Raw genomic sequence first — 55,878 nt, forward strand, 5'->3', positions numbered from 1 at the left:
GCCGTTGCGCCTGCGGCGGGCGTGGGTTTGTCGGGAGCGGTGCCGGCCCTACACGGCTCCGCCGCTACGGTCCGTCCCCTCCCGTGGGTGGGTGGGAGGGGTCGATGGGGGCGGGCGTGGAGTTGTCCGTTCACCATGACCGGTCCACAAGAGACACCTGACCACGTACGTACACCCCCACCGTCTTCTCTCCACCCTCAACGGGGAGGTGCCGGGTCGTAGCGGCGGAGCCGTGTAGGCCTGGTGCCGCTGCCGAACGGCCCCGCGCAGCGGCACCAGCCCGCCGCAGGCGCTACGGAGAGAAAGCCCCACGGCGGGACGGCCGACAACGTGGGGCCCAGGCGAAGCCCCACGGCGGGACGGCCGACAACGTGGGGAGAAGACTCAGCGCGCCGCACCCCGCCGGGCCCGGAAGAGGAAATCCGCCACCCGGGCCCGGTCCGGGTCGGCCGGCAGGGGTGAGCCGGACACCGCCGCCGCGGCCTCCTCCGACAGTGTGGCCATCCGCCGCTCGACAACGGGCCAGGGGACCTCGCCCCGCCTGACCGCCAGCAGCTCCTCGCGGGCTTCGCCGACGTCCGGTGTGAGGACGCCCGTACGCAGCAGATCGCGCGAGCTCGCCAGCAGGCGCAGCAGATGCATGGCGTGCTTCCACCGGGGCGCCCCGCGCTGCCGTACGTCGGCCTGCAACTGCTTGAGCTGGCCGGCGGCGTAACCGGCGAAGGTGCGATGCGCCTGCCGGGAGAGAAACGCGCCGCGCAGCGCGAGCAGCTCCCGGCCGGTGGCGTCGACGCGCTCCACGAACGGGGAGTGCAGGCACTCCAGGATGTTCGGGTTCGCGCGCAGGCCCAGCTCGCAGAACCGCTCCAGCTCCCAGGAGAACTCCTCCTCGCGCGGCCCCTCCACATGCGTCGGCGGCTTCTCGAAGCGCCAGAAGAGAGGGGTGGGGGCGAGATAGACACCCCGCCGGTCGGTGTCGCTGTCCTCCGTCGCCAGCCCGAAGGCGCGCGAGCCCATCACGCAGGCGTACACGGTGTGTTCGGCAACCAGCTCATGGCCCGTGGGATCGGTCGGCATGCGGGCGATTGTCGCTGGCCGGGGCGGCGGCTGTCACCGGATTTGAGGCGCTGGGCGCACGGCTGTCGGTGCCGCTGGTTACGCTGAGCAGTGCGTACGCAATCGCGTACGCAGGCGCATACGCAGCGGCGTACGCGGCACAGGACGCAGGGAGCGGTGACGTGGCGGTACGAGCGGTCCGGGGGGCCGTCCAGCTGGAACGGGACGACGCGCAGCACATGCGGGAGCAGGTCGCCGAGCTGCTCCTCGCCGTCCTGGAGCGCAACGACCTGGAGCTGGACGACCTCATCAGCGTGTGGTTCACCGCCACCCCCGATCTGCACAGCGACTTCCCGGCGGCCGCCGCACGCAGCATCGGGATCACCGATGTGCCGCTGATCTGCGCCCAGGAGCTGGACGTGACCGGCGCCATGGAGCGGGTGGTGCGGGTGCTCGCCCATGTCGAGACCGGGCTGTCCAAGGCCGGGATCGCCCATGTCTACCTCGGCGCGGCCGGGGCGCTGCGGAAGGACATTGCCCAGTGAGGACCGCACTCGTCATCGGAACGGGCCTGATCGGCACGTCGGCCGCGCTCGCGCTGAACGCCCGCGGCGTCCAGGTCTACCTCGAGGACCACGACCAGGCGCAGGCCCTGACGGCCGCCGCCCTGGGCGCGGGCACTGCGGAGGCGCCGCCCGGCCCGGTCGATCTGGCCGTGGTGGCGGTGCCGCCCGCCCATGTCGCGGCGGCGCTGGCCGGCGCCATCGAGCGCGGCGCGGCCCGCGCGTACATCGACGTCGCCAGCGTCAAGGGCGGCCCGCGCCGCGAGCTGCAGGCGCTGGGCTGCGACCTGACCGGCTACCTCGGCACCCACCCGATGGCGGGCAAGGAGCGCTCCGGCCCGCTGGCCGCCACCGCCGACCTCTTCGAGGGCCGGCCCTGGGTGCTCACCCCGACCCGCGACGGCGACACCGAGGTCCTCAACCTCGCCCTGGAGCTGGTGGCGCTGTGCCGGGCCGTCCCGGTGGTCATGGACGCCGACGCCCACGACCGCGCCGTCGCCCTGGTCTCCCACACCCCGCAGCTGCTCTCCAGCCTGGTCGCCGCCCGCCTCAAGGGCGCCGACGAGACCGCGGTGCGGCTGTGCGGCCAGGGCATCCGGGATGTGACGCGGATCGCGGCCTCGGACCCGGCGATGTGGATCGACATCCTGTCCGCCAATCCGGGCCCGGTCGCCGATGTGCTGGCCGAGGTCGCCGCCGACCTGGACGAGACCGTACGGTCGCTGCGCGCCCTGGAATCCGCCGACGAGGACAAGCGCGGCGTGGGCGCCGGGGGCATCGAGGACGTGCTGCGCCGCGGCAACGCCGGGCGCGAGCGGGTGCCGGGCAAGCACGGCGCCGCCCCCGCCGCGTACGAGACCGTCGCCGTGTACATCGGTGACCAGCCGGGCGAGCTGGCCCGGATCTTCGCCGACGCCGGCCGGGCCGGGGTCAACATCGAGGACGTCCGCATCGAGCACGCCACCGGTCAGCAGGCCGGTTTCATCCAGCTCACGGTCGAGCCGGCCGCGGTGCCGGGGCTGACCGCCGAGCTGCGGGAGCGGGGCTGGTCGATCCGGCAGTGAGACCGTGGACGGGGCGGTGCGGGTGAGCCAGTAACCTTGTCCGAGGCCTTCGTGGGCCTTGGACCTCCGCCCCGTGCACAGGAAAGGTGTTCGTCACCGTGGAAACCGCCACCCGGACCGCCCCGGCAGCAGTGATTGTCGCCATCGACGGCCCCGCAGGCACGGGCAAGTCCAGCACGTCCAAGGCCGTCGCCGCCAAGCTGGGGCTCGGCTACCTCGACACCGGCGCCCAGTACCGCGCGATCACGTGGTGGATGCTGACCAACGGCATCGATGTGAACGACGCCACCGCCGTCGCCGACGCCGCCGCCAAGCCCCACATCGTCTCCGGTACGGACCCGGCCGCCCCGACCATCGCGGTCGACGGCCTGGATGCCGCGGGCCCGATCCGTACCCAGGAGGTCACCGCCGCGGTCAGCGCCGTCAGCGCGGTCCCCGAGGTGCGCGCCCGGATCACCGACCTCCAGCGCACCATCGCCGCCGAGGCCCCCAGCGGCATCGTGGTCGAGGGCCGCGACATCGGCATAACGGTCCTGCCGGACGCCGACCTCAAGGTCTTCCTCACCGCCTCCGCCGAGGCCCGCGCGGCACGCCGCAGCGGCGAGCTCAAGGGCAAGGAGGCCACCGACCTGGCCGCCACCCGCGAGGCGCTGATCAAGCGGGACGCCGCCGACTCCTCCCGCAAGACCTCCCCGCTGGCCAAGGCCGACGACGCGGTCGAGGTGGACACCACCGAGCTGACCCTGGAGCAGGTCATCGAGTGCGTGGTCACCCTCATCGAGGGCGCGAGCGCCGCAAAGGCGGGGCTCGCCCCGTGACCGACAGCGGCAAGGCCCCGAGCCCGGCCGGTGCCGCGGTCGGCCGGCGGATCGGCATCGGCCTGATGTACGGGCTGTGGCGGCCGCGGGTGCTGGGCGCCTGGCGGGTTCCGTCCGCCGGTCCGGTGATCCTCGCCGTCAACCACTCGCACGGCCTCGACGGGCCGATGCTGATGGGCACCGCGCCGCGGCCGGTGCACTTCCTGATCAAGAAGGAAGCTTTCGTCGGCCCGCTGGACCCCTTCCTGCGGGGTATCGGCCAGCTGAAGGTGGACCGCAGCACCGCCGACCGCAAGGCGATCACCGACGCGCTCGGGGTGCTGGAGCGCGGCGGGGTGCTGGGGATCTTCCCCGAAGGCACCCGCGGCGAGGGGGACTTCGCGTCGCTGCGGGCCGGGCTGGCGTACTTCGCGGTGCGCTCCGGCGCCCCGGTCGTGCCCGTCGCGGTGCTCGGCAGCACCGACCGCAGGAGCCGGCTGACCCCGGCCGTACCGCCGCTGCGCGGCCGCGTCGACGTCGTCTTCGGTGACGCCTTCGAAGCGGGCGACGGCAGCGGGCGGCGCACCCGTAAGGCGCTGGACGAGGCGACCGTACGGATCCAGGAGCGGCTGACCGCCCACCTGGCACAGGCCAGGCGCCTGACCGGGCGCTGACCCAAACTTGAGTAGTGGGCCGTGTACGAACGGCCCACCGATGATGAACGAGGAACGGACTTCATGAACGACCAGATCCACACCGGCGACGAGCACGGTGCGCTTGGCGACGCCGAGTACGCGGAGTTCATGGAGCTCGCCGCGGAAGAGGGCTTCGACCTCCAGGAGGTCGGGGGCGACATCGCGGCGGCGGGTCACGGCCCGCTGCCCGTCCTCGCCGTCATCGGCCGCCCCAATGTCGGCAAGTCGACCCTGGTGAACCGCATCATCGGCCGCCGCGAGGCGGTCGTCGAGGACAAGCCGGGCGTCACCCGCGACCGCGTCACCTACGAGGCCGACTGGAACGGCCGCCGCTTCAAGGTCGTCGACACCGGCGGCTGGGAGCAGGACGTCCTCGGCATCGACGCCTCCGTCGCGATGCAGGCCGAGTTCGCCATCGATGCAGCCGACGCGGTCGTCTTCGTCGTCGACTCCAAGGTCGGCGCGACCGACACCGACGAGGCCGTCGTCAAGCTGCTGCGCCGCTCCGGCAAGCCCGTCGTGCTGGTCGCCAACAAGGTCGACGGCGCCTCCGGCGAGGCCGACGCGGCCATGCTGTGGTCGCTGGGCCTGGGCGAGCCGCACCCCATCTCCGCGCTGCACGGCCGCGGCACCGGCGACATGCTGGACGCCGCCCTGGAGGCGCTGCCCGAGGCGCCCGCGCAGACCTTCGGCGCGGCCGTCGGCGGCCCCCGCCGGATCGCGCTGATCGGCCGCCCGAACGTCGGCAAGTCCTCGCTGCTGAACAAGGTCGCCGGCGAGGAGCGGGTGGTCGTCAACGAGATCGCCGGCACCACCCGCGACCCGGTCGACGAGATGATCGAACTCGGCGGCAAGACCTGGAAGTTCGTGGACACCGCCGGCATCCGCCGCCGGGTGCACCTCCAGGAAGGCGCCGACTACTACGCCTCGCTGCGCACCGCAGCCGCCGTGGAGAAGGCCGAGGTCGCGGTCGTCCTGATCGACGCCAGCGAGTCCATCAGCGTCCAGGACCAGCGGATCATCACGATGGCCGTGGAGGCCGGGCGCGCCCTGGTCATCGCGTACAACAAGTGGGACACCCTCGACGAAGAGCGCCGCTTCTACCTGGAGCGGGAGATCGAGCGGGACCTCGTCCAGATCCCGTGGGCGATGCGGGTCAACGTCTCCGCGCGCACCGGCCGCCACATGGAGAAGCTGGTCCCCGCGATCGAGACCGCGCTGGCCGGCTGGGAGACCCGGATCCCCACGGGGCGGCTGAACGCCTTCCTCGGCGAGATCGTGGCCTCCCACCCGCACCCGATCCGCGGCGGCAAGCAGCCCCGCATCCTCTTCGGCACCCAGGCCGGCACGAAGCCGCCGCGCTTCGTCCTGTTCGCCTCCGGCTTCCTGGAGGCGGGCTACCGCCGCTTCGTCGAGCGACGGCTGCGCGAGGAGTTCGGCTTCGACGGGACGCCGATCCACATCTCGGTGCGGGTGCGCGAGAAGCGCGGCGCCAAGAAGAAGTAGCGGCGCCGAGGGAACGGGGCGGCGGCGGCCGGCCGGGGGTGCTCAGCGCCCCTGCGACCGGGCGTCCCGCTGTCCCGGTGGCAGCGCCGCCGGGACGTGCCCCCGAGGGTGGTACGGCTGCCGCCCCACGACCTCCCAGTGGCCCGTCGACGCCGTCGTCCGGCTCCAGCTCCCGTTTCCGCGCAGCGATTCCGGGATCTCCGGCTCGTCCGTACGGTCCCCGGGCAGAGCTCTGAAGGAGCGGCGGTACTCGGCGTACAGCGCGTCATAGATCGGCGTGGCCGAGGCGCGGTCACTGGTACGCGTCGCCCCGGGCTCGTGCGACGGGCGCATGCCGGGGATCGGGTGGGGGTACTGGGCGCGGGAGGACGGGTCGTATGCGTGCACGTATGTGCCAACGACCCCGATGCTCGTGGGATGCGGCTTTCGCCCGGAAATGGCTGATCGCGGGGGCAATACCGCCCATCGGGCGGTGCCGCTCCCGCGATCGGTACAGCCGCGCGCCTCAGGTGCCGGCCAGCGGCATCGCCGCGGCCACCAGGACGCCCCGCGCGGCGGCCTGCTCCAGCGCCTGGCGCATCAGGTCCTCCCGCGGCTGGTGGCCGATGGTGCCCACGGGTGCGGCGTACATCAGCACGGCCTGCGCCTTGTTGGCGGCCGCCCGCCAGCCCTCGGAGACGGCCAGCGGCTGATGGGCCTGCCACCACGCGGACTGGCTGCCGGCGGCGCCCGGCTGGAGGACGGCGTGCAGCCTGCCCATGGCGAGCAGCGCGGACCAGCCCGGGTTCGGGGCGGGGAGCTGGTTCATGTCCCGCACGTCGGTGAAGCCCTGCTCCCGCAGCAGCGGAAGGAAGTCGTCGCCCTGGCCCGTCGAGCCGGGGCGGGCGATCGGGCCGTTGGGCTCCACGACCAGGGCCGGGCGCAGTTCGCCCTCGACCAGCACCAGACCGCAGGTGATCCCCAGGGTCGCCTGGCGCTCGCCGGCGGCGGCCGGGGCGCCCGGCGCGGCGTCCGGTCCGGGCGTGCGGGCGGCGGCGTCCTCGCCGGTGATGGAGCGTACGGCTCCCTGGAGCTGTTCCTCCGAGACCGGGACGACCTGCGAGGGGATGCATGTCGCGTGCGCGAATGCGAGCACCGCGGTCTCCTCGCCCACGAACAGGACGGTGCTGGTGTGCTCCTGCTCGCTGTCGCCGGGGGTGCGGCAAGAGGTGCAGTCGTAGCTGCCGGGGGCGTCGCCACCGGCCAGCAGGCGGTCGGCTTCTTCGTCGCCGATCTCGGCGCGAACGTCGTCGCTGACGTCGAGCATGCGCGGCACGGGTGGCTCCTCGATCTCTGAGCGGTTGCCGGGGGGTCTTCCGGCTCGTACAAGGACAACGGGTGACCCGCGGCCGGAGTCACGCGCGCACGGGAACAGAATCGAACCCATCGACGCACACGGGTGAACGGCGGGCAGCGTTCCCGACGTGCCCGCAGGCGGTCGATCTCCGCCCGGAGCATGCCGCGAATGGCCGCTCTTCCTGCGCCGGAGCGGGTGGAGCCGGCCGGCGCCACGGGCGCGGCGCGCGGCTCCCGGGCCGGCGGCTGCCTAACGTGACCGGCTATGTCCGACCACTTCTCGGCGCGGCGCCGCGGCGCCGCCTGTGTGCTCGCCGCGGCGGCCGCCCTCCTGGCCCTGAGCCTGCCCGGTGGCGCCTCCGCCGCGCCGCGCTCCGGGGACTGGGACGGCTGGGACACGGCCGATTACGCCTGTGCCGGAGACCAATGGCCCTGGGGCTGCGTCGCCAAGTGCGAGAGCGGCGGCAACTGGCGGGCCAACACCGGCAACGGCTACTACGGCGGTCTGCAGTTCGGGCAGCGGACCTGGAAGGGCTACGGCGGCCTCGACTACGCGCCGCGCGCCGACCTCGCCACCCGCGACGAGCAGATCGCGATCGCCGAGAAGGTCCTCGCCGCCCAGGGCTGGCGCGCCTGGCCCGCCTGCTCCAGGCACTACGGGCTCACCGGGAAGACGTACGTCCCGCGCCCCGACCCGCTCGAGCCGCTCGACCCGGCCGATCCGGCCGATCAGGCCGACCTGACCGGGATGTGACGGACGGACCGCCCGCTTCGCCGTCCGCCGGCCCCGACCACCGGTCGCGCGATGCAATCCGGGGCCTTCAGGTTCCCCCACGTTGCTACCGATGACCTAACCTTTTCGGAACAACTTGGCGAAAGCCCCCAACCCGGAACCCTTCTTCCGCGTCCTACCGTTCGGCAGTCGGATGCACGACGCCGCCGGGGGGCGCGCGGCCTGCATCCGAGGGGAGAACCAGGCACGACCGGCAGACCAGGGGACACGGGGACGGATGCACATCTCATTCCTGATTCACAACGCGTACGGGATCGGGGGGACGATCCGCACGACGTTCAACCTGGCCCGCACGCTCGCCGAACGGCACGACGTCGAGATCGTCTCCGTACTGCGTCACCGCGACACCCCGGTCTTCGACCTCGGCCCCGGCGTCGCCCTGCGGCATCTCGTCGACATCAGGGAATCCGGCCCCGGCCACGACGCCGCCGACCCCGCGCACCGACGCCCCGCCAAGGTCTTCCCCGCCGCCGAGGGCCGCTACGCCCAGTACAGCGAGCTCACCGACCGCCGTATCGCCCAGCATCTGCGCCGTATCGAGGCGGACGTGGTGGTCGGCACCCGGCCCGGACTGAACGTCCACATCGCCCGGCAGGCCCGCCGCGGCCCGGTGCGCATCGGGCAGGAGCATCTGACCCTGGACACCCACTCCCGGGACCTCAAGCTGGCGCTGCGCGGCGCCTATCCGCGGCTGGACGCGGTCACCACCGTCACCGAGGCCGACGCCCGCGCCTACCGCCGGGCGCTGCGGCTGCCCGGCGTCCGCGTCGAGGCGGTGCCCAACAGTGTGCCCGCGCCGGGCCTGCAGCCCGCCGACGGCAGCGGCAAGTGGGTCGTCGCGGCCGGCCGGCTCGCCCGCGTCAAGCGCTATGACGTCCTCATCCGCGCCTTCGCCGAGGTCGCCGCCCGGCGCCCCGACTGGCGGCTGCGGATCTACGGCGGCGGCGCCGAGAAGGCCGCGCTGCGCGCCCTGATCGAGGAACTCGGCCTGTACAACCACGTCTTCCTGATGGGGCCGGCCAACCCCCTGGAGCCCGAGTGGGCCAAGGGCTCCATCGCCGCGGTCTCCTCCAGCCTCGAATCCTTCGGGATGACGATCGTGGAGGCGATGCGCTGCGGGCTGCCGGTGGTCGCCACCGACTGCCCGCACGGCCCCGGCGAGATCATCGACGACGGGGTGGACGGCAAGCTGGTGCCGGTCGGCGATCCGCAGGCGCTGGCCGCCTCGCTGCTGGACCTGATCAACGACGACGACGCCCGCAGGCGGATGGGCCGCGCCGCGCTCACCGCGTCCGGCCGCTTCGACCCCGCCACGGTCGCCGGGCGCTACGAAGCGCTCTTCGGCGACCTGCTCGCGAGCCGCCGCGGCAACCGCCTGCGCGGCACCTGGCACCGCGCCCGGGGGGCGCTGCTCAGCGGCGCGTACGCCACCAAGGACGCGGCCCGTGCCGTGATGGGAGGGGTACGGACGGCATGAACGCCTCGACGCAGCCGCCCGCGACCGGGTCGACGACGGACCCGACCGGGGCCACGGCGAAGGCCACGACGAGAACGACGACGAAAACGACGACGAAAACGACGACGAAGGAGCGCTCGGCCATCGATCAGGAACCCAAGGTTCCGGCAGCCGCCCCGGACCGCGGCAGTCGGCCCGCCCCGGTGGAGCTGCGGGCCGACTGCATCGCCGACTCCGCGGGCGGCCTCACCTTCGACCTGAACGCCCCGGAGGACACCCACACCTCCTGGAACGCCGCCCTGGTACTGCGGCTGCGCGGCGGCGACGGCGCGGACGACGAGGTACGCCTGCCGCTCGGGCCGAACGGCGCCGGGCGGCTGCGCGCGGTGCTGCCCAGCACCGTCGCGCTCGCCGAGGGCCGCTGGAACGCCTACGCGGACCTGGGCGACGGCCGGGACCCGCGCCGCCTGCTGCCGGGCGTCAACGACCTGCGCTCCCTGGTGGACCGCCGCCCGCTGGCGGGAATCGGCCGGCTCGGCGTGCGCATCCCCTACGCCACCAAGTTCGGCAACCTCGCGCTGCGCAGCTGGCTGCGCGGCCCGCACGCCGAGGCCGGCGACATCGTGGTCACGCCCGACGGCATGACGGTCTCCGGCCGCCTCTACGGCGCCGCCCCGGCGGCCGGCGCCCAGGCCGAGGCCCGCGCCCGGCGCACCCCGCGGTCCCCGGGCGCCGCCCCCGCCGCCGTCACCGTCCCGCTCGCCGTCGAGGGCCCGGACTTCACTTTCACGCTGCCCTACGAGGAGCTGGCCGGGAGCTGGCGGAGCGGCAGCGAACCGTGGGACCTGTGGCTGCGGCCGGCCGCGGGCGCCCCGCCGGTGCGGATCGCCCGCCTTCTGGACGACGTACCGGACAAGAAGCAGGTCTTCAGCTATCCCGCGCTCCCGGTGCAGGCCGCCGCCGCACAGGTCCGGGTCGGCCCGTACTACACCCTCGACAACGACCTGGCGATACGGGTCGCGGGCCCGGAAGAGGACGCCTGACGCACGGCGGCTAACGTACCGGGGATGGAGCGGAGCGAGGGGGAACGGGCCGCCGGGCGGTCGCAGTTGCTGACCATCGGGGAGCTGGCGCGCCGCGCCGGGGTGACGGTCAAGACCGTGCGTCACTACTCGGACGAGGGGCTGCTGCCGGACGCCGGGCGCAGCGGCGGCGGCCATCGCCGCTACGCCCCCGAGGCGCTGGAGCGCCTGCACCGCATCCGCGATCTGCGGGCCTTCGGGCTGTCGCTGCCCGCCGTCGCCGACGCCCTCGGGGGCGGCTCCCTGGAGGCCGCCCTGGCCGAACGGCTCCGGGATCTGGGCGGCCGGCTGGCCGCGCTGCGCTGGCGGCAGGCCGCCCTGCGCGCGGTCACCGAGGCGCCGCCGGCCGAACGCCCGGCGCTGCTGCGCCTGCTGGGTGCCGTCCCGCAGCCGCCGACCAGCGAGGCGCCGGTCCGCTTCTGGCGCCGCCTGCTGCCCCGCGAGCTGCCGCCGCCCCTGCTGGCCGCCATCCTCGACGAGGCGGTGCCCGCCCCGCCCGCCGACCCGGACCCGGCCCAGGCGGTCGGCTGTGCCCGGCTGCACGCCTTCACGTCCCGGTCCCGGATGAGCGCGGCCGGGCGCTGCGACCGGCCCCCGCCAGCGACCGGGCTCGCGGGCCGCGCGGACCCCGTCGCCCTCTACCGGGGCCTGGGCGAGGCCTATCCGCTCGCCGCCGCGGCGGCCGCCGCCGGCCGCCCGCCCGCACCCGGCGCCGAGCTGGACGCCTTCGTCGGGGCGCACGCCCAGGCCTACGGAGAGCGGGACGACGACGCCTTCCGTGCCGGGCTGCGCGAGACCGTACGGGCGGGCGAGGACCCGCGGATGGCGGCGTACTGGCGCCATGTCGACGAGGTGACCGGCGGCGGGTACCCGACGATGGGCACCGCGCACGCCTGGCTGGTCGGCGCCCTGGGCGCGGCGGGCTGATCCGGGCGGGCGGGTACGGGCCGGCGCGGCGGCGGGCCCCGGGAGCAGGGACCGGCCGTCCCCGGTGCCGGGAGCGCCGGGCGCCGGAACGACGTACCGCCCCGCCCCCGCCGCGGGACGGCCCCGCGGCGGGGCGATGTGCGGGAAATGTGTGTGGGATGTGTCTCGGTTGAGCAATTCCCCGGCGGCCGGCAAAAGGCCTCGGGTATACGGAATCCCCGTCCGGTGCGGCGTGAATTCCGGACACCGTCCGGTCCCCGGGGCGGGCTGATCACACCCCGATTTACCGGCGATCGAGGCGGAATTCCGGCGGCTTTGATTTCCACCCGGTTGCCCCAACGCACGGCACGTACGGGTGACGGAAGTTACTGCAAACGCGGCGGCCTTCGCTGTGACACAAGTGTGACCAATGAAGTGCCGGGCGGACACCGGACCGTGCGTCGGACCGGCCTTCCGCCCGCAGGCGCGGACGCCTACGGTGGCTGTCATGGCACCCGTACCGGATCTTCCGAACACACCCCAGGACGACATCGAGGCCTACGTCGGCCTCGCCCAGCAGGACGCCGAGGAGCGGGCCCGAGCGCGCGGCTGGACCACCGTACGGTCCCTGGCGCCGGGCGCGATGATCACCATGGAGTACCTCGTCGGCCGGCTCAATTTCGAGGTCGAGGACGGCCAGGTGCATCGCAGCTGGCAGGGCTGACGGAGCGTCCGCGACGAAGGCCCCGGCCGCTCGGGAGGAGCGGCCGGGGCCTTCGTCGCGGGGCAGCGGGTGTGCGTACCGGCCCCGCGGCCCGTGGTGTGCTCAGCCGGTGCCGTTGCGGCCGCGCCCGGAGGTCGGGCTCAGCGGCGCGGTGCGCGGGACGCGGTCGGCGTGCGGCGGCCGCCGGCTGCCCGCGGGCGTGACCGGGGAGCGCTCGGAACGGATGGTGTACGGGCGCGCGGGGTGGTGCGGCCAGCCGTCCTGGGGACGGGTGGCCGAACGGCCGCCCGCACCGGCGCCGATGGTCTCGCGGACGAGCACCTCGCCCTCGGGGGCCACGCGCTGACGGGAGACGCCGGGGGCCAGCGCGCCGACCGGCAGCGGGCCGCGCAGCGAATCGGGGCGCAGTCGCAGCCACAGCCGCAGGATGATGCCCATGAGGCGGTCCTCGATCCACGTGACGCCGGGCTCCAGCCAGGGCATCGCCAGCAGCACCAGCAGGCCCGCGGCCCAGCCGAGCAGCACATCGCTGACCCAGTGCGTACCGAGGTAGACGGTGGTCATGCCGACGCCCAGCGCGCCCAGCGCGGCGATCACCGACAGGGTGCGGCGGCGCAGCGGGGTGGTCGCCAGATAGGCCAGGACGCCCCAGGTGACGACGGCGTTCGCGGTGTGGCCCGACGGGAATATATCGCCGCCCAGGTACATCTCATTGGCGCCGACGGTCGTCGCGTAGTGCGGGCCGAGCCGGCCCATACCGATCTTGGCGGCGCCCACCGTGACGTTCAGCAGCAGCAGCGAGGCGCCCAGCACCAGCAGCGGGTGGAGGTTGCGCTGACGCCAGCAGCGCCAGCCCAGCCAGGCCGCGACCGCCACCGCGGTCGGGCCGCGCTGGCCCAGGACCACGAAGTAGTCGAGGAAGGCATGGATCTCCGGCCATTGCTTGTAAGGCCGGAAGAACATGACCTGCCAGTCGAAGGTGACCAGCCATGAAGAGACCAGCACTCCGACCACGATCGCGACGTACACCGCCAGCGTGCCGCCGAACAGCCACAGGCGGGTCCGGGTCATCTGGGGTGGTTGAACGCGGTCGGTCGGGCGCTCCTCCATCTGGTCGAGCTTGTCATCGGTACGCACTCAATCGACGTTACCGCGTGTGATGTAGGCGCTTGGTCAAACTGTGCGCTTTGTAATAACGATGTGATGTGGAATGCGTCTCAAGCCGAGCGTCGCCGCCGGGATTAGGAAGGGAATTCGGCGCGTTTCCGATTCCCCGCCGGACGCCCGCGTGTCGTCACTGCGCGTGCTTATCTGTTTTTCTCCGGAGGAGTTTATCGTCGATTTCCCCGGACGTCGCGCGAAGTTTCCCTTCCGCGGACTTCGCGGAGGAAGATCTTCCGCTCGCATCTCCGGTCTCCGCTGCGCTCACGGGGGGCCGGACCCGTTCAGCCAGAACGCCCCGTAGACCGCCGATCCCGCCGCGACCAGGCCGATGACCAGCCAGGACCGCACCGGCCGCCACTTCGCCAGCCCCACGGCCAGCGGCAGCAGCAGCGGGTAGGCGGGCATCATCAGCCGCGGCTTGGAGCCGAAGTAGCCCTTGGCGGTCAGCGCCAGCAGCAGGACGACCCCGCCGTAGACGGCCAGCGGAACCGGCTGGCCCCGCCGGACACCGCGCACATACAGCCAGATCACCAGCGCGACGCCGGCCGCGAGACCGAGCCCGGCGAGCGGCGGCAGCTGCCACAGGAAGCGGACGAACGCCACCCCGCCGTCGAAGCCGTTGCCCCAGCCGCCCTGGACGTCCAGATAGCCGGTGAGGCTGCCCTGCCGCGCGCCCACCCACAGGAAGTAGCCGCACCAGCCCAGCGGCGCGAGCAGCACGCCCGTCAGCATGCCCGGGTGGGTACGCAGCGCGGTGCGCAGCCGGACCCCGGCGGCCCGCTCGTTCCACACCGTCACCGCGGCCGCGACCCACACGGCCGCGACGACCGCGGCGCCCACCGGCCGGGTCAGCCCGGCCAGCGAGGCCAGCGCGCCCGCCCACACCCAGCGGCCGGTCACCGCGGCGTACACGCCCCAGGCGGCCAGCGCCGTGAACAGCGACTCCGAGTACGCCATCGACTGCACGATGCCGACCGGCAGCGCGGCCCACAGCGCGGCCAGCGCCACGCCGGCCCGCGGGCCGTGCAGCCGCTCGCCGGTCGCGTACAGCGCCCAGGCCGCGGCCAGCGACGCCGACCAGGCCACCGCCAGTCCCGCGTCGGCGGCCGACAGCGGGGAGACGGCCGCGAGGCCTTGCTCGAGCCAGGGCAGCAGCGGGAAGAACGCCAGGTTGGAGTGCACATCGCCGTTGGCCAGGTGGACGGTGTAGCCGTAGCCCTGCTCGGCGACGCGGGTGTACCACAGCGAGTCCCAACGGGCGGTCAGCAGCGTGTGCCAGTCCTTGCCGTTCGCCGCCGACCACACCGCGAGCACGGCCACGCCCAGCAGCCGGATCGCGGCATACGCCGCGAGCGCGGGCGCGGCGCGGCGCAGCGCGCCCTGTAAGGCGGCCGCCCGGGTCCGGCCGGGAACTGCGGCGGAGGCAAGATCGTTCATTCGGACGATTATCGACGATGATCCAGGTGGCCGAAGAACGACCGTCGGCGGCGGAAGCGGAAATACCGAGGGAACGTCGGGCGCTGCGATGAGCGTCTCACCGTGAGGTGGGCCACGCGGCAGGGTGGGCGACTCGCGTAGTCTGACGTCTCAACTCGCCCGTGCCGCCGGTTTCCCCGGGGCGTTCTCGTGCCCTGATCCGCGGCCGCGAGAGCATGACAGGAGGAACTGCATGTCCGGGACGACCGCGTCCGGCAGTGAACGGACGGTTGGTGTTACCCGGCTTACCCGCGACGGTGCGAACCGCTGGACCGTGCTGATCGTGCTCTGCGTCAGCCTGCTCTTCGTCGCGCTGGACACCACGATCCTGTACGTGGCGGTGCCCTCCGTGACCGAGGACCTGCGGCCGGGCCCGGTGGAACTCCTGTGGATCGTCGATGTCTATCCGCTGATAGCGGCGTCCTTGCTGATCCTCTTCGGCACGCTCGGCGACCGCGTCGGCCGCCGGCGCATCCTCCTCCTCGGCTACGGCCTCTTCGGCCTGGCCTCCGCCGCCGCGGCGCTGGCGCCCAACCCGCAGATCCTGATGGCGGCCCGCGCGCTGCTCGGCATCGGCGGCGCGATGATCATGCCCGCGACGCTGTCGATTCTGCGCCAGGTCTTCCCCGACCGGCGCGAACGCGCGGTCGCCATCGGCGTGTGGAGCGCGGTGGCCGCGGTCGGCGCCGCCGTCGGCCCGGTCCTGGGCGGCTTCCTCGTCGAGAACTTCTGGTGGGGCTCGGTCTTCCTCATCAACATCCCGATGATGGCCGCGATGCTGCTGATAGGGCGCTGGCTGCTGCCGGAGTCGCGGGGCGAGCGCAACGGCCCCTGGGACGTGGTCGGCGCGGTCATCGCGGCCTTCGGCGTGCTGGGCATCGTCCTCGGCGTCAAGCGCATCGGCGGCGGCACGGCGGTCCTGAGCCTGACCACGCTCGGCCCGATCCTCGTCGGCACCCTGCTGCTGATCCTCTTCGTACGCCGCCAGCACCGTCGCGAACACCCGCTGATCGACATGCGGCTCTTCGCCCGCCCCGCGTTCGGCACCTCCGTCGGCTGCATCGTGCTGGCCATGCTCGCCCTGGTGGGCCTCCAGCTGATCGCCGTCCAGTACCTCCAGCTCGTGCTCGGGCTGACCCCGCTTCAGACCGGCGTGCGGATGCTGCCGCTGGTGTTCTCCGCCATGGCCGCTGGCCTCACCGGCTCGAAGATGCTGCAGGCGCTCGGCCCGCGCGCCATGGTCTCGCTCGGCTTCACTTTGACCGCCGTCGCGGTGCTGTGTCTGACGATGATGAGCGACCACGACCGCCCCTGGCTGCTCTCCCTCGGCTTCGTCCTGCTCGGCTTCGGCTTCCAGTCCACGCTGTTCGGTGCGTACGAGTCGATGCTCAGCGAGGCGCCCGCCGAGCAGTCGGGCGGCGCCGCCGCCCTGGGGGAGACCTCCTACCAGCTCGGCGCGGGCATCGGCGTCGCCCTGCTCGGCAGCGTCATGAACGCCGCGTACGCGCCCGGCCTCGGCCATGTCGACGGCGTGCCCGGCCGTTCCTCCGCCGCCGCGTCGCATTCGCTCGGCGAGGCGTACAAGGTGGCCGCCGGACTGGGCCCCGCCGCCAGGTCCGCGCTGCGCAAGGCCGCCCGCGACTCCTTCGTCCACGGGCTGCACGTCACCCTCGTCGCCAGCGCCGTGCTGCTGCTGGTCGGCGCCGGGATCGCGCTGCGCCTGCCCCGCCGGGCCGCGGAGTCCACCGAGCGCGCCGAGGGCGAGGCCGCCGCGGGCGAGCAGGCGGCCGGCTGCGACGGCGCACCGGCTCCCGCCGGCTCCTCCCGCTGACCGCCCTGGCGCCTCCCGCTCCCGCGCCCCGCCGCACGGCGCCGACCCTTGCTCGGGCGGCGCCGGGGGCCGTACCGTCGGACATGCAATAACTACCACTGCTAGTTTTACGCGCGAGCGCTGAACCTGCCGGAGGCCCCGCATGTCCGCACCGCTGCCCTCGAAGCTCCCGTCCTTCGACCCCGGCGACCCGCTGGGCATCGACGATCTGCTCACCGACGAGGACCGCGCCGTCCGCGGCACCGTCCGCCAGTGGGCCGCCGACCGCGTCCTGCCCCACATCGCCGACTGGTACGAGCGCGGCGAACTCCCCGACATCCGAGGCCTCGCCCGCGAACTGGGCTCCCTCGGCGCCCTGGGCATGTCCCTGACCGGCTACGGCTGCGCGGGCGCCTCCGCGGTCCAGTACGGCCTGGCCTGCCTGGAGCTGGAGGCCGCCGACTCCGGCATCCGCTCGCTGGTCTCCGTCCAGGGCTCGCTCGCCATGTACGCGATCTGGCGCTTCGGATCCGAGGAGCAGAAGCAGCGGTGGCTGCCGCGGATGGCGGCCGGCGAGGTCATCGGCTGCTTCGGCCTGACCGAGCCGGACCACGGCTCGGACCCCGCGAGCATGCGGACGTACGCCAAGAAGGACGGCGGGGACTGGGTACTCAACGGACGCAAGATGTGGATCACCAACGGCTCGGTCGCCGGGGTCGCCGTGGTCTGGGCGCAGACCGACGACGGCATCCGCGGGTTCGCCGTCCCCACCGACACCCCCGGCTTCTCGGCGCCCGAGATCAAGCACAAGTGGTCCCTGCGCGCCTCGGTCACCAGCGAGCTCGTCCTCGACGACGTACGGCTGCCGGCCGATGCCGTACTGCCGGACGCCAAGGGCCTCGGCGGCCCGCTGCGCTGCCTCAGCCACGCCCGCTACGGGATCGTCTGGGGCTCGATGGGCGCCGCGCGGGCCTGTTTCGAGGCGGCGCTCGACTACGCCCGCACCCGCGAGCAGTTCGGCAGGCCCATCGGCGGCTTCCAGCTCACCCAGGCCAAGCTGGCCGATATGGCGGTGGAGCTGCACAAGGGGATCCTGCTGGCCCATCACCTGGGGCTGCGGATGGACGCGGGGCGGCTGCGTCCCGAACAGATCAGCTTCGGCAAGCTCAACAACGTCCGGGAGGCCATCGAGATCTGCCGCACCGCCCGGACGATCCTGGGCGCCAACGGGATCTCGCTGGAGTACCCCGTGATGCGGCACGCGACCAATCTCGAATCGGTGCTGACCTACGAGGGCACCGTCGAGATGCACCAGCTGGTGCTGGGCAAGGCGCTCACCGGGCTCGACGCCTTCCGGTAGGCCGACGGGCGTCCCTTGGGGGGCCGTCGAACGCATTCCCTAAGGGATGCGGGCGCCCCCTGCGGGTCCACAACGCGGTGGTGGCGGGGCTTGTTCCCGTCCCCGGCGCCGCCGCGTCACGGCACCACCGCGTCCCCGGAAACCCCGGGCGCGCGGACCCGCGGGAGCGCGGGCTCCGGCGTGCGGATCCCGGGAGCGTGGGCTCCGGCGTGCGGATCCCGGGAGCGTGGGCCTCGGGAGCGCGGATCCCAGCTGGAACACTCACCACCGCGCTCGGCTCCGGTTGCTGCACTTCCCGAGGGGCGACCCCCGGGCCTCCGGCCGGAACACTCACCACCGCGCTCGGCTCTGGTTGCTGCAGTTCCCGAGGGGCGACCCCCGGGCCTCCGGCCGGAACACTCACCACCGCGCTCGGCTCCGGTTGCCGCATTGCCCGGAGGGCAACTCCAGGGCCCCGGCCGGAACACCCACCCCGCCCCGCTCAGCTCTGGTTGAAGAACCCGCCGTTGCGGTGGTCCTCCTGCCCCCCGCTGACCACCTTGTAGTCGGGCGGGGTGAGCAGGAAGACCCGGGTGGCCACGCGGTCGATCGAACCGCGCAGGCCGAAGATCAGGCCGGCCGCGAAGTCCACCACGCGCTTGGCGTCGCCGGGGTCCATGGCCGTCAGGTTGACGATCACCGGGACGCCCGCACGGAAGAGCTCGCCGATGCCACGGGCGTCGCCGAAGCCTTCCGGGGTGACGGTGGCGATGCGGGTGCCCTGGTCGTGCGCGGTCCGGTCGGCCACCTGGACCCGGGGATCGGTCACCCAGGAGTCGCCGGCCGGGGCGGCGGACCCAGGTCCCTCGGCGTAGTCGTCGTCGTAGTAGCGCTCGTCATCGTTGTCGTCGACGAGGCCAAGCCAGGCACTCGCCTTGCGCACCGATCCCATTGACGCCTCCTCTCACCCGCGGTGGTGTTCCGTCTCTCCGTGTTCCGCCCCCTATCGTCGTGCATGATGCGGAGGGTGTGCCAAGTGGATAGCCGCCGCACGGGGGGTTCGTGACACATCTGGTGCAAAGAGGGTGGCGTGTCGTCAGTTCCCGCGCCCCGAAAAGAAACTGACAGTGCGATGGGCATCACGGTCGGTACGGGCCGATGATGTCGACAAGTGGTCACGGGAACCCGGATCCAACCCCGGGGTCGGTTCCGGCACAGGACCAGGGCAGATGCCGAAGGTGCCGAGGGGGCGCCCGCGCTATGGGCCGATGATCGGGCGACTGACCCAAGGGAGGGTCGTTGGCCGGGGTGCAGATCGTCTTCTGCATCCCGAAAGATCCCCTCCGAAAGATCAGGACGGGGAAACGTCGGACCACGGAAGCCAGGTCCCAGCGCTTCCGAACGGCATTCACGGCCACCGTCGAGGCGCCCCGCACCCTCCGCGCCGAGCTCATCCGCATCCTCGCCGTGTCCCTGGTGGTACTCCTGGCGCTGCTGGGCCTCTCCGCGGCCCGGCAGGTCGGTGACTACGACAACGCCGGCACCACCGCCGAGGACGCCCACCTCTCCGAAGCCCTCCAGGGCTTCATGACCGCCCGCCCCGGACGGCTCTGCGCCCGGCGGTCTCGGCGTCGGCGGGACCACGATCATCGGCGCGGTCTCCGAGATCGCACCGCTGGACACCGAGGCCGCCGTCACCCAGGCCTCCATCGGGGTGGACTCGCCGGTCGGCGTGGAGAACAAGACCACCACGACCGTCGCGCTGGACGTCGGCCGGATCACCCTCGGCCCGACGATCGTGCTCCCTCTCTTCGGCGCGCCCGGCCAGGACCGCTTCTCGTTCCTGTGGGACGACCTGGTCGAGGGCGGGCCGGGGGCCATCGTGCCGGTCGACACCCGGCGGATCGAGGACTCCTTCCCGGCGCTGGACTACTTCGAGGAGCGCGCCACCCCGTTCGTCCTGGCGGTCAACCGCTTCGACGGGGCACGGCACTTCGAGCTCGCGGAGGTGCGCGAAGCGCTGGGGACCGACGCCGGGGTGCCCACGAGGGCCTGCGATGCCCGCCCCGGGCTCATCGGATCTCCGGCGGACTGATCCGCGACGTCCTGATCGCCGACCCGCCGGTGCCCCACTTCTTCAGGATGCGGTCATAACTCCCGTTCTTCTTCAGGCGGTTGACCGCGGCCCGGACGGCGGGCGCCAGCGGCGTCCCCTTCCTGAACGCGAAGCCGACGTCCAGCCGCTTGAACTCGTTGAGGAACCGCAGGCCCGACTGCTGCTTCACCGCGTAGCGCAGCCCGTTGATGGTGCTCATCACCACATCGGTGCGCCCCTGTTGCAGCGAGATCCACAGCGCGCCCGACTCGGCGTAGGTCTTCACGTCGTACGGCTTCTTGCCCGCCTCCCTGCACAGGTGCCGGTTCTTCTCCAGCGTCGCCTCGAAGGTGGTGCCGGCCCCCGTGGCGACCGTCAGCCCGCACAGCTGCTGCAGCGAGGTCACCTTCTTCAGCGGGCTGTCCTCACGGGCCGCGAAGCCCTGGCCGTCATTGATGTAGGTGACGAAGTCGATGGTCCTGCGGCGCTCGTCGGTGACCCCGAAGTTGCCGGTGCCCAGGTCGTACTTGCCGCTGCCGAGAGCCGGCAGGATCGCCTCGAAGCTCGCCACCTCCCGCCGGAGCCGGATGCCGAGGACCTGGGCGACCGCATCCGCGAAGTCGACGTCCAGGCCGGCCAGGGTCCTGCCGTCGGCCAGGTAGGTGGCGCCGGGCGGGCTGCCCACGCTGGTGGCGACGGAGAGCGTGCCCCGCTTGCGGACGTCGGCGGGCAGCAGCCGGGCCGCGGCCGGATCCTCCTCGATGCCCGAGACCACGTCCGAGGTGGGGATCCTGGCGGCCGCCGGTCCGGCCGGGCCCGCCGCGCCGTCGGCCGGGGGTGCGCCCGAGCCGCAGGCGGTGAGCGCCAGGACCGCGGTGGCCAGGAGGGCGGCGGTGCGCAGGGCGGCGGTGCGGGGCGTGGTTCCGGTCATGGGCGCGGGTTCTCCAGGTGCTCGGGGTGCTCCGGATGATCGGGGTGATCGGGGTGCTTCAGATGCTTTTCGAAGGGCAGCGGGCCGAGGGACTCCGGGTCGGCGGTCAGGTCGAACAGCGGGCGGTAGCCCGCGGCCAGATACAGCCCCTTGGCCTCCGGCTGACGGGGGCCGGTGGTCAGCCGGATGCGGGTGTAGCCACGGCATTCGGCGTCCCGTTCCAGGGCCTCGACCACCTGCAGGCCCAGGCCGCGGCGGCGGTGCGCGGAGTGTGTCCAGATCCTCTTGAGCTCGGCGGTCGTCGCGTCGTAGCGGCGGTAGGCGCCGCCGGCGACCGCCTCGCCGTCCACCAGGAGCAGCAGGAACGCGCCCCGTGGCGGGGCGAATTCGGCGGCCGGGTACTCCAGGCCGAGGTCGACGGGACGTCCGTAGCGGGTGCTGTACTCGTGGGTGAGTTCCGCCAGCAGGGGGCGGGCGAGCGGGTCGGTGACGGTGGTGTGCACCACCGTCCCGGCGCTCGTCGGCAGCGTCGCCGGCAACTTGGGGGGCAGTGCGGTCATCGTGCGGCCTCCGGGGCAAGCGTCGGCACCGCGGCGGCGGGCGGGGCCGGCCGCGGCGGCGGGTCGGGGGAGAGGCGGCGCCCGGACAGCGCGTCCGGGACGTTGTCGGTCGAGGTCATGACGCCGAAGCGCATACCGCGCCCTTCTCTGAGCGGGGAAAACCACGTGGCGGAATCCAACCGAGGGAATCCCACCGAGGAGTCCAACCGAAGGAATCCCACCGGGGAAACCGACTGAGGGAATCCACTGAGGGAATCCACGTGGCGGAAGCGGAGCGGGGGAAGCCGAGCGGAAAGGCACACGTGACGAGCGAGGGGAGGGTGCGCCGCGCGGCGGCGCGAGGTGTGAAGGCGCGGTGACGGGAGAAGAACCGCGAAGCGGCCCGGCCTCATGGGCGACGGGCTCCAGGGCAGGGCGTCAGCTCAACAGGACGACGACCACACGCGACCGAAGTCGATGTGGTCGCGGGTGACCAGCCGCTGCCATGAGTACATGGGCCAAGTGGAACAGGCATCCGTTTCCGCGTCAACTGCCTTTCGGCGCACCGCTCACCGTACGGACACCCTTGACAGCAGGCCATGTTCACCCCATAGCCTCGGGAACCGGTCCGTGCTGAGGGGCGCGGCCCGATGCGTGCCGCGTCACGCGCTCCGCCTGTGTGAAGGCGCTCAACTCCCGTGTTCGATCACTGAATCCACGGAGCCTTCGCATGCCCTCCGACACCCTCGCCGAACCGGCCCTGGCCCCGCCCGGCCGTACGGACCCCACCACCGTCCCGCGCATCGTGCCCCGCCGCCGCACCGGCCAGTGGACCGCGGCCGCCGCCGTCCTTGCCCTGCTCGCCCTGGCCGTCCTCTCCGTCGTCCGCAACGACGCCTTCCAGTGGGACGTCGTCGCCGACTACTTCCTGACCACCGCCGTACTGCGCGGCCTGGGACTCACCCTCTGGCTGACCGGCCTCGTCATGGTGCTGGGCTTCGCCCTGGGCACCGTCCTCGCCACGATGCGGCTGTCCGCCAACCCCGTGCTGCGCGGCGTCAGCTGGGGCTACGTCTGGCTCTTCCGGTCGATGCCGATCCTGGTGCAGCTGCTGTTCTGGTTCAACATCGGGGCCCTGTACCCGACGGTCCTGGGCATCAGGACCGTCCATCTGCTGAGCCCGGTCGCCATCGCCGTCATCGGCCTGACCCTGCACGAGGCCGCCTACGCCACCGAGGTCGTCCGCGGCGGCATCCTCTCCGTCGACAAGGGACAGCTGGAGGCCGCCCAGTCGCTGGGGCTCGGCGCCTGGCGGCGGCTGCGGCGGATCGTGCTGCCGCAGGCGATGCGGACGATCGTGCCGCCGGCCGGAAACATGCTGATCGGCACCCTCAAGGGCACCTCCATCGTCAGCGTCATCGCCGTCCAGGACCTGCTCTACTCCGTCCAGCTCGTCTACCACCGCACCTACCAGGTCATCCCGCTGCTGCTGGTCGCCACCCTCTGGTACATCGCCGTCACCTCGGTGCTCGGCGTCGGCCAGCACTACCTCGAGCGGCGCTACGCCCGCGGGACGGCCGGTGCCCGATGAGCCCCCGCCCGCGCCCGTCCGTGGTGATCGTCGGCGCCGGGCCGCGGGGCACCGGAGTGCTCGAACGGATCGCCGCCAACGCCCCGGAGCTCTACCGTGACCGGCCCCTCGACCTGCACCTCGTCGACCCCTACCCGCCCGGCGGCGGCCGCATCTGGCGCGCTGCCCAGTCGCCGCTGCTGTGGATGAACTCCACCGCGGAGGACGTCACCATGTTCACCGACGACAGCGTGGACCTGGCGGGCCCGGTGCGGCCCGGCCCCTCGCTCGCCGAATGGGCCGAGGCGGTACGGGCCGGCCGGATCCGCTTCCGGCCCCCGGCCGAGGGGAAGCCCACCGCGGACGGCCTCGCCGACGCCGTCGCCGCCCTCGGACCACGCGACTTCCCCGGCCGGCGGCTGCAGAGCGCCTATCTGAGCTGGGTCCACGAGCAGGCGGTGGCCGCACTGCCGCCGGGGATCGCCGTACACGAGCACCGCCGGACGGCCGTACGGGTCACCGGAGCGCGCGACGGCCGCCAGGAGGTGTGGCTGGAAGGCCGTCCGACGCCGCTCACCGCCGACCTGGTGGTACTGACCATGGGCCACCTGGACTCCGAACTCTCCTCGGAACACCAGGAGTTGAGCGATTTCGCGGCCCGACACGGCCTGACCCACCTGCCGCCCGCCTTCACCGCCGACGCCGATCTCGGTGCGCTGCTCCCCGGCGAACCGGTCATCGTCCGCGGCTTCGGGCTGGCCTTCATCGACCTGATGGTGCTGCTGACCGAGGGCCGAGGCGGTACGTACACGGCCGACGCCGACGGCACGCTGACCTACCGGCCCTCCGGGCGCGAGCCGGTCCTGCACGTCGGGTCGCGGCGCGGCGTCCCGTACCACTCCAAGATCGGCTACGAGCTCGACGGCGAACGCCCGCCGGTGCCGCGCTTCTTCGGACCCGCACAGATCGATGCGCTGCTCGCCCGGACCGGGCGGTGGGGGGCGACCCGCTCGCGCGGAGCCGGGAGCGGGGGAGATTTCCGGCGCGACATCTGGCCGCTGATCGACAAGGAGCTGGGCTTCGCCCACTACCACCGGCTGTTCACCGCCCACCGCGAACGCACCCGGATGAACTGGCCGGACTTCGAGGAGAAGTACGCCGCCGCCGACCCCGGCAGCGCCGCACTCCAGGCCCTGGTGAGCGCCGCCGTCCCGGACCCCGCCGACCGCCTCGACCTGGACGCCCTCGACCATCCGCAGGCAGGCGTCCGCCACCCCGACGGCGAGGCCCTGCAAGAGAGCATGCGCGGCTACATCGAGGCCGACCTCGCCCGCCGCCACGACCCCGCACACAGCCCCGACCTGGCGGTTTTCTTCGCCCTGCTGTCGGTGTACGGCCAGCTGGTGCGGATCGGCGACCGCGGCCCCTGGTGGCACGGCTTCTTCAGCTACCTCGCCTCCGGGCCGCCCGGACCGCGGCTGCGGCAACTGCTCGCGCTCTCCCGGGCCGGGGTGGTGCGCTTCCTCGGCGCCGGCACCACCGTCACCGCCGACGCGCGGCGCGGCGTGTTCCGCGCCGAGAGCGCCGCCGTGCCGGGGGAGTCCCTGGAGGCCCGCGCCCTGGTGGAGGCGCGACTGCCGGAGCCGACCGTCGCCCGCACCCGGGACGCCCTGCTGCGCACCCTGTACGCCGACGGCGCCGCCGTCACCCCCACCGGACTGCTGGCCGTGGCGCCCGCCGACGGCCGGATCCTGCACCGCTCCGGCCCGCCCCCGACCGCCCCGCCCCGCGCGAACGGGGGGTACCGCCCGCACCCGCGCCGCTTCGCCCTCGGCCCGGGCACCGACGCCCGCGCCGGCGGCGCCTTCGCCCGCCCCCGCACCAACGCCCCCGCCTTCCGGCAGAACGACGCCACCGCCCGCGCCCTGCTCACCTTCCTCCGGGACCGGACCACTCCGCCGCTGCCCGTCCCCGCACCCGTCCCCGCCCCCGAGGACCCCCATGCCGCTGACCGGTGATCCCCCCGCCGACCCCGGTCGGCGCGCCGGGCGCGGCGGTGCTCGGTCTCGTCCTGCCACCGGCGGCCGGCACTACGCCGAACGCCACTTCGCCAAAGGAGCCACCCGATGAGCACACCGGACACCGCTGCCGCCTCTACCGCTACCGCCGCCGCTTCCCGTGTGATGGTCGACGTCCGCGCCGTCCGCAAGAGCTTCGGCGCGCTGGAGGTGCTCAGGGGAGTGGACCTGGAAGTCCGCGCCGGCGAGGTCGCGGTCGTCCTGGGCCCGTCCGGCTCGGGCAAGTCCACCCTGCTGCGCACCATCAACCACCTCGAGAAGGTCGACGGCGGCTGGGTGAGCGTGGACGGCTCCCTGGTCGGCTACCGGCGCGAGAGCAGAACTGCGGCCCGAAGGGCCTCCGCCAAGGGTGGGCGACGGGCGGAAAGACTGTACGAGCTGCCCGAACGGGAGATCCTCAAGCAGCGCACCGGCATCGGCTTCGTCTTCCAGAACTTCAACCTCTTCCCGCATCTGACCGTCCTCGAAAACCTCACCGAGGCGCCGCTCTCCGCCCTGCGCAGGCCGAAGAAGGAGGTCGTCGAAACCGCCCGAGCACTGCTGGCCCGGGTCGGGCTCGCGGACAAGGCCGACGCCTACCCCCGCCGGCTCTCCGGCGGCCAGCAGCAGCGGGTCGCCATCGCCCGCGCCCTCGCCCTGGAACCCAAGCTGCTGCTCTTCGACGAGCCGACGTCGGCCCTCGACCCGGAGCTGGTCGGCGAAGTCCTCGACGTCATCAAGGACTTGGCGCACCGGGGCACCACCATGATCGTCGTCACCCATGAGATCGGCTTCGCCCGCGAGGTGGCCGACACCGTCGTCTTCATGGACGGCGGCCGGATCGTCGAGCAGGGCCCGCCCGACGAGGTGCTCGACAACCCGCGCCACGAGCGCACCAGGTCCTTTCTCTCCAAGGTCCTGTGACATGAGCCGGGTAAGCGTGCGGAGAGCCCCGTTGAACCGCCGGCCGCGCCCTGTCCGCCGCCCTTGCGCTCGCCGCACGGAAGACCACGGAATACCAGGACCGAACGCTCCGTTCCACCAGGCACTGCCGGAACCGGCACACCGCCCGCCGGGGGAGGACCAACGACCATGAGCACCAGCGCGGACACGGGCACGAGCGCGGAGAACCACGCCCTCCGGGAGTGGCAGGACTGGCGGGAGCGCCGCGAGCGGGCCGTCTCGGCCCCGTACGGCCCGCTCGCCCTGACCGGCACCCACTGGCCGGCCGACCACCCGCACGGCCGGATCGACGGGCTGCCGGGCACCTGGACCGCGGACGGCGACGAGATCGTGCTGCGGGCAACGGACGGCGACCGGCTCACCGTCGACGGCAGACCCGCCGCCGGCGATCCCTCGGTGCCCGGACGGTGTGGGGGGCGCCATCGCCTCGGCCCGGACCCCGCCCCGGACGCCACCCGCGTCGCCCAGGGCGAGCGGCATCTGCAGGTGCTGCGCCGCGAGGGCCGGTGGGCGGTACGGGACTTCGACCCCGGCTCCGCCAACCGCCGCGACTTCGCCGGAATCGACGCCTACGACCACGACGAGCGCTGGATACGGCCCGGCCTGTTCCGCCCGTACGGGGAGCGGCGCAGCGTCCTGGTACCCAACGCCGACGGCGCCCGGCGCGGCCTCGGCCTGGCCGGTGAACTGGCCTTCCCCCTGGACGGCGACGAACACACCCTCCAGGTCGCGGTCGAGGCCGACGGCTCCCTGTGGGCGGTCCTCGCCGACGCCACCAGCGGCACGGACAGCTACCGCTTCCGCTTCCTGCGGCCGCCCGCGCCCGCCGCGGACGGCACCGTCACCGTCGATCTCAACCGCACCCTGCTGCCGCCCTGCGCCTTCGCCGACCACTTTCTGTGCCCCTTCCCGCCGCCCGGCAACACCCTCCCCTTCGCGCTGCGGGCCGGTGAACGGAACCGCCGCACGCGCTGAGCCGTCCCACCTCCGACCGAGGGGGTCAACCCGCCGCCCCGGCAGCCCCGACAAGGCTGCCGGGGCGGCGCGTTGAGCGCGGGACACGTCGAGGCGCCCGTCGGCGGACATATTTCCGAGGCCCTCTTGCGCCGCGGGGGCGGTGCGCCCGACACTCCGGACCAGCGCTTGTCAGGGGCACGCTGAAACATCGATGTGCGGATTCCCGCGTGCCTTCGGCTGCGCCTCACCGGGCCGCCCACAGGCGGCCATTCATCCCCCTCGGAGGAATCACGTGAGGAACGAGCGCACCATCCCCCGCAGCGGCGTAGCGAGACGCACCCGGCTGATCGCCGCGGCGTCCGGTCTGGTCGCCGTCGGTGCCATCGCCGTCCCGACCGCCGCCAGCGCCCAGGACCCCGCCCCCGCAAAGACGTTCAGCGCCACGCAGCTCTCCGCCGCCGGCAACGCGGTACGCACCGCGGACGTCGCCGGCACCGCCTGGTCCGTCGACCCGAAGACCCACACCCTGGTCGTCACCGCCGACCGCACCGTCTCCCGCGCCGAGATCGCCCGCATCGAGCAGGCCGCGGGCGGCAACGCCGGCGCACTGCGCATCGAGCGCACCTCCGGCACCCTGCGCAAGCTGATCTCCGGCGGAGACGCCATCTACGCGCCCAGCTGGCGCTGCTCGCTCGGCTTCAACGTCCGCAGCGGCAGCACGTACTACTTCCTGACGGCCGGGCACTGCACCGAGGGCAAGCCGCCCTGGTACACCAACTCCTCGAACACCACGAGCATCGGGCCGACCACCGGCACCAGCTTCCCCGGCAACGACTACGGCATCGTGAAGTACACCAACACCTCTCTGGCGCACGCTGGAACGGTCGGCAGTCAGGACATCACCAGCGCAGGCACCCCGACCGTCGGCCAGACGGTCACCCGGCGCGGCTCCACGACCGGCACCCACAGCGGAAAGGTCACCGGCCTGAACGCCACCGTCAACTACGGCGGCGGCGACATCGTCTCCGGACTCATCCAGACCACCGTCTGCGCCGAGCCCGGCGACAGCGGCGGCCCCCTCTACTCCGGCACCAAGGCGCTGGGCCTGACCTCCGGCGGCAGCGGCGACTGCACTTCCGGCGGTACGACGTTCTTCCAGCCCGTGACCGAGGCGCTGAGCGCGTACGGCGTGAGCGTGTACTGACCGCGTGAACGGAGAGTGACCGGCCGGGCCGACCGGGACCGACCGGGCTCCGACGAGGGCCCCCGTCCGCCGGCGGACGGGGGCCCGACGGCGCTCGCGGACCGCCCCCCCGAGAACCGCTCGGGGCCCGTTCGGGGACCGCCCGAGCCCGCCGCGAGGACCCTTTCGACCACCCCCTGAACCGGGCATACCATTACAACAAAGCGCCATTCGGACGGTGGAATCAGACGCCGGAACGGATGGCGGACGGCTTACGGCGTACGTCAGGGGGCCGTGATGGTCGCAGAACTGGTGACGGCCGGGGTGGCGCTGGGGTGCGCCGGCGTGGTGTACCTCATGGCCGCGGCCCGCGTGGTCAAGCAGTACGAGCGGGGTGTGGTGCTGCGGCTCGGGCGACTGGTCTCCGAGGTGCGGCAACCGGGATTCACCATGATCGTTCCGGGTGTCGACCGGATGCGTAAGGTCAATATGCAGATCATCACGATGCCGGTGCCCGCCCAGGAAGGCATCACCCGCGACAACGTCACGGTCCGGGTCGACGCGGTGGTCTACTTCAAGGTCGTCGATGCCGCCGACGCCGTCATCCGGGTCGAGGACTACCGCTTCGCGGTTTCGCAGATGGCGCAGACCTCGCTGCGGTCGATCATCGGCAAGAGCGAACTGGACGATCTGCTCTCCAACCGCGAGAAGCTCAACCAGGGCCTGGAGCTGATGATGGACAGCCCGGCCATCGGCTGGGGAGTCACCGTCGACCGGGTGGAGATCAAGGACGTCTCGCTGCCGGAGACGATGAAGCGGTCGATGGCCCGCCAGGCCGAGGCGACCCGCGACCGGCGCGCCCGGGTGATCAACGCCGACGCCGAGCTGCAGGCCTCGAAGAAGCTGGCCGAGGCGGCCGCGGCGATGTCCGACCAGCCCGCGGCGCTACAGCTGCGACTGCTGCAGACCGTGGTGGCGGTCGCCGCCGAGAAGAACTCCACCCTGGTGCTGCCGTTCCCGGTGGAGCTGCTGCGCTTCCTGGAGCGCTCCGGCCTCCAGGCACAGGCGCAGACCGCACAGGCCGAGGTGCAGACCGCACAGGCCGAGGCGGAGCGCCGGGACCACGCCGAGCGGGCGACGCCCGCGGAGGCCGACGGCATCGCGGACATGAAGCAGAGCGCGCTGCCCACGGAGCTGGCGGATCTCCCGGACCTCCGAGCGGCCGACAGCCTTGACGCGGGACGGGGCACGGACCGCGGATAACGCCACCACGGATAACGCCACCCACGCCAACTGACCGCAACGGCAACAGCCACGGCCACGGCCACCGCCTCCGACCGCAACACCCGACCGCAACCGCAACGACCGCAGCATCCGATCGCCGTACCCGCCCTTGAGCTGTGCCCTTCGGACGGATACGGCGATCACTGCTGTCCGGCCCCGGCCGCAGGCGAGGGCCGCCGGGCGAGGGCTGTGGACGGGGGGCCGATTCCGGCCAGGTGCCGGCATGTCCGTACTCCAGGCACGGCCTTCTCCGTACGGAGGGGCCATATCCGTACCGAGGACCCTTGGGCGCAGACAGCGGTGTGACCGTCATGTGGTGAAGCCGTGAACTCTCGTATGCGAGACCGGAACTCGGTCTTGTGCACGAGTGAGAGGGATGGGGATACTCGGCCCCGCACGTTGGCATGGACGCGACTCCCCGGAGCGCTGCAACGGAGTGCTGCTACGCCGGGTGGAACGTTTGTGTCCCGATTCCTCACACTCTCGGGCCCGTGCATCTCCCCACAGACCGGGCCCATCCCCCCACGGGAGGCTTTGAGTTGAAGCACCGACGCATACCCAACCGGCGCGCAGTCCTGGCGGGCGCGGGAGCGCTGGCCCTCGCTGCCACCGCCACCGTCACCCTCGCCAACGCCCATGCGGCCCCCGCCCCCGTCACCCCCAAGGTGGCCAAACTGACCTCCGCCGCGGCGACCGCCCTGGCGTCCCAGCTCAAGACCGGCACGGCCGGCGCGTACTACGACGCCCAGGCCAAGAAGCTCGTGGTCAACGTCCTGGACGAGGCGGCGGCCAAGACCGTACGGGCGAAGGGGGCGGAGGCGAGAATCGTCAAGCACACGCTCGCCCAGCTCGACGCGGCCCGGCAGACCCTGAAGTCGAAGGCGACCATCCCCGGCACCTCCTGGGGCGTCGACCCGGTCGGCAACAAGGTCGTGGTGACCGCCGACCGCACGGTCAAGGGCGCCAAGCTGGACCGGCTCACGCGGGTCACCCAGGGTCTCGGCGACAAGGTCGAACTCCGCCACAGCAAGGGCGAGTTCAAGCCCTTCATCGGTGGCGGCGACGCGATCTGGGGCAGCGGCGCCCGCTGCTCGCTCGGCTTCAATGTCGTCAAGGACGGCCAGCCGTACTTCCTGACGGCCGGCCACTGCGGCAACGCCGTCCAGAGCTGGTCCGACCAGCAGGGCGGCTCGGAGATCGCGGCCACCGAGGACTCCAAGTTCCCCGGTGACGACTACGCCATCGTCAAGTACACCGGCGACACCGCGCACCCGAGCGAGGTGGACCTCTACAACGGCAGCACCCAGAAGATCACCAAGGCCGCGGACGCCACGGTCGGCGAGAAGGTGCAGCGCAGCGGCAGCACCACTCAGGTCCACGACGGCACGGTCAAGGCGCTGAACGCCAGCGTCAACTACCAGGAGGGCACGGTCGACGGTCTGATCCAGACCGACGTCTGCGCCGAGCCCGGCGACAGCGGCGGCGCCCTCTTCGACGGCGAGTCCGCGCTCGGCCTCACCTCCGGCGGCAGCGGCGACTGCTCCGGCGGCGGCGAGACCTTCTTCCAGCCGGTCCCGGAGGCCCTGCAGGCCTACGGCGCGGAGATCGGCTGACCGTGACGGACGGCCGACCGTGCGGGTCGGCCGACCGGGCGGATCCGCTGACCGGGGCGATCCGCTGACCGTGCAGGCCGGTTGACCTGTGCGGGGCGATGGAGATCGGCGGTGGCGGCCGGCCCCGGACGTGCTCGGTGTCCGGGGCCGTGCCGCGCCCCCGTGCCTCGCCCCGTGGTCCGCACGTCCGTAGGTCACCGGGCACCCGCAGGCACCCGCGCAAGGCCTCGCCGTGCGCCCCTGTATACGCCTCGGGCCTTGCCCGCAGCGGCAGTTGGGGCCGAAGTCGGCCGTCCGTGGAGCCGGCGGGGAGGGGGTGACGGGGAGAGGCCGGCGGCCAAGAGGCCGTTCGTACGGCGAGGTCCCCGGGCGCCGCCGTCCGGCGCCCGGGGACCTGGTCCGTGCGGTCAGAACCGGAACACCGAGCCCTGGCCACCGTTCATCGTGCACGAGTTGGCGAAGGTGTAGGTGTACGACACCCGGTGGCCCTGCCAGACGCCGTCCGCGGTGACCACGACCGGGTCCCATTCCTTGGTGCACAGCCGCTCCGTCACCGCGCCGGTCACCTCGGTGAAGTCGCCGGATACCGAACGCAGCTGGGCGCAGGCGGCTCTCGGGTTCGGGTGGCTGCCGGTCGCCCGTGGCATACAGCTGAGGGTGACCGCGCGCTCCACGGTGGCCGTCGCGCGGCTCTCGCCCTGGCCGACGGTGAGCACCAGCTCCGTCGGGGCGTACAGCCCGCCGGACCGCACGGGCTGCGCCGGAGCCGTGGCCGCCTGCGCGGTGGTGGCCAGTGTGCCGAGAACCAGCGCCGCGCCGAGTGCGACCGCTCCAGAGATGTACCGCATGACGAACACTCCCTTGCTTGTAGGTGCAGATGCCGGACGGGAGTCTGGCCCCAACCGCGCCCCGTCCGCACCTCGGGCGATTGCTTTGAGTCGATAGATGCATGCGGTGGGTAATGGCGCGAACGAATGCGAGGGAGATGTGAAGAGGGTGTGACGGCATGATGTGCGGCCAGCGGGGATGTCGTACGGATGATCATGCGCGAGAGGCGGCCCGGCGCGGCCGGAGGGGAGGAATCCGGCCGCCGACCGGTCGTTCGGGCGGGTGTCGATCTCCGCCCGATTGGCCGAAGAGGGGGGCCGGAGGCCGTCTCCGTCTGGGGTTCGGCCGGTCCCGGGAGCCGCTATCCCTTGCGGTCGTCGAGCTCCGGCAGTCCCGCCGTCAGGGCCCGCATGCCGCGGATCACCAGCTCCGCCGGCCCCTGCGGCCCGTCCTCCGGTTCGTCGCCCGAGGCCCATTCCTCCACCGCGACCCGCATCGCAGTGTTCGCGGCCGCCGCCCCCAGCCGTACGGCCAGCGGACCGGCGTCCGTCAGCCGCGCCAGGATCGGGACCAGGGCCTCCTCGGAGTCGTGGTGCACCCGGTGCCAGACCGCGCGCAGCGCCGGATCGCCGGGCATCGCCCGCAGCAGTCCCCGGGTCCAGTGCAACGCCTCCGTGGCCGGTGCGTCGGCCGGGGTCAGGGCCCGGCGCGCGGCCCGTTCGAGCGCCTCGCGCACGGGCGGCGCGTCCGGCCCGGCGGGGGGTGCGGCCAGGTCGTCGAGCCACTGCCGTACGCCGACGGCGAGCAGCGGCGCCACCGCGTCCTCCTTGGTGCGGAAGTAGCGGTAGAAGGTGCGCAGCGCGACGCCGGCGGCGCGGGCGATCTCGTCGGCGGTGACCGCGGCGCCGCGCTCCGCGAACAGGGCGGCCGCGGTGCGGGCGATCTCCAGCTGGGTCTCGGCCTTGCGTCGCTCGGTCAGCGAGGGGCGGGCGGCGGGTGAAGGGCGGGGCGCGGTCGGCATGGGGTCAGCTTACGGAGTGCGGTGACAGAGTGGCGTGACGTGTGAAGATGGCACGACGTGCCATATAGGCGTACGGTGCGGCTGAACCTCATGAACGGAGCAGCACCATGAACCGCTTTGACGGACGCCGCGTACTGATCACCGGAGCCGGTTCGGGCATCGGCCGGGCCGCCGTCCACCGGATCCTGGCCGAGGGCGGCCGGGTGGTGGCGGCCGATATCGACGAGGCGGGGCTCAAGGCCACCGCCGACCGCGCCGCCGCGGACGGCGTGGCCGGCCGCCTGGTGACCGCGCCGCTGGACATATCCGACGAGGCGGCCGTCCGGGCCGGCGTCGCCGCCGCGGTGTCCGGCCTCGGCGGCCTGGACGTCCTGGTCAACGCGGCCGGCATCCTGCGTTCCTCGCACACCCACGAGACCGGCCTGGACTTCTTCAACAAGATCATCGCGGTCAATCTGACCGGCACCTTCCTGATGATCCGTGAGGCGCTGCCCGCCCTCCTGGAGGGCGACTCCCCGGTCGTGGTCAACTTCAGCTCCACCTCGGCCTCGTTCGCGCACCCGTACATGTCGGCGTACGCGGCGAGCAAGGGCGGTATCCAGTCGATGACGCACGCCATCGCGAGCGAGTACAGCAAGCAGGGGTTGCGCGCGGTGTGCGTGGCGCCCGGCTCCATCGCCAGCAACATGACCAGCGGTCGCGGCCCGGGGCTGCCCGAGGACGCCGATATGAGCCTGTTCACCAAGCTCGCCCCGGCCATCGGCCAGGGCTTCGCGGGCCCGGAGACCGTCGCGGGCGTCATCGCGATGCTGGCCTCGCAGGACGGCGCGTTCATCACCGGCACGGAGATCCGCATCGACGGCGGCACCCATATGTGAGCCGGTTGAGCCCTCCGCGGAGGTGGCCGGGGGAGGTCGGGACGGCGGGAAGGGCGCGGTGCCCGCGCGTGTGGCGTCGGGAGGGGCGCAGCACGTGCGGGTGCCGTGCCCTTCCCGGTATCCGCCGGGGTGCGGCCGCCCCGGGCTCAGGCGGGCCGCCGCGCCCCGTCGTCGGCTGGGGCGTCGTCCCTGCCGTCCTCCGTGCCGTCGTCCTTCGTGCGGAGCATCGCGAGCACCATGGTCACCACGGCGCCGCCCACTGCCCAGGCGGCCAGTACCAGCAGCGGCCCGGTCACCGCATGGTCGCGGAAGTACGCGACGGAGCGCGCCGCCCAGGTGCCCGCGCCCGGTGGCAGCGCGGGGCCGAGTGACCGCCAGAACGGTGGCAGCAACGGGTACGGGTAGGCGCCGCCCGCGCTCGGGTTGCCGAACACCACGATCAACAGGATCGCCAGGCCGATGCCGATGACGCCCAGCAGTGCCTGGAAGGCCAGCGTGCTGGCCCCGACCGCGAAGACGATCAGGGCGCCCAGCCCCCACAGTCCCCAGATGCTGCCGGGCAGCGCGCCGAGGACCGGGCCGACGATGAGCGCACCCGCCAGCCCGGCGACCGCCGCATAGAGCGCGAGCGCGGCCAGCCGGATGACCGCCCGCGCCCCGTTGGCCGGGCGGGCGCCATGGCTGATGGCGAGGATCGCGGCGCACAGATAGCCGCCGACGCACCAGCCCACGACGAGGTAGAAGGACGTCAGGCTGCGGGCGTCACCGCCGGCGGCCGGGACGATGTCGATCGTGCGCACGGTGCGCTGCCGGGACTTCTCCGCCGCCCGGACGACCAGCTCGACGGCCTGCGAGAGCGAGGCGCCGCCGCCGCTCGCCACCAGGAGCCGGTCGGTGGTGCCGCGGGGATCGACGAGCAGCGCGGCATCGATCGTCCGGTCCGCGATCTGTCGGCGCGCCTGCCGCTCCGAGGTCACCGCGCGCGGGTCGAGCGGTGACCCGGGCAGCCGGTTCAGCTCGGCCACCAGCTGCCCGCGGGCCTGCGCGGGGGCGACCACGCCGAGCGGCACATCCACCGGCCTGGGGTCGTGGAAGGCGCCCGCGTACGACGTGATGAACGCGACCATCAGGCCCAGTACGCCGACCACCAGCAGCGCGGCCCGGGTGGTCACCGCGCTCTTGACCTCCTCGGTGAAGGTCATGCGGGTGCGGGTGCCGTCGTCCGTGGTGGTCATGGCCCATATCTTCCGGGCGGCGGTGGGGGCGCGCAGATCGGACGGGGCCGATCGACGGAAGGCCGGGCGGCGGAAGCCGGTCGAGGGAAGGCCGGGCCGGCGGGCTGCGGCGCGGGTGTGCCCTCTCCGCGTGTTCGTACGAATGTTCGAGTTCGCGCTATGGTGGAGGGAGGAATCAGGGGGACTCGGGATGAGCCGGGGGGCGGATGAGGCGCAGGAGGTGTGGATGCCCGGGTTCACGCATCTGCACACCGCTTCGGGGTTCTCCCTGCGCTACGGTGCCTCCCACCCGGAGCGGCTCGCCGAGCGCGCCGCCGAGCGCGGGATGGACGCCCTCGCGCTGACCGACCGGGACGGCCTCTCCGGGGCCGTACGGTTCGCCAAGGCCGCCGCCGAGGCCGGTATCCGCCCGCTGTTCGGCACCGAACTCGCCGTGGCGGAGCGCGAGCCGGCCGTCGAGGCCCCCGCGGCCACCGCCCGCCGGCGCACCCCGGTGCGCGGCGGCGCCTTCCTCGACGAGTCCGCCGCCCGCGTCGTCTTCCTCGCCCGCGACGGCGCACCCGGCTGGGCCGCCCTGTGCCGGCTGATCTCCGCCGCCCACGCCGGCCGGCCGGAGCGGCCCGCCGTCCCCTGGGGCGCCCTGGAACAGGCCACCGACGGCCTGACCGTCCTGCTCGGCCCGGACTCCGAGACCGGCCGGGCGCTGGCCGCCGGCCGCCCGGACCGCGCCGCCCGCCTCCTCGCCCCCTGGCGCGAACTGTACGGCGACGCGCTCCGCCTGGAGGTCGTCGACCACGGCCGCCCCGGCAGCGGCCCCGGCTCCCCGCGGCTGGCCGCCCGTACCCTCGGCTTCGCCGTCGACCAGGGCATCCGCGCCGTCCTGACCAACGCGGTTCGCTACGCCGACCCCGGCCAGGGCCCGGTCGCCGATGTCCTGGACTCGGCCCGCCGCCTGGTCCCGGTCGACCGCCGCCCCGAGGCCCGGGACGGCGGCGAGCGCTGGCTCAAGGGCACCGCCGAGATGAGCCGGACCGCCGACCGGATCGCCGAGGCGGCCGGATTCCGCCGCGGCCTCGCCCACCGGCTGCTCGCCATGACCGAGGAGACCGCCGGCGAGTGCCTGGTCGACCCCCGGGACGACATCGGGCTCGGCCGCATCCACTTCCCCGAGCCCCACCTGGTCGGCGCCGGCCGCCGCACCGCCGCCCGGGTGCTGCGCTCCCGCTGCGCCGCCGCGATGGTGCTGCGCGGCTACGACCGCGACCGCACGCGGTGGGAGCGGCTGCACGACGAGCTCCGGACGATCGAGCGGCTCGGCTACCCCTCGTACTTCCTGACGGTCGCCCGGGTCGTGGACGACGTACGGGAGAGGGGCATCCGGACCGCGGCCCGCGGGTCCGGCGCCGGATCCCTGGTCAACCACCTCCTGGGCATCGCGCACGCCGACCCGGTCGAGCACGGGCTGCTGATGGAGCGCTTCCTGTCCGAGCGGCGGGCGGCGCTGCCGGACATCGACATCGACGTGGAGTCCGCCCGCCGGCTGGAGGTCTACCGTGCGATCTTCGACCGCTTCGGGGAGGAGCGGGTGGCGACCGTCTCGATGCCCGAGACCTATCGCGTACGGCATGCCGTACGGGACGTGGGCGCCGCGATGGGCATGGACCCGGCGCGGGTGGACCGGCTCGCCAAGGCCTTCCCGCACATCCGCGCCCGCGACGCGCGGGCCGCGCTGGCCGAACTCCCCGAGCTGCGCGGCGTACAGGAGGCCGGCGGCGAGCGGCTGTGGCAGCTGGTCGAGGCGCTGGATGCGCTGCCGCGCGGGATCGCCATGCACCCGTGCGGGGTGCTGCTCTCGGATGCCACGCTGCTGGACCGGACGCCCGTCGTGCCCACCAGCGGCGAGGGGTTCGCCATGGCCCAGTTCGACAAGGACGACGTGGAGGAGATGGGGCTGCTCAAGCTCGATGTCCTGGGCGTACGGATGCAGTCCGCGATGGCGCACGCGGTCGCCGAGATCGGCCGGGCCACCGGGCGCCGCATCGACCTCGACGACCCGGCGCAGGTGCCGCCGGGGGATGAGCGGACCTACAGCCTGATCCGCTCCACCGAGACCCTCGGCTGCTTCCAGATCGAATCGCCCGGCCAGCGCGATCTGGTCGGCAGGCTCCAGCCCGCCACCTTCCACGACCTCGTCGTCGACATCTCCCTCTTCCGGCCGGGGCCGGTCGCCGCCGATATGGTGCGGCCCTTCATCGAGGCCCGGCACGGCCGCAGGCCGGTCCGCTATCCGCACCCCGACCTGGAGGAACCGCTGCGCGAGACCTACGGGGTGGTGGTCTTCCACGAGCAGATCATCGAAACGCTGCGGATCATGACCGGATGCGGGCGGGACGAGGCGGACGAGAAGCGGCGCGCGCTGTCGCACCCCGAACTCCAGGGGCGGGTGCGCGCCTGGTTCGCGCAGCGGGCCGAGGGGCGCGGCTACCCCCCCGACGTCATCGCGCACACCTGGGAGATCGTCGAGGCCTTCGGCGCGTACGGCTTCTGCAAGGCGCATGCGGTCGCCTTCGCGGTGCCCACCTACCAGTCCGCCTGGCTCAAGGCGCACCATCCCGCGGCCTTCTACGCCGGGCTGCTCACCCACGACCCCGGCATGTACCCGAAGCGGCTGCTGCTCGCGGACGCCCGGCGGCGCGGGGTGCCGGTGCTGCCGCTGGATGTGAACCGGTCGGCGGTCGCCCATCGAATCGAACTGGTGTCCGGTGGAGATGATTCCCGTGGTGTCTGGGGGCTGCGGCTCGCCTTCTGTGACGTCCACGGGATGAGCGAGGCCGAGGCGCGGCGGATCGAGACCGGGCAGCCCTACCGCTCGCTCCAGGACCTGTGGCAGCGGGCCCGGCCGTCCCGCCCGGTGGCCGAACGCCTCGCCCGGGTCGGCGCGCTGGACTCCTTCGGCGCCAACCGGCGCGATCTGCTGCTGCATGTCGCCGAACTGCACCACCACCGACGAAGCGCCCCCAACGGCCAGCTGACGCTGCATACGGATCGGGAGACCCCGGCCGATGCGGTCGAGCCGGCGGGGCTGCCCGACCTCGGCGACGTCGAGCGGCTCAGCGCCGAGCTGGGCGTCCTCGGCATGGACGCCTCCCGTCATCTGATGGCCGACCACCGGGAGTTCCTCACGGAGCTCGGCGTGCTGCCGGCCCGGCTGCTGCGCGGCACCCGGCACGGCGAGACGGTGCTGGTCGCCGGGGCCAAGGCGGCCACCCAGACCCCGCCGGTCCGCTCCGGCCGCCGGGTCATCTTCACCACCCTCGACGACAGCACCGGACTGGTCGACTGCGCCTTCTTCGACGATTCCCACGAGGCCTGTGCGCACACCGTCTTCCACTCCTGGCTGCTGCTGGTCCGCGGAACGGTCCAGCGCCGCGGGCCGCGCAGCCTCAGCGTGGTCGGCGCGGCCGCCTGGAACCTCGCCGAACTGGCCGAACTGCGCCGCGAGGGCGGCCTGAAGGCGGTCGCCGCGCGGCTGGCCGCCGGACCGGACCGCCCGGCCGCGGCACCCGGGGAGGAGCCCGGGCCGGCCGCCGGCCCTTCCCCCGCCGCCCCCGCCCGCACCATCCGCCTGGAGACCGGCTACGAAATGCACCCGTGGGCCGACCTCCAGCCCGCCGGTGAACGCGCCGCCACCGGCCGCAAGCTGTGGCACTCCAGCCCGGGGAGCGCGGGATGAACCCCGGTGCGGGCCCCGCCGCCCCGCCGGACCCGGCCGCCGCGCGCCCGCCGGCCACCCTCCATGTGCGCTTCCGGACCGCCGACGGTACGCCCGTCGGCGCCGACCGGTACGAGCAGCTGCTCGGCCTCCTGGCGCAGTTCACGCCGGTGGTCGAGGCGCTGCCGCCGGACGCCGCGCTGGCCGACGTCCGCGGCGCGCTGCGCTACTTCGACCGGGACGCGGAGGGCATCGCCGAGCTGATCCGGCTGCGCGCGCTGGCCTGGTACGGCATGCGGTGCACCATCGGGATCGGCGCCAACCCCCTGCTCGCGCGGATGGCGGCCCAGACCGCGCCGCCCGGCGAGATCCGCGCCGTCCCCTCGGACGACGGCCCCCTCACCTCCTTCCTCGCCCGCCGCCCGGCCTCGGCGCTGTACGGCGTCGGACCCGCGACCGCACGCACCCTGTGTGCGTACGGACTCGACAGCGTCGAACGGATCGCCGCCGCGCCGCCCGCCACGCTCCAGCGGATCCTCGGCGCGAGGACCGGCCGCGCGGTGCACGAACGGGCCCGTGGCATCGACCCGACGCCGGTGACGCCCAACGCCCCGTCCCGCTCGATGGGCGCCGAGCACCGCTTCGCGCACGACGAACTGGACCCCGTACGGCGCCGCCACGCGCTGCTCTCGCTCGCCGACGACCTCGGTGCCCGGCTGCGCGCGAGCGGGCAGGCGGCCCGTACCCTCACCCTCACCGTCCGCTACGCCGACCGCACCACCACGACCCGCACCCGGCGGCTGGCCGAACCGACCGCGCACGGCCCCGCGCTCACCTCGGCGGCCTATGCGCTGCACGCCGCGCTCGGCCTGCAGCGGGCGCGGGTACGGGCCCTGGCGCTGCGGGCGGAGGATCTGTGCCGCGCCGAACTCGCCGCGCGCCAGCTCATGTTCGACCCCGTCGACGACAAGGCGCACCGCATCGAGGCGGCCGTCGACCGGGCCAGGGCGCGCTTCGGGGCCGGCGCCGTGCGCCCGGCGGCAAAGCTCGACGGCGGGGCCGGGCCCGGGTGGCCGTAAGGCCTCCTCGGCCGCCGTGAAGATGATCGGCCCGGCCGTGGCATGCGGGCCAAGCACTCCCCGGCGCGCTTCGTACCCGGACGTCCGGTAAAGGTTCCGTGTCGCTTCCTTCACCGTCACGCGACTGGCCCCTTCTGCTTACTCGGCCGTAACTTACTTGACAGTCAACTGCGTTGGCCCTTGCGATCCGGATCGCAGGTGAACGGCTCACCGAGCACTTCGGAGTCCCCTCACCCCGCAAGGAGCATCGTATGAAGCTGCGCTGGTCAAGAGCGCTGACTCTCTTCCCCGCCCTCGCCCTGGCGCTGGGTGTCACCACCTCCCCCACCCCCGCCGCGGCGGCCCGCCCGTCGCCCACCACCACCCCGGCCGAGGACGCCGCGGGCCGCCCCTACCGAACCGTCAGCAGCGGCTGGAACAACTTCTCCTGCAAACCCTCCGCCGCGCACCCCCGCCCGGTGGTCCTGGTGCACGGCACGCTCGGCAACTCCGTCGACAACTGGCTGGGCCTCGCGCCCTATCTGGTGGCCCGTGGCTACTGCGTCTTCTCCCTCGACTACGGCCAGCTGCCCGGCGTCCCGCTCTTCCACGGCCTCGGGCCGGTCGACGCGTCCGCCCAACAGCTCGCCACCTACGTCGACCGGGTGCTGGCCGCCACCGGAGCACACAAGGCCGATCTCGTCGGCCACTCCCAGGGCGGCATGATGCCGCGCGTCTACCTCAAGTTCCACGGCGGCGCGGACAAGGTGAACGCGCTCGTCGGGCTGGCTCCCGACAACCACGGCACCGATCTGAACGGCCTGACCCGCCTCCTGGAGCACTTCCCGGACGCCGAGAAGTACCTCGGCGAACTGACCCCCGGCCTGACGGACCAGATCGCCGGCTCCGACGTCCTCAACCGGCTCAACGAGGGCGGCGACACCGTCCCGGGCGTGCACTACACCGTCATCGCCACGAAGTACGACGAGGTCGTCACGCCGTACCGGTCGGGCTTCCTCGACGGCCCCGATGTCCACAACGTCGTGCTCCAGGACCTGTGTCCCGCCGACCTGTCCGAGCATGTGGCCATCGGTACCGTCGACAGGATCGCCTTCCACGAAGCGGCCAACGCCCTCGACCCCGCCCACGCCACCCCCACGACCTGCGCATCGGCCTTCTGACCCCGCTCCCCTCCGCCGGGGGCCTCAGCGGTCGACCCGCCGGGCGGCCGTGCGGACGAGCGCTCCGCGCAGCGTCAGAAAGGAGAACGAGGCCACCGCCAGCAGAAGGGGAATCAGCAGCAGCCGTCCCGAGAAGGCAAGCACCACGACCGTCAGCACGGCGCTGGCGATCACGCCGCAGCACAGGGGAGTACGGCGCGGCAGCAGCACCAGCGCGGCGGCGAGGCCGGCCAGGGTCACGGCCGCCAGGCAGGTGGCGGTCGCCTCCATCAGCACCGGGAGACCGGCGCCGCGCCACCGGGCCGCCACGGCCAGGAGCACGGCGGCCGTGCCCAGCACCGCGAGCGAGCGGCGCGGCACCTCGCCCGGCTCGCCGCCCTTGGCCAGCCAGCGGGGCGCCGCCCCGTCCCGGCCGAGGGCGGCACCGAGCCGGGAGGCGCCGGCCAGATAGGAGTTGACCGCCCCGAAGGTGAGGAAGAGCGCCGCCGCCGCGGCGACGGGGCGGGCGGCGACGCCCACGCTCCGGGCGAGCAGATCGGTCAGCGGGGTGTCGGTGCCGGCCGCGGCCGGACCCAGCGCGCCGACCGTGACGAGCGCCAGGCCGAGATAGAGCACGCCGACGACGGCGAGGGTGTTACGGGTCACCCGCGGCAGGTCCCGCCCGGGGTCGGCGAATTCACCGGACAGATGGCTCGCCGCCTCCCACCCCGCGAACGCGAAGAACAGCACCGAGGCCGCCGAGCCGACCGACGTCCAGCCACCGGGCATGAACGGGGTGAAGTGCGCGGCGGTGACGTGCGGGGCGGCGGCCAGCACCGCACACAGCAGCACCGCCGCCAGCAGCCCGCCGAGCATCAGCTGCACCCGCCCCGACATCCGCAGCCCGAACGCATTGGACGCCAGCGACCCGGCCAGCACCAGAGCGCCGACCGCCGCCGCGCCCGCCTCGCCCCAACCGGCCGCGTCGGCCACGTACTTCCCGCCGATCCAGGACGCCGAGACCACCCCGATCGGCACCGCCCCGTAGAACCACCACCCCACGACGGCCGCCGCCCGCGGCCCGATCGCCCGGTGGACGAAGGTGGCCACGCCCCCGCCGTCGGGGAACCGTACGCCGAGCGCCGCGAAGGAGGCGGCCACCGGCACACACATGGCCAGCAGAACGGCCCAGGCCAGGACCGAGGCGGGGCCCGCCGCGTCGGCGGCCAGGGACGGCAGGGTCAGCACACCGGGGCCGAGCACGGCACCCGCGCACAGCGCGGTACCGCCGCCGACGCCCAGCCGCCGTACATCCGGCCGTGCAGAAGCGGGGAGAGTTGTCTTTTGCGCGGTCACAGTTGCCGAACGTAGCCGTAGGATTGATCAACTTTCGTCCTCGCCGAACGAAATTCGGCCCAGGCCGCACCATGGACACCATGGACGACATTGATTCGGCGATTGTCCGCGAACTGCAGCGCGATGCACGGCAGACCAACCGCGAACTGGCCCGCATGCTGGGCATTGCCCCCTCCACCTGCCTGGAACGGGTCCGCGCGCTCCGCGCCCGCGGCGTGATCACCGGCTATCGCGCGACGGTGGACCTGCGCGCCCTCAACCGCCCCGTACAGGCCCTGCTCACCGTCCGCATCCGCCCCCTGAACCGCGAACTCATCGAGCGCTTCAAGGCGTTCCTGGTCTCGCTGCCCGAGGTGCTCAACGTCTATGTCGTCGCGGGCGGCGACGACTTCCTGGTCCACGTCGCCGTACCGGACGTCGACCGGTTGCACGGGCTGCTGATGGACGAGGTCTTCAAGCGCCGCGAGGTGGTCGACTGCCGTAGCTCGGTCATCTATCAGCATGTCGCCAACGACATCATCGGCCCGCTGCCGGCCAACGGCCCCGCCGACGCATGACGACGCGGCGCCGCCCCCTCCGAGGTGGGGAAGGGGACGACGCCGCGGGACGCCGGGGACCGTCGCAGTCGGGCCCCGGCGAGTGGGGGGCGGTGGTAGGAAAGCTCTCCGGTCACGGGGCGAAGCCGTCAGCGGCCCCTGCCCCGGTTCACCCCGCCGTACGGGGTCAGTTGCGGCCTCGGGCCGCCTTGCGCCGGGCCGTGCCGAACAGGACCGCGGCCCCTGCGGCCAGTACGGTGGCGCCGCCGATCGCGACCGGGGCGGTCGAGCCGTCCCCGCCCGTCTCGGCGAGCCGCGTGCCGTCGGCCGGCCGGGCGGCGCCGTCGGGGTGCGTGCCGCCGGAGTGCGCGCCACGGCCCTGGGCGGCGCCGTCCGAGGGGGCCGCCTCGGTGTGCGGGGCGCCCGCGTCATGGCCGTGCCGACTCATGTCCATCGACGACTTGTCCGCGCCTGCCGCGATCTGGGCGTCCGTCGGCGCGGACGCGGCCGGCGCGGGGGTGGCGGCGGACCCGGCGCCCGCCCGGCCACCGCTGTCCTTGCCGAACACCACATCCGAGCAGGTGTAGAACGCCTCCGGGCTGTCCGACCGCTGCCAGATGCTGTAGATCAGATGGCGCCCGGACCGCTGCGGCACCTTCCCGTCGAAGACGTACTCACCGTTCGTCAGCGTCGGGTCGGTCACCTTCACGAACGGCTTGGCCTCCAGGTCCGACCACTTCAGCGGCTTGGTCGGGTTGTAGCCGTCCTTGGTGAGGTACAGCTCGAAGGAGCCCTTGTGCGGGGCGGTGGCCTTGTAGTGGAACGTGTGGCTGCCGGCCCGCATCGCGGACGACGGCCAGTCGGCACGCGGCAGGTCCAGCCCCTTGTACTTGTCGTCGCCGCCGCTGCACAGCTTCCCGTCCGGGATCTTGGTCTTCGACTGGCCGCCGGCGTTGCCGTCCCGCACCGCGTTCCAGTCGTAGAAGGCCTGCGCGCCACTGGCCTGCACAGCGGCCTTGCACGCCGCGGACTTCGGGCTCTCGGGCCCTTCCGCGTAGCACGCCGAGACCCGGCTGACGGGGTCCGACATCGAACCGTGCGCCGCGGCCGGACTTGCGGTCAAAACGGTCAGCGCGAGCGGCGCGAGGCCGGCCAGCGCGATCGCGGTGGCCTTCCGGCCGGCCGTACGACTGGCCGTACGCGTGGCCGTGCGACGAGCGGTCATCGTGGGGGTCTCCTTCATCGGTACGTCGAGCGGGGCGGGCGGCAAGACGGGACGTGGGGGGTCGGGACACATGCCCGGTGCCGTCCCCCGGTGAGCGGCGCCGGGGCACGAACCCCGCCTTGCGAGAAGCACGCTAGCCCCGCTGAACAGCGGATCTGAGGGCCGAAGCCCGATCCTGGAGATCCTTATGGTCCGTTTAAGGCGGCACTAAGCGGGGGCACAGGCAGGGGTGCCCAAAGCGGGCATGTGGAGCGGGGGTTGGGGGGCGGGAGCCCGCGACGGTCCGGGGTGTCCCCTGAATTCGCCTCCGTCACGGACGGCGGTAGCCGGCCCGTTCCATGCCCGCCACGGGGTCGCGCGTCAGCGTCGGACAGGCCGGGTATGCGGGGTCTCCCACCTCCAGCGCGGCGAACAGATCGAGGTCGTGCCGCGCGAAGCGGTGCAGGTGCGGGAGGAGGAGCTCCCGCTCCTCGGCGGACAACGGCTCGTCGTGCCGGTCATCGCGGGTGCTGTGCATGCCCGCACGGTACGGCCGACGGTGGCAGCGGCAGCGGCGGGCGAGGTCCGCTCGCTGCCGCATTGTCAGTGGTCCCTGTCACCATCGGGGTATGGAGATCGAGAAGTCCGCCGACCGGACCGAACCGCCCCCGCCCGGCTCCGGCGCCGCCTACTGGGAGGCCGCCGCCGAACGCTTCGACGACGAGCCCGATCACGGCCTGCGCGACCCCGCGGTGCGTGCCGCCTGGGCCGCCCGGCTGCGGTCCTGGCTGCCGTCCGGGCCCGCCGGGATACTCGACCTCGGCTGCGGTACGGGAAGCCTGACGCTGCTCGCCGCCGAGCAGGGGCACCGGGTCACCGGCATCGATCGCTCGCCCGCCATGATCGCCCGGGCCCGCGCCAAGCTCGCGGGGCGGGCGGCCCGCCTCCTGGTCGGGGAGGCCGCCGAACCGCCCGTGGGGGAGCGGCGGTTCGATGCGGTCCTGGTACGGCATGTCCTGTGGGCGCTGCCGGACCCGGCGGCCGCGCTGCGCCGCTGGGCCGGGCTGCTCGTGCCCGGCGGGCGTCTGGTGCTGGTCGAGGGGCGCTGGGGCGAGGCCGAGCCGATGGGCATATCCGCCGCCGAACTGCTCCGCCTCGTGGCCCCGTTGGCGGAGCGTACGCAGCTGGAGCGGCTGTCCCACGACGCCGTCCTGTGGGGCAAGGAGGTGACGGACGAGCGGTATGCGCTGATCGCCGAGACCCCGCTGCGCGGCGGCCCGGCCCGGTGAGACCGTCAGGTCCGGTGAGACGGCCCGCCCTGGTGAGGCGACCGCCCGGCGCCCCGTCGGCGCCGGTCCGCCCCCGGTCCGCCCCCGGCCGGGCGGTGGCTTCTCCGGAGCTTCGCGAGCGCGGGTTCACCGCCGTCCCGGCTGCTCCAACTCCCGTACGCACCGCCACTCCCCGCCGAACGGCCGGTAGCCGAAGGCGCGGTTGATGGCGAGCATCGGGGCGTTGGTGGCGTCGTTGCCGGTGAACGCCTCGGCGCAGCCGGCGTCCCGGGCGCGGCGCAGGGAGCGGGTCTTGGCGAGGCGGGCCAGGCCACGGCCGCGGAAGGCGCGGCGACTGCCGGTCATGGCCGAGGAGTAGCGGCCGAGACCGTCGGTGGAGGCCAGGGAGAAGGCGGCCACCTCGCCGTCCACGGTCACCACGGAGCTGAGGTCCAGGTCGATGTCGGGGCGTTCCCAGACGGAGCGCAGCCAGCCCTCGTAGGCGATGGCGTCGATGGTGACATCGCCCGGCTCGTCGGCGGTGGCCTCGGCGTCGGCCGCGTACAGCGGGCTCGGGTCGGCGCCGAAGTCCGCGGCGGCGCAGAGCCGGACGCCGGGCGGCAGCGAGGCGGGGAGCGGCGGCAGCTCGGCGGCGGCAAGATCGAGCCGTAGGCAGCGGGATCGCCGGGTGGTGCGGTAGCCGTGGCGCTCCGCGAACGCCAGCGGGCCGGGTTCGTCGCTCGCCCAGGCGAAGAGACGGTGGGCGCCGGCCGCGGTCAGATGCTCCTCGGCCGCGGTCAGCAGGGCGCCGCCGACGCCCCGGCGCCGGTGGTCGGGGTGCACCTGCGGATTGGCCGCGCCCTGGCCCGGAGTGCTGCTCTCGTGCAGCAGACCGCTGTGGACCGCGCCGACCACCCGGCCGTCCAGCTCGGCGACGAACAGCCGCAGGCGCTCCGCCGCCGGGGCGCTGGTCACCTGCCAGGCGACGCTCTGCGGAGTGGCGATCAAGAACGGCAGCGCGGCGCGCCGCAGGTCCGCGACGGCCTTGGCATCGGAGGGGCGGAAGTCGCGCACGAGAGGTGTCATGGCCGCGGACGGTACGCCGCCACGTACGGATTTACCTCTTCTTTTCCGGTGCCCGGTCGGCGATTTGCCATCCCTTTTCCGTAAAGCGGCGTACGCGTGGCTCATTCCGGACAGTCCGCCTACACTATAGGTGGCCCCTGCAACTATCTGAGCGTACGGTGACCGCCGCAGGCCGCCGCAGGATCGTGCCGGCCCGCCGCCCAGGCAAGGAGAGGAGCCGCCACCATGTGCGGAATCACCGGATGGATCTCCTACGACCACGACCTCACCACGCAGCGCCCCACGCTCGAGGCGATGACCGCGACGATGGCCTGCCGCGGCCCGGACGCCGCCGGCGTCTGGCTCGGCACGCATGCCGCGCTCGGCCACCGCCGTCTCGCCGTCATCGACATCGAAGGCGGCAAGCAGCCCATGGCCGTCGACGACGACGGCCGCACCCTGCTCGTCACCACCTACAGCGGCGAGGTCTACAACTACCGCGAACTGCGCGCCGAGCTGACGCAGCTGGGCCACACCTTCCGCACCACCAGCGACACCGAGGTCGTCCTGCACGCCTACCTCGAGTGGGGCGAGGCGTTCGCCGAGCGCCTCAACGGCATGTACGCCTTCGCCCTCTGGGACCCGCGTACCGAACAGCTCCTGCTGATACGCGACCGGATGGGCATCAAGCCGCTCTATTACCACCCCACGCCCGACGGCGTGCTCTTCGGCTCCGAGCCCAAGGCGATCCTCGCCCACCCCTCCGTACGGCCCATCGTCGACGCCGAGGGCCTGGCCGAGCTGATCACCTTCACCAAGACCCCCGGCCACGCCGTCTACAAGGGCATGCACGAGGTGCGCCCCGGCCATATCGTCCGCGTGGGCCGCGGCGGTGTCACCATCAAGCGCTACTGGGCGCTCGAGGCCCGCGAGCACACCGACGATCTCGACACCACCGTCGCCCACGTCCGCGCGCTCCTCGACGACATCGTCGCCCGCCAGCTGATCGCCGACGTGCCCCTGTGCACCCTGCTCTCCGGCGGCCTGGACTCGTCCGCCATCACCGCCCTCTCCGCCAGGGCGCTGGCCGAACAGGGCAGCGGCCCGGTGCGCTCCTTCGCCGTCGACTTCACCGGCTACACCGAGAACTTCACGCCCGACGACCTGCGCGGCACCCCCGACGGGCCGTACGCGCACGCCCTGGCCGAGCACGTACGCTCCGACCACCACGACATCGTCCTGGACACCGCCGCCCTGATGGACCCCGGCCACCGCGCCGCCGTCCTGGCCGCCCGCGACCTGCCCAACGGCTTCGGCGACGGCGACACCTCCCTCTACCTCCTCTTCAAGGCCGTCCGCGAACAGTCCACGGTCGCCCTCTCCGGCGAGTCCGCGGACGAGGTCTTCGGCGGCTACCGCTGGTTCCACGACCCCGAGGCCGTGCACGCCGACACCTTCCCCTGGATCGCGGCCGGACTCTCGGGACGGTTCGCCGGCGGCAACACCACCCGCGAGGCGCTGCTGGACCCGGCCCTGCTCTCCAAGCTCGACCTGCGCGGATACCAGGACCACCGCTACCGCGAGGCGCTCGGCGAAGTCCCGTACCTGGACAGCGACACCGGACTCCAGCGCCGGATGCGCGAGATCAGCTACCTCCATCTGACCCGCTTCGTGCAGATACTCCTCGACCGCAAGGACCGCGCCAGCATGGCCGTGGGGCTCGAGGTGCGCGTCCCCTTCTGCGACCACCGCCTCGTCGAGTACGTCTTCAACACCCCCTGGTCCATGAAGACGTTCGACGGCCGCGAGAAGTCGCTGCTGCGCGCCGCCACCCGCGACGTCCTGCCCGATCTGGTGGCCGACCGCGTCAAGAGCCCCTACCCCAGCACCCAGGACCCGCGCTACAACGAGGCGCTGCGCGAGGAGTTGAGGAAACTGGCCGCCGACCGGGACGCCCCCGTGCGCCCGCTGGTGGACTCCGGCGCCCTCGCGCGGGTCACCGCCGACGGCGCCTCCAGCGACATCCGCCCCGGCGCCGAACTGGTCCTGGGCATGGACGCCTGGCTGCGGACGACCGGCACCACCCTCGAACTCTAGCCCCCGGTCAACACCCCACAGGGCTATCGCCCCGATTCCGGCACGGCGGCCGCTCCTGGCGCACAATGGGTCCCCCGCCCCACCCTCAGCACCAGGAGCGCCACCGTGTCCCCGCAGACCCTCACGCTCACCATCGATCCGGACGCGGCCGACGCGCCGTTCGAGCAGGTGCGCACCCAGATCGCCGACCTGGCCCGGGGCGGCGGTCTGCCGGTCGGCTACAAACTCCCCACCGTCCGCGGCCTCGCCGAAGAGCTCGGCCTCGCCGCCAACACCGTCGCCAAGGCCTACCGCGCCCTGGAGTCCGACGGCGTGATCGAGACCCGGGGCCGCAACGGCAGCTTCATCGCGGCGGCCGGCGAGGCCGCGGACAAGGAGGCCGCCGCGGCCGCCGAGACCTACGCGCGCCGCGCCGAGCGCCTCGGCCTGGACCGCGCCGCCGCCCTCGCCGCGGTCCAGGACGCGCTGACCGCGACGTACGGTCCGCAGGCCTGACCGGACAGCACCCGCCCGCACCGGCCCGGAGGGAGACCCGCATGCCCAGCCGACAGGCCCTCGTCCGCCGCCCCGGCCCACGGATCGCCGAGGGCCTGGTCACCCATATCGACCGGCAGCCGGTGGATCCCGCACGCGCCCTGCACCAGTGGGAGCGTTACGTCCGCACGCTGCGCGACCACGGCTGGCGGACCACCGAGGTGGCGCCCGCCGACGACTGCCCGGACGCGGTGTTCATCGAGGACACCATGGTCGTCTTCCGCGACGTCGCGCTGATCGCCCGCCCCGGCGCGGACCCCCGCAGGCCCGAGATCCCCGCCGCCCGCGCCGCGGCCGAGGCGCTCGGCTGCTCGGTCGAGGAGGTCCGGGCGCCCGGCACGCTCGACGGCGGCGACGTCCTGAAGGTCGGCGACACCGTCTACGTCGGCCGCGGCGGCCGTACCAACGCCGAGGGAGTATGCCAACTCCGCGCCGCCTTCGAGCCGTTGGGCGCCCGCGTCGTCGCCGTGCCGATCAGCCGCGTCCTGCATCTGAAGTCCGCGGTCACCGCCCTCCCGGACGGCACCGTCATCGGCTACCCGCCACTGGTCGAGGACCCCGCCGTCTTCCCCGCCTTCCGCCCCGTCCCCGAGGAGGCCGGCGCCCATGTCGTCCTCCTGGGCGGCGAGGCGCTCCTGATGGCCGCCTCCGCCCCCAGGACCGCGGAACTCCTCGACGGCCTGGGATACCGGACGGTCCTGGTGGACATCGGCGAGTTCGAGAAGCTGGAGGGCTGTGTGACCTGCCTGTCGGTACGCCTGCGGGAGCTCTCCGGGTGAACCGGGCGGCCCCGTGAACCGGCCGGGTCGGCCGAGCAGCAGCGCGGCGTCCCACCGGCCGGACGGCTTCCGGGCGGTGCCGCAGGTGTGCGGAACGGCCTACTTGCCCTCGTCCCACGGGTGGCCGAGCCAGCCCTCGTGGCTCTTGACCAGGGCGGCCAGGGCGGCGGTGACCCGCAGGTCCCACCCTTCGGCCGCTGTGGCCAGGGCGAAGTCCGCCCCGTCGCTGCCCCAGGTCAGTGCCTCTTTGCCGGACGCCTTCCAGCGGATGGTGCGTGGCATCCGGGCGATGTCACCGCCGCCGCCGACGACACTGCCGACGGCGATGGCCAACCACAGCGGAAACAGCAGCCACCACACGTACCACCAGAACAGGTTGCCCTTGACGCCGACGGCGTCCGGGCCGCCCGCCTGCTGAACGGTCCAGCGCGACCTGCCGTGACCGTTGCTCATCGCCCGCTCATGGGTGATCAGCGCCAAGGACTCGTCGGCGCCGCCCAGCACCTCGAAGACGGCGCTGCTCCGCCTCGTCGCCGACCTGGTCACGACCCGCGCCAGCAGCTGCCGGCGGGCGGTGTCCGTCCAGAGGAGAAAGGAGCGGGCGCCGTCCTTGCGCGCCGCACGATAGGCGTCGCTGCCACCGGAGGACAGGTCCCGCTCGAGGTACGCGAACCTCGACTGCCCCTGGCCGCCGTCCGTTCCGGCCGAAGGGCCGTGGGTGCGGATCTCCCACCAGGGATCGACCCCGCCCTCCGGGGCCGTCGATGTCGCGGCGTCCCGGCCCGCCTTCCTGAGCCATACCGTGGTGCTCAATCCGTTCCCCTCGTTGAGCCGAACGCTCGTTGCAATGCGGGGGCGGACTCTACCGGCGCGGCAGGGCCGCGATCACTTCGGGACCGCGGCCCTGCCGGGGCGGTCACGGGCACCGGGCCGGCCCGGCGTCACAGGTACAACCCCGCCTCCGTGCCCGCATCCTGGGCCGGGACCGACGCGGGCCGGGTGCCGCGCCGCAGGGCGTAGAGCTCGGCGAGGGAAGCGCCCTCGCGGCCGATGCCCTCCTCGGTGCCCAGCCAGTTCACCGCTTCCGTACGGGTCAGCGGGCCGACCTCGATACGGGCCAGGCAGCGGCCGGGCCGCACCACCGCCGGGTGCATCCGCTCCAGGTCCTCGTTGGTGGTGACGCCGACCAGGACGTTGCGGCCCTGGCCGAGGAGTCCGTCCGTCAGGTTGAGCAGCCGGGACAGCGCCTGGCCCGCGGTGTGCTTGGCCTCGCCGCGGATCAGTTCGTCGCAGTCCTCCAGGAGGAGCAGCCGCCAGCGGCTCCTGCCCGTGCTGTCGTCCTCGCCGATCGCGATGTCCATGAGGTAGCCGACGTCGTTGAAGAGCCGCTCGGGGTCGAGGACGCAGTCCACCTGGCACCAGTCGCGCCAGGAGCGGGCCAGTGTGCGCAGCGCGGAGGTCTTGCCGGTCCCGGGCGGGCCGTGCAGCAGCAGAAGGCGGCCGGCGATCTCCTCGGGCGCGACCTTCATCAGCGAGTCCATCGCCGAGGCCACCGGCGCGGTGTAGTTGGGACGGATCTCCTCCCAGGTGCCCGCCGAGATCTGCCGGGAGGTGCGGTGCGGCCCGCGGCGGGGCGAGAAGTACCAGAAGCCCATCGCGACGTCGTCCGGCCGGGGCTCCGGCTCGTCCTCCGCGCCGTCCGCCGACTGTCCCAGCACCTTCTCGGTCAGCTCGTCGGTGACGGCGGTGACCGTCACGTCCGCGCCGCGGCTCCAGCGGGAGATCAGCAGGGTGTAGCCGTCACCCTCGGCGAGGGTGGCGCTGCGGTCGTCCTCGCGCGCCGAGCGCAGCACCCGCGCGCCGGGCGGCAGCAACGTCAGCCCCGGCTTCACCCGTTCCACCGAGCGGCTGCGGGCGTACGGCTGCTCGCCCGTGGCGAAGCGCCCCAGGAACAGCGCGTCGACGACATCGGACGGGGAATCGCTGTCGTCCATGGTCAGACGGATCGCAAGGGACTTCTCGGCGGCGGACGGCGGCACGAAGGACGGCTGCACGTGATCGGCACACATGCCGCCATGATCCGCCAGACCGGCCCGCCGCGTACACGGAATATCCCGGCTAGTCTTGTCCGTTGTGCGACGTCTTGGTGGGGAACGTCAACGGCTGGCCGTGTTCGTCGGGGCCGCGGTGGTGGCCGCCGTGCTGACGGCGCTGCTGGTCAGGACCGGATTTCCGCCGGGCGACGACGGCCGGCCGACGTCGCCGCTGCGGGCCGGGCGGGCCGCCGTGGGCTGGGGATTCACCCACACCCAGTTCAGCGCGGACCATGGCGACGAGGCCGCGACCGGCCGGGCCGCCCGGCTGCTGTCCGCCTCTCCGATGCCGCAGAACCAGCACATCATGGGCTGGGGCGCCGGGAACCCCGAACCGAGCCCGGGACGGTACGACTTCTCCGATCTGGACCGTCGGACGGCATGGATCCGGCGCACCGGCGGCACTCCGGTACTGACGCTGTGCTGCGCCCCGGACTGGATGAAGGGCGGCGCATCCGGGCACACGGACTGGGGCGCACTGGAGAAGGCCCCCGACCCCGCGCATTACGCGGACTTCGCCGCGCTCGCGGGGAAGATCGCCCGCCGGTATCCGGACGTCCGGCACTTCGTGGTGTGGAACGAGTTCAAGGGTTTCTTCGACGAGAAGAAGGGGCGCTGGGACTACGAGGGGTACACCCGGCTCTACAACCTGGTCTACCGGGAGCTGAAAAAGGCGAACGAGGGCAACCAGGTGGGCGGGCCCTATCTCGTGATGGACAGCGACACCGGCACCGGCGGCGATGCATCCGCGCCGCGCGGGCCCTGGGGGAGCGTCGACCGACGGGTCCTCGACGCGCTCGCATACTGGAACCGGCACAAGGCGGGCGCGGATTTCGTCGTCGTCGACGGATCCAGCTACAGCAAGGACGACCGCTATGCGCCCGGCCCGTTCGCCGCCACCCGCAAATTCGCCGATGTGGGGCGCTGGGTGCGCAAGGAGACGGGGCTGCCGCTGTGGTGGGCGGAGTGGTACGTCGAGGTGCCCGACGCCCATGACGACCGGAACGGCTGGAGCGAGCGCGAGCGCCTGGCCGTGCAGGCCGCGGGGCTGATGGAGATGGCTTCCGGGGGTGCCACCAGCGGGCTGTACTGGAACCCGGAAGGGGAGGGCGCCGCCTGCCCGGGGTGCCTGTGGAGCAGCACGGAACTGGCCGAGGGAGGGCGGGAGTTGCCGATGGGCGAGCTGCTGTCCCGGTTCTCCCGGGCCTTTCCGCCGGGAGTCCGCCCCTCGCACGTCGCGGTCACGGGGGCCGGCCGTACGGCGGTCCGGGCGCTGGCCGGCGACCGCACGGTGCTGGTGGTCAACACCACGGACCGCCGCCGCACCGCGACCGTCGGGGGCGAGGGCGTCACGCTCGGAGGCTACGAGGTGCGCTGGCTCGACCGTCCGTGATCCGGCCCGCCGCGGCGGCCCGGCCGCCCCTCACGACATCGTCAGAAACCGCCACACCAGCGACGCCACCAACGCCAGCGCCGGCGGCATCGCGAACCAGAACATCCCCTGGAGCCGCCGCCGTTGCCGCTCGCCGGCCGCCGTCGCGACCCGCAGCATCTCGCGGACCGCCAGCACCGGTATCACCAGCGCCGCCGCCAGCCCGCCCAGCACCGACCACGACGTCCAGGTCACCCGCGGTCCCACCGGGCCGGGCCGGGGCTGCGGCACCGGGCCGGCCGGCGGACGCGTCAGCTCGTAGAGCGCCGCATGCGCGTTGGACAGCACCCGCCGTATCCCGACGTGCCGGTCCAGCGCGGCGCGCAGCCGCTGCTCCCAGCGGTCCCCGTAGCCCGCGCCCAGGCGCAGCGACTCCGCCTGGCCGTGGTTGACGATGAGGTACGAGTGCGGTCCGGCGCTCCGCAGGGCCGCGACGACGGGGGCGATCCGGGCCGGGTCGCGAGGGGCCAGGACCGGCTCGTACTGCACCCGTTCCATGTCCTTGGCGCCCCAGGGCATCGCCGGGGTGACGTTGTCGACGGGGTCGTCGCTCGGCCACAGCAGCCGTACCGTCGGCCGGTCATGGGCGTAGACGAAGTCCATCGCCGCGACCTCGCCCGGCCGGATCCGCTCGAACGGCTCGTTTCCCCACCGGGCGAGCAGGAAGCCGAAGGCCAGCAGCAGTCCCGTCAGCAGCGCGGCCAGCAGCCCCGGGCGGAGGCGGCGGCGGGCGGTCGCGGTGCGGGGGAAGAGCGCCAGCGCCGCCAGCACACAGGCCCCGGGCAGCGCGAACAGGAAGACCCGCAGCGCCATTTCGCCGCCGTAGGACTGCATGCCGAAGGCGAGGAAGGGGACGAACGTCAGCACCATGAGCGCACGGTCGGTGAAGCCGGCCGCGCGACGGCGCAGCACGCCCCAGCAGGCCAGCGCCAGCACCCCGCCCGCCAGCGCCACCCGGGCGTACAGCACGAGCTTGTGGGTGGGGTCGCCGTGGCCGATCCGGTCCGTCACGGACGAGGAGACATTGCCGCCGAAGCCCCCGAGCCCGCCGAACAGCTCGTCGAAGTGGCCCGACCAGTAGGGCTCGGCCAGGAACCCCACCCACCCCACGACCAGCAGCCCGCACAGCAGCGGCAGACCGCGCAGGGTGCAGCGACGGGCCAGTACCAGGACGGTCAGCACGCCGAGCATCACGAAGGGGGTGAGCTGGTGGCCCGCCACCGCCGCGGCGAAGAGCGCGAGCAGCACGGCGAGCAGGGCGGCGAGCTGCCCGCGCCCGGCCGGTCGGACCGCCGCCTCGCCCGGTCGGCGGGCGCCGCGGGACGGGGCCCGCGGCGCGCGGAACCAGACCAGCACGATCGCGGCGAAGGTGAGGTGGAGAAGGTAGGCGAACCCCTGCGGCGAGAAGTAGTCCTGGCCCACCCAGCCGCACAGCGCGAACAGCCAGGCCGCGCACCACTTCGCCCGCCAGCTCGCCCGCACGGCCCTCAGGAGCAGGAACAGCGGCGCCAGGCAGAGGAGTTGGAGGGCGAGCGGCCACCAGCGCAGCACCTCGGTGAAGTCGGTGACGCCGCACGCCTCGGCGACGAACTGCACCCCGGCGAAGAAGCCCGGCCAGCTCCAGCGGGCGTCCAGGTCCGGCACCGCGGAGCCGGTCCGGCCGATGTGGTCGAGGAAGCCGAGGTGCTGCCAGGCGGTGGCGAAGCGCGGCTCGGTCTCCAGGACGGCGGGCAGTGCGTGCAGGGCGACGACCGTGAGGAGGAGTACGGCGGTCAGCAGGGCGCGGCGCGGCCGGGGCAGCCACAGGGCGCAGCCGTACGCCGCCACCAGCAGCGCGACCCCGGCCAGCGTCGCGGCGGGCAGTACGGAGATCAGCCCGAGGCCGTTCATCCGGTCCAGACCGGCGTCGCCCAGCCCGCGCAGCGGAAGCCAGAACAGGGCGAGGGCGGCGCCCAGCAGGGCCCAGACCGCCAGATCCGGGCGGCCCCGCAGGCGCGCGGCGACCCGTCGGACCGGGGGGTCCGGCCGGGACACGGGCTCCGGCCGGGACACGGGCTCCGGCCGGGACATGGGCTCCGGCCGCGCAGGCGCGCCCCGCTCGTAGCGCCCGAACCCGTCGCCGAGGTCCCCGTACACCGCCAGGTCCGCCAGATCGCCGTCCGGCGCGAGGGATCCGGCGGGCGCCGGGCCCAGCGGGGGCGAGGGATGGCCGCGCAGCACCCGGCGCAGCCGTACGGCGGCGATGGCGGCGATCACCGCGAGCCCGGTGATCTCGGCGATGCCGGCCCCGGTCAGCCCCGCCCGCGGCAGCAGCACCATCGTCAGACCGAGGTCCAGGGCGCACAACAGGCCCTGGAGGCAGGCGAGTCCGAAGGTGCGGTTCTGCGCGCGCAGGACCGCGAAGTGGACCTCCATCACCACGCGCAGCGCCGCCCCCACCGCGTACCAGCGCAGCAGCGGCGTCGCCGCGTCCGCGTACCCCGGCCCGAACACGCCGAGGAGGTAGGGCGCGAAGACGAAGAGGGCAAGGCATACGGGGAGCAGCAGGCGGCTCATGCGGCGCAGCGCGGCGCGGGTGTGGTGGGCCAGCCGGGCCGGGGCGTGCGCGCCTTCGACGGTCAGCGAGGCGCCCATGTTGAGGGCGAGGAGATTGACCGTGCCGCC

48 protein-coding genes and 1 pseudogene (1 of these 49 only partly in view) are annotated in these 55,878 nt (G+C 73.4%); 30 read left to right on the forward strand and 19 right to left on the reverse strand.

The annotated features are described in order from the left end of the window. Window positions 1-384 precede the first annotated feature (384 nt). Window positions 385-1,077, reverse strand: a complete 693-nt coding sequence (locus ACIGWZ_RS38120; RefSeq protein WP_400072416.1) for a DNA polymerase beta superfamily protein — start codon at window positions 1,075-1,077, stop codon at window positions 385-387. A gap of 161 nt (window positions 1,078-1,238) precedes the next feature. On the opposite strand from ACIGWZ_RS38120, the gene aroH reads away from it, so the two are divergent. The 5 genes from aroH (at window position 1,239) to der (ending at window position 5,681) form a co-directional block, all read left to right on the forward strand. Further along, window positions 1,239-1,601, forward strand: a complete 363-nt coding sequence (gene aroH / locus ACIGWZ_RS38125) for a chorismate mutase (protein WP_400072418.1) — start codon at window positions 1,239-1,241, stop codon at window positions 1,599-1,601. Further along, the gene (locus ACIGWZ_RS38130; RefSeq protein ID WP_400072420.1) at window positions 1,598-2,683 is read left to right on the forward strand and encodes a prephenate dehydrogenase; all 1,086 of its coding nucleotides are present in this window, start codon (window positions 1,598-1,600) and stop codon (window positions 2,681-2,683) included. The genes aroH and ACIGWZ_RS38130 overlap by 4 nt, the downstream gene beginning before the upstream one ends. A 98-nt stretch (window positions 2,684-2,781) precedes the next feature. After that, window positions 2,782-3,501, forward strand: a complete 720-nt coding sequence (cmk, locus tag ACIGWZ_RS38135; protein WP_400072422.1) for a (d)CMP kinase — start codon at window positions 2,782-2,784, stop codon at window positions 3,499-3,501. After that, complete coding sequence (locus ACIGWZ_RS38140; RefSeq protein ID WP_400072424.1) at window positions 3,498-4,154, forward strand: lysophospholipid acyltransferase family protein; 657 nt, start codon at window positions 3,498-3,500, stop codon at window positions 4,152-4,154. The genes cmk and ACIGWZ_RS38140 overlap by 4 nt, the downstream gene beginning before the upstream one ends. 63 nt (window positions 4,155-4,217) lie before the next feature. Continuing rightward, complete coding sequence (gene der / locus ACIGWZ_RS38145; RefSeq protein ID WP_400072426.1) at window positions 4,218-5,681, forward strand: ribosome biogenesis GTPase Der; 1,464 nt, start codon at window positions 4,218-4,220, stop codon at window positions 5,679-5,681. 42 nt (window positions 5,682-5,723) lie between these two features. Here the strand turns inward: der and ACIGWZ_RS38150 are convergent, their stop codons facing one another. After that, window positions 5,724-6,068 carry a hypothetical protein gene (locus tag ACIGWZ_RS38150; protein ID WP_400072428.1) on the reverse strand — a complete coding sequence of 115 codons (345 nt, stop codon included), beginning with the start codon at window positions 6,066-6,068 and terminating at the stop codon, window positions 5,724-5,726. A 118-nt stretch (window positions 6,069-6,186) separates the two neighbouring features. Continuing rightward, window positions 6,187-6,996: a hypothetical protein gene (locus ACIGWZ_RS38155; protein WP_400072430.1), complete on the reverse strand. Its 810-nt coding sequence runs from the start codon at window positions 6,994-6,996 to the stop codon at window positions 6,187-6,189. A 285-nt stretch (window positions 6,997-7,281) separates the two neighbouring features. Here ACIGWZ_RS38155 and ACIGWZ_RS38160 point away from each other — a divergent pair, with 285 nt between their 5' ends. The 5 genes from ACIGWZ_RS38160 (at window position 7,282) to ACIGWZ_RS38180 (ending at window position 11,977) form a co-directional block, all read left to right on the forward strand. Beyond that, window positions 7,282-7,770, forward strand: coding sequence for a transglycosylase family protein (locus tag ACIGWZ_RS38160; RefSeq protein ID WP_400072432.1), 489 nt, complete (start codon window positions 7,282-7,284; stop codon window positions 7,768-7,770). Window positions 7,771-8,026: 256 nt separating this feature from the next. Continuing rightward, complete coding sequence (locus ACIGWZ_RS38165) at window positions 8,027-9,286, forward strand: glycosyltransferase family 4 protein (RefSeq protein ID WP_400072434.1); 1,260 nt, start codon at window positions 8,027-8,029, stop codon at window positions 9,284-9,286. Further along, window positions 9,283-10,308: a hypothetical protein gene (locus ACIGWZ_RS38170; protein ID WP_400072436.1), complete on the forward strand. Its 1,026-nt coding sequence runs from the start codon at window positions 9,283-9,285 to the stop codon at window positions 10,306-10,308. Before ACIGWZ_RS38165 ends, ACIGWZ_RS38170 begins: the two co-directional genes overlap by 4 nt. Before the next feature lie 24 nt (window positions 10,309-10,332). After that, on the forward strand, window positions 10,333-11,274 hold the full coding sequence (locus tag ACIGWZ_RS38175; RefSeq protein WP_400072438.1) for a MerR family transcriptional regulator: 942 nt from the start codon (window positions 10,333-10,335) through the stop codon (window positions 11,272-11,274). 487 nt (window positions 11,275-11,761) lie between these two features. After that, window positions 11,762-11,977, forward strand: a complete 216-nt coding sequence (locus ACIGWZ_RS38180; RefSeq protein ID WP_400072440.1) for an I78 family peptidase inhibitor — start codon at window positions 11,762-11,764, stop codon at window positions 11,975-11,977. 102 nt (window positions 11,978-12,079) lie between these two features. Here the strand turns inward: ACIGWZ_RS38180 and ACIGWZ_RS38185 are convergent, their stop codons facing one another. Both ACIGWZ_RS38185 and ACIGWZ_RS38190 read right to left on the reverse strand, forming a co-directional pair. Further along, window positions 12,080-13,114 (reverse strand): phosphatase PAP2 family protein, encoded by a 1,035-nt coding sequence (locus ACIGWZ_RS38185; protein WP_400072442.1) that lies wholly within the window; start codon window positions 13,112-13,114, stop codon window positions 12,080-12,082. A gap of 288 nt (window positions 13,115-13,402) precedes the next feature. Further along, on the reverse strand, window positions 13,403-14,578 hold the full coding sequence (locus ACIGWZ_RS38190; protein ID WP_400072444.1) for a hypothetical protein: 1,176 nt from the start codon (window positions 14,576-14,578) through the stop codon (window positions 13,403-13,405). 232 nt (window positions 14,579-14,810) lie between these two features. Between ACIGWZ_RS38190 and ACIGWZ_RS38195 the strand changes: the two genes are divergently transcribed. Together ACIGWZ_RS38195 and ACIGWZ_RS38200 are read left to right on the forward strand one after the other, a co-directional pair. Further along, on the forward strand, window positions 14,811-16,448 hold the full coding sequence (locus ACIGWZ_RS38195) for an MFS transporter (protein ID WP_400072446.1): 1,638 nt from the start codon (window positions 14,811-14,813) through the stop codon (window positions 16,446-16,448). A gap of 142 nt (window positions 16,449-16,590) precedes the next feature. Continuing rightward, window positions 16,591-17,787, forward strand: a complete 1,197-nt coding sequence (locus tag ACIGWZ_RS38200; RefSeq protein WP_400072448.1) for an acyl-CoA dehydrogenase family protein — start codon at window positions 16,591-16,593, stop codon at window positions 17,785-17,787. Window positions 17,788-18,268: 481 nt separating this feature from the next. Here the strand turns inward: ACIGWZ_RS38200 and ACIGWZ_RS38205 are convergent, their stop codons facing one another. Next, window positions 18,269-18,718: a cell division protein SepF gene (locus tag ACIGWZ_RS38205; protein ID WP_400072449.1), complete on the reverse strand. Its 450-nt coding sequence runs from the start codon at window positions 18,716-18,718 to the stop codon at window positions 18,269-18,271. Window positions 18,719-19,384: 666 nt separating this feature from the next. On the opposite strand from ACIGWZ_RS38205, the pseudogene ACIGWZ_RS38210 reads away from it, so the two are divergent. Then, window positions 19,385-19,831: pseudogene (locus ACIGWZ_RS38210) on the forward strand (GTP-binding protein); the annotation flags it as partial. A 7-nt stretch (window positions 19,832-19,838) separates the two neighbouring features. On the opposite strand, the gene ACIGWZ_RS38215 reads toward ACIGWZ_RS38210, so the two are convergent. Genes ACIGWZ_RS38215 through ACIGWZ_RS38225 form a run of 3 tightly spaced genes read right to left on the reverse strand, consistent with a single transcriptional unit; the run spans window position 19,839 to window position 21,486 of the window. Next, window positions 19,839-20,792: an ABC transporter substrate-binding protein gene (locus ACIGWZ_RS38215; protein WP_400072451.1), complete on the reverse strand. Its 954-nt coding sequence runs from the start codon at window positions 20,790-20,792 to the stop codon at window positions 19,839-19,841. After that, on the reverse strand, window positions 20,789-21,352 hold the full coding sequence (locus ACIGWZ_RS38220) for a GNAT family N-acetyltransferase (protein WP_400072453.1): 564 nt from the start codon (window positions 21,350-21,352) through the stop codon (window positions 20,789-20,791). The genes ACIGWZ_RS38215 and ACIGWZ_RS38220 overlap by 4 nt, the downstream gene beginning before the upstream one ends. Further along, window positions 21,349-21,486: a hypothetical protein gene (locus ACIGWZ_RS38225; RefSeq protein WP_400072454.1), complete on the reverse strand. Its 138-nt coding sequence runs from the start codon at window positions 21,484-21,486 to the stop codon at window positions 21,349-21,351. The genes ACIGWZ_RS38220 and ACIGWZ_RS38225 overlap by 4 nt, the downstream gene beginning before the upstream one ends. A gap of 575 nt (window positions 21,487-22,061) precedes the next feature. Here ACIGWZ_RS38225 and ACIGWZ_RS38230 point away from each other — a divergent pair. The 7 genes from ACIGWZ_RS38230 (at window position 22,062) to ACIGWZ_RS38260 (ending at window position 30,958) form a co-directional block, all read left to right on the forward strand. Next, entirely contained in the window at window positions 22,062-22,922 is an 861-nt protein-coding gene (locus tag ACIGWZ_RS38230; protein WP_400072456.1) for an amino acid ABC transporter permease, read from the forward strand. After that, complete coding sequence (locus ACIGWZ_RS38235; protein WP_400072458.1) at window positions 22,919-24,919, forward strand: FAD/NAD(P)-binding protein; 2,001 nt, start codon at window positions 22,919-22,921, stop codon at window positions 24,917-24,919. Before ACIGWZ_RS38230 ends, ACIGWZ_RS38235 begins: the two co-directional genes overlap by 4 nt. Window positions 24,920-25,027: 108 nt before the next feature. Beyond that, window positions 25,028-25,882 carry an amino acid ABC transporter ATP-binding protein gene (locus ACIGWZ_RS38240; RefSeq protein WP_400072461.1) on the forward strand — a complete coding sequence of 285 codons (855 nt, stop codon included), beginning with the start codon at window positions 25,028-25,030 and terminating at the stop codon, window positions 25,880-25,882. A gap of 168 nt (window positions 25,883-26,050) precedes the next feature. Beyond that, window positions 26,051-26,896, forward strand: coding sequence for a DUF1684 domain-containing protein (locus ACIGWZ_RS38245; RefSeq protein ID WP_400072462.1), 846 nt, complete (start codon window positions 26,051-26,053; stop codon window positions 26,894-26,896). A 274-nt stretch (window positions 26,897-27,170) separates the two neighbouring features. Next, entirely contained in the window at window positions 27,171-28,082 is a 912-nt protein-coding gene (locus ACIGWZ_RS38250) for a S1 family peptidase (protein WP_400072464.1), read from the forward strand. 276 nt (window positions 28,083-28,358) lie between these two features. Continuing rightward, the gene (locus ACIGWZ_RS38255; protein ID WP_400072466.1) at window positions 28,359-29,324 is read left to right on the forward strand and encodes a slipin family protein; all 966 of its coding nucleotides are present in this window, start codon (window positions 28,359-28,361) and stop codon (window positions 29,322-29,324) included. A gap of 560 nt (window positions 29,325-29,884) precedes the next feature. After that, a complete protein-coding gene (locus tag ACIGWZ_RS38260; protein ID WP_400072468.1) occupies window positions 29,885-30,958 on the forward strand; it encodes a S1 family peptidase in 1,074 nt (357 codons plus the stop codon). A 407-nt stretch (window positions 30,959-31,365) separates the two neighbouring features. Here ACIGWZ_RS38260 and ACIGWZ_RS38265 read toward each other — a convergent pair whose 3' ends face one another. Together ACIGWZ_RS38265 and ACIGWZ_RS38270 are read right to left on the reverse strand one after the other, a co-directional pair. Beyond that, window positions 31,366-31,806: a subtilase-type protease inhibitor gene (locus ACIGWZ_RS38265; protein ID WP_400072470.1), complete on the reverse strand. Its 441-nt coding sequence runs from the start codon at window positions 31,804-31,806 to the stop codon at window positions 31,366-31,368. 341 nt (window positions 31,807-32,147) lie between these two features. Further along, the gene (locus ACIGWZ_RS38270; protein ID WP_400072472.1) at window positions 32,148-32,807 is read right to left on the reverse strand and encodes a TetR/AcrR family transcriptional regulator; all 660 of its coding nucleotides are present in this window, start codon (window positions 32,805-32,807) and stop codon (window positions 32,148-32,150) included. Window positions 32,808-32,914: 107 nt separating this feature from the next. Between ACIGWZ_RS38270 and ACIGWZ_RS38275 the strand changes: the two genes are divergently transcribed. After that, window positions 32,915-33,685, forward strand: a complete 771-nt coding sequence (locus ACIGWZ_RS38275; protein WP_400072474.1) for an SDR family NAD(P)-dependent oxidoreductase — start codon at window positions 32,915-32,917, stop codon at window positions 33,683-33,685. A 146-nt stretch (window positions 33,686-33,831) separates the two neighbouring features. Here the strand turns inward: ACIGWZ_RS38275 and ACIGWZ_RS38280 are convergent, their stop codons facing one another. Next, window positions 33,832-34,920, reverse strand: a complete 1,089-nt coding sequence (locus tag ACIGWZ_RS38280; RefSeq protein WP_400072476.1) for a DUF3533 domain-containing protein — start codon at window positions 34,918-34,920, stop codon at window positions 33,832-33,834. A 226-nt stretch (window positions 34,921-35,146) separates the two neighbouring features. On the opposite strand from ACIGWZ_RS38280, the gene ACIGWZ_RS38285 reads away from it, so the two are divergent. The 3 genes from ACIGWZ_RS38285 to ACIGWZ_RS38295 all read left to right on the forward strand — a co-directional run bounded on the left by ACIGWZ_RS38285 (window position 35,147) and on the right by ACIGWZ_RS38295 (window position 40,871). Next, entirely contained in the window at window positions 35,147-38,653 is a 3,507-nt protein-coding gene (locus ACIGWZ_RS38285; RefSeq protein WP_400072477.1) for a DNA polymerase III subunit alpha, read from the forward strand. Further along, window positions 38,650-39,711 carry a helix-hairpin-helix domain-containing protein gene (locus ACIGWZ_RS38290; protein WP_400072479.1) on the forward strand — a complete coding sequence of 354 codons (1,062 nt, stop codon included), beginning with the start codon at window positions 38,650-38,652 and terminating at the stop codon, window positions 39,709-39,711. The genes ACIGWZ_RS38285 and ACIGWZ_RS38290 overlap by 4 nt, the downstream gene beginning before the upstream one ends. 251 nt (window positions 39,712-39,962) lie before the next feature. Continuing rightward, window positions 39,963-40,871 (forward strand): esterase/lipase family protein, encoded by a 909-nt coding sequence (locus tag ACIGWZ_RS38295; RefSeq protein ID WP_400072481.1) that lies wholly within the window; start codon window positions 39,963-39,965, stop codon window positions 40,869-40,871. Between the two features lie 24 nt (window positions 40,872-40,895). Here the strand turns inward: ACIGWZ_RS38295 and ACIGWZ_RS38300 are convergent, their stop codons facing one another. After that, window positions 40,896-42,206 (reverse strand): APC family permease, encoded by a 1,311-nt coding sequence (locus ACIGWZ_RS38300; protein WP_400072484.1) that lies wholly within the window; start codon window positions 42,204-42,206, stop codon window positions 40,896-40,898. A gap of 80 nt (window positions 42,207-42,286) precedes the next feature. Here ACIGWZ_RS38300 and ACIGWZ_RS38305 point away from each other — a divergent pair, with 80 nt between their 5' ends. Further along, window positions 42,287-42,763 (forward strand): Lrp/AsnC family transcriptional regulator, encoded by a 477-nt coding sequence (locus tag ACIGWZ_RS38305; RefSeq protein WP_400072486.1) that lies wholly within the window; start codon window positions 42,287-42,289, stop codon window positions 42,761-42,763. A 166-nt stretch (window positions 42,764-42,929) separates the two neighbouring features. On the opposite strand, the gene ACIGWZ_RS38310 is transcribed toward ACIGWZ_RS38305, so the two are convergent. Continuing rightward, window positions 42,930-43,967, reverse strand: coding sequence for a lytic polysaccharide monooxygenase (locus ACIGWZ_RS38310; RefSeq protein WP_400072488.1), 1,038 nt, complete (start codon window positions 43,965-43,967; stop codon window positions 42,930-42,932). Window positions 43,968-44,277: 310 nt separating this feature from the next. Then, the gene (locus ACIGWZ_RS38315) at window positions 44,278-44,484 is read right to left on the reverse strand and encodes a hypothetical protein (RefSeq protein ID WP_400072490.1); all 207 of its coding nucleotides are present in this window, start codon (window positions 44,482-44,484) and stop codon (window positions 44,278-44,280) included. A gap of 91 nt (window positions 44,485-44,575) precedes the next feature. On the opposite strand from ACIGWZ_RS38315, the gene ACIGWZ_RS38320 reads away from it, so the two are divergent. Further along, window positions 44,576-45,235, forward strand: coding sequence for a class I SAM-dependent methyltransferase (locus ACIGWZ_RS38320; protein WP_400072491.1), 660 nt, complete (start codon window positions 44,576-44,578; stop codon window positions 45,233-45,235). A gap of 126 nt (window positions 45,236-45,361) precedes the next feature. Here ACIGWZ_RS38320 and ACIGWZ_RS38325 read toward each other — a convergent pair whose 3' ends face one another. Next, window positions 45,362-46,300, reverse strand: coding sequence for a GNAT family N-acetyltransferase (locus tag ACIGWZ_RS38325; protein ID WP_400072493.1), 939 nt, complete (start codon window positions 46,298-46,300; stop codon window positions 45,362-45,364). Window positions 46,301-46,525: 225 nt separating this feature from the next. Between ACIGWZ_RS38325 and asnB the strand changes: the two genes are divergently transcribed. The 3 genes from asnB to ddaH all read left to right on the forward strand — a co-directional run bounded on the left by asnB (window position 46,526) and on the right by ddaH (window position 49,689). Beyond that, on the forward strand, window positions 46,526-48,376 hold the full coding sequence (gene asnB, locus ACIGWZ_RS38330) for an asparagine synthase (glutamine-hydrolyzing) (RefSeq protein ID WP_400072495.1): 1,851 nt from the start codon (window positions 46,526-46,528) through the stop codon (window positions 48,374-48,376). A gap of 105 nt (window positions 48,377-48,481) precedes the next feature. Next, entirely contained in the window at window positions 48,482-48,871 is a 390-nt protein-coding gene (locus ACIGWZ_RS38335; RefSeq protein ID WP_400072497.1) for a GntR family transcriptional regulator, read from the forward strand. Between the two features lie 41 nt (window positions 48,872-48,912). Beyond that, window positions 48,913-49,689: a dimethylargininase gene (gene ddaH, locus ACIGWZ_RS38340; protein WP_400072499.1), complete on the forward strand. Its 777-nt coding sequence runs from the start codon at window positions 48,913-48,915 to the stop codon at window positions 49,687-49,689. A 99-nt stretch (window positions 49,690-49,788) separates the two neighbouring features. On the opposite strand, the gene ACIGWZ_RS38345 is transcribed toward ddaH, so the two are convergent. Then, complete coding sequence (locus ACIGWZ_RS38345; protein WP_400072501.1) at window positions 49,789-50,502, reverse strand: hypothetical protein; 714 nt, start codon at window positions 50,500-50,502, stop codon at window positions 49,789-49,791. 128 nt (window positions 50,503-50,630) lie between these two features. After that, window positions 50,631-51,758, reverse strand: a complete 1,128-nt coding sequence (locus tag ACIGWZ_RS38350) for a DUF5925 domain-containing protein (RefSeq protein WP_400072503.1) — start codon at window positions 51,756-51,758, stop codon at window positions 50,631-50,633. Window positions 51,759-51,822: 64 nt separating this feature from the next. On the opposite strand from ACIGWZ_RS38350, the gene ACIGWZ_RS38355 reads away from it, so the two are divergent. Continuing rightward, window positions 51,823-53,175 (forward strand): xylan 1,4-beta-xylosidase, encoded by a 1,353-nt coding sequence (locus tag ACIGWZ_RS38355; protein WP_400072505.1) that lies wholly within the window; start codon window positions 51,823-51,825, stop codon window positions 53,173-53,175. A 30-nt stretch (window positions 53,176-53,205) separates the two neighbouring features. Here ACIGWZ_RS38355 and pelG read toward each other — a convergent pair whose 3' ends face one another. Continuing rightward, window positions 53,206-55,878, reverse strand: the 3' portion of a protein-coding gene (gene pelG / locus ACIGWZ_RS38360; RefSeq protein ID WP_400072528.1) for an exopolysaccharide Pel transporter PelG. It continues 813 nt past the right edge of the window; the window shows 2,673 of its 3,486 coding nt (coding positions 814-3,486); its start codon lies off the right edge, out of view; the stop codon is at window positions 53,206-53,208.

Source organism: Streptomyces sp. NPDC053427 (assembly GCF_044544985.1).
In the GTDB taxonomy this organism is placed as follows: domain Bacteria; phylum Actinomycetota; class Actinomycetes; order Streptomycetales; family Streptomycetaceae; genus Streptomyces.

What these genes read in the sequence shown, in the direction of transcription:
- ACIGWZ_RS38235 (WP_400072458.1), top strand. Translation starts at nt 22,919, where the DNA reads ATGAGCCCCCGCCCGCGCCCGTCCGTGGTGATCGTCGGCGCCGGGCCG.
- ACIGWZ_RS38265 (WP_400072470.1), bottom strand. Translation starts at nt 31,806, where the DNA reads ATGCGGTACATCTCTGGAGCGGTCGCACTCGGCGCGGCGCTGGTTCTC.
- asnB (WP_400072495.1), top strand. Translation starts at nt 46,526, where the DNA reads ATGTGCGGAATCACCGGATGGATCTCCTACGACCACGACCTCACCACG.
- ACIGWZ_RS38270 (WP_400072472.1), bottom strand. Translation starts at nt 32,807, where the DNA reads ATGCCGACCGCGCCCCGCCCTTCACCCGCCGCCCGCCCCTCGCTGACC.
- ACIGWZ_RS38295 (WP_400072481.1), top strand. Translation starts at nt 39,963, where the DNA reads ATGAAGCTGCGCTGGTCAAGAGCGCTGACTCTCTTCCCCGCCCTCGCC.
- ACIGWZ_RS38220 (WP_400072453.1), bottom strand. Translation starts at nt 21,352, where the DNA reads ATGACCGCACTGCCCCCCAAGTTGCCGGCGACGCTGCCGACGAGCGCC.
- ACIGWZ_RS38285 (WP_400072477.1), top strand. Translation starts at nt 35,147, where the DNA reads ATGCCCGGGTTCACGCATCTGCACACCGCTTCGGGGTTCTCCCTGCGC.
- ACIGWZ_RS38290 (WP_400072479.1), top strand. Translation starts at nt 38,650, where the DNA reads ATGAACCCCGGTGCGGGCCCCGCCGCCCCGCCGGACCCGGCCGCCGCG.
- ACIGWZ_RS38165 (WP_400072434.1), top strand. Translation starts at nt 8,027, where the DNA reads ATGCACATCTCATTCCTGATTCACAACGCGTACGGGATCGGGGGGACG.
- ACIGWZ_RS38195 (WP_400072446.1), top strand. Translation starts at nt 14,811, where the DNA reads ATGTCCGGGACGACCGCGTCCGGCAGTGAACGGACGGTTGGTGTTACC.
- ACIGWZ_RS38280 (WP_400072476.1), bottom strand. Translation starts at nt 34,920, where the DNA reads ATGACCACCACGGACGACGGCACCCGCACCCGCATGACCTTCACCGAG.
- ACIGWZ_RS38245 (WP_400072462.1), top strand. Translation starts at nt 26,051, where the DNA reads ATGAGCACCAGCGCGGACACGGGCACGAGCGCGGAGAACCACGCCCTC.
- ACIGWZ_RS38230 (WP_400072456.1), top strand. Translation starts at nt 22,062, where the DNA reads ATGCCCTCCGACACCCTCGCCGAACCGGCCCTGGCCCCGCCCGGCCGT.
- ACIGWZ_RS38215 (WP_400072451.1), bottom strand. Translation starts at nt 20,792, where the DNA reads ATGACCGGAACCACGCCCCGCACCGCCGCCCTGCGCACCGCCGCCCTC.
- ACIGWZ_RS38275 (WP_400072474.1), top strand. Translation starts at nt 32,915, where the DNA reads ATGAACCGCTTTGACGGACGCCGCGTACTGATCACCGGAGCCGGTTCG.
- ACIGWZ_RS38225 (WP_400072454.1), bottom strand. Translation starts at nt 21,486, where the DNA reads ATGCGCTTCGGCGTCATGACCTCGACCGACAACGTCCCGGACGCGCTG.
- ACIGWZ_RS38310 (WP_400072488.1), bottom strand. Translation starts at nt 43,967, where the DNA reads ATGACCGCTCGTCGCACGGCCACGCGTACGGCCAGTCGTACGGCCGGC.
- ACIGWZ_RS38170 (WP_400072436.1), top strand. Translation starts at nt 9,283, where the DNA reads ATGAACGCCTCGACGCAGCCGCCCGCGACCGGGTCGACGACGGACCCG.
- ACIGWZ_RS38175 (WP_400072438.1), top strand. Translation starts at nt 10,333, where the DNA reads ATGGAGCGGAGCGAGGGGGAACGGGCCGCCGGGCGGTCGCAGTTGCTG.
- der (WP_400072426.1), top strand. Translation starts at nt 4,218, where the DNA reads ATGAACGACCAGATCCACACCGGCGACGAGCACGGTGCGCTTGGCGAC.
- ACIGWZ_RS38240 (WP_400072461.1), top strand. Translation starts at nt 25,028, where the DNA reads ATGAGCACACCGGACACCGCTGCCGCCTCTACCGCTACCGCCGCCGCT.
- ddaH (WP_400072499.1), top strand. Translation starts at nt 48,913, where the DNA reads ATGCCCAGCCGACAGGCCCTCGTCCGCCGCCCCGGCCCACGGATCGCC.
- ACIGWZ_RS38160 (WP_400072432.1), top strand. Translation starts at nt 7,282, where the DNA reads ATGTCCGACCACTTCTCGGCGCGGCGCCGCGGCGCCGCCTGTGTGCTC.
- ACIGWZ_RS38180 (WP_400072440.1), top strand. Translation starts at nt 11,762, where the DNA reads ATGGCACCCGTACCGGATCTTCCGAACACACCCCAGGACGACATCGAG.
- ACIGWZ_RS38190 (WP_400072444.1), bottom strand. Translation starts at nt 14,578, where the DNA reads ATGAACGATCTTGCCTCCGCCGCAGTTCCCGGCCGGACCCGGGCGGCC.
- ACIGWZ_RS38315 (WP_400072490.1), bottom strand. Translation starts at nt 44,484, where the DNA reads ATGCACAGCACCCGCGATGACCGGCACGACGAGCCGTTGTCCGCCGAG.
- ACIGWZ_RS38305 (WP_400072486.1), top strand. Translation starts at nt 42,287, where the DNA reads ATGGACGACATTGATTCGGCGATTGTCCGCGAACTGCAGCGCGATGCA.
- ACIGWZ_RS38120 (WP_400072416.1), bottom strand. Translation starts at nt 1,077, where the DNA reads ATGCCGACCGATCCCACGGGCCATGAGCTGGTTGCCGAACACACCGTG.
- ACIGWZ_RS38325 (WP_400072493.1), bottom strand. Translation starts at nt 46,300, where the DNA reads ATGACACCTCTCGTGCGCGACTTCCGCCCCTCCGATGCCAAGGCCGTC.
- ACIGWZ_RS38255 (WP_400072466.1), top strand. Translation starts at nt 28,359, where the DNA reads ATGGTCGCAGAACTGGTGACGGCCGGGGTGGCGCTGGGGTGCGCCGGC.
- ACIGWZ_RS38200 (WP_400072448.1), top strand. Translation starts at nt 16,591, where the DNA reads ATGTCCGCACCGCTGCCCTCGAAGCTCCCGTCCTTCGACCCCGGCGAC.
- ACIGWZ_RS38350 (WP_400072503.1), bottom strand. Translation starts at nt 51,758, where the DNA reads ATGTGTGCCGATCACGTGCAGCCGTCCTTCGTGCCGCCGTCCGCCGCC.
- ACIGWZ_RS38320 (WP_400072491.1), top strand. Translation starts at nt 44,576, where the DNA reads ATGGAGATCGAGAAGTCCGCCGACCGGACCGAACCGCCCCCGCCCGGC.
- ACIGWZ_RS38205 (WP_400072449.1), bottom strand. Translation starts at nt 18,718, where the DNA reads ATGGGATCGGTGCGCAAGGCGAGTGCCTGGCTTGGCCTCGTCGACGAC.